General features: G+C 56.4%; 50 protein-coding genes and 1 pseudogene (1 of these 51 only partly in view). 26 read left to right on the forward strand and 25 right to left on the reverse strand.

Annotation, left to right across the window (positions count from 1 at the left end; genetic code table 11):
* Positions 1-10: 10 nt before the first annotated feature.
* Genes ENTMO_RS0112420 through ENTMO_RS0112430 form a run of 3 tightly spaced genes read right to left on the reverse strand, consistent with a single transcriptional unit; the run spans position 11 to position 2,721 of the window.
* On the reverse strand, positions 11-1,006 hold the full coding sequence (locus ENTMO_RS0112420; protein WP_010431237.1) for a DUF2891 domain-containing protein: 996 nt from the start codon (positions 1,004-1,006) through the stop codon (positions 11-13).
* A gap of 9 nt (positions 1,007-1,015) precedes the next feature.
* Positions 1,016-2,002, reverse strand: a complete 987-nt coding sequence (locus ENTMO_RS0112425; protein WP_010431240.1) for a DUF979 domain-containing protein — start codon at positions 2,000-2,002, stop codon at positions 1,016-1,018.
* Positions 1,999-2,721 (reverse strand): DUF969 domain-containing protein, encoded by a 723-nt coding sequence (locus ENTMO_RS0112430; protein WP_010431244.1) that lies wholly within the window; start codon positions 2,719-2,721, stop codon positions 1,999-2,001. The genes ENTMO_RS0112425 and ENTMO_RS0112430 overlap by 4 nt, the downstream gene beginning before the upstream one ends.
* Before the next feature lie 201 nt (positions 2,722-2,922).
* On the opposite strand from ENTMO_RS0112430, the gene ENTMO_RS0112435 reads away from it, so the two are divergent.
* Complete coding sequence (locus tag ENTMO_RS0112435) at positions 2,923-3,468, forward strand: winged helix DNA-binding protein (RefSeq protein WP_010431247.1); 546 nt, start codon at positions 2,923-2,925, stop codon at positions 3,466-3,468.
* Between the two features lies 1 nt (position 3,469).
* On the opposite strand, the pseudogene glgX reads toward ENTMO_RS0112435, so the two are convergent.
* The 3 genes and pseudogenes from glgX to treZ form a co-directional block, all read right to left on the reverse strand.
* Positions 3,470-5,545: pseudogene (gene glgX, locus ENTMO_RS24110) on the reverse strand (glycogen debranching protein GlgX).
* Between the two features lie 15 nt (positions 5,546-5,560).
* Positions 5,561-8,029: a malto-oligosyltrehalose synthase gene (gene treY, locus ENTMO_RS0112445; RefSeq protein WP_010431250.1), complete on the reverse strand. Its 2,469-nt coding sequence runs from the start codon at positions 8,027-8,029 to the stop codon at positions 5,561-5,563.
* Complete coding sequence (treZ, locus tag ENTMO_RS0112450; protein ID WP_010431253.1) at positions 8,026-9,813, reverse strand: malto-oligosyltrehalose trehalohydrolase; 1,788 nt, start codon at positions 9,811-9,813, stop codon at positions 8,026-8,028. Before treZ ends, treY begins: the two co-directional genes overlap by 4 nt.
* Before the next feature lie 131 nt (positions 9,814-9,944).
* Here treZ and ENTMO_RS0112455 point away from each other — a divergent pair, with 131 nt between their 5' ends.
* Together ENTMO_RS0112455 and ENTMO_RS0112460 are read left to right on the forward strand one after the other, a co-directional pair.
* Positions 9,945-10,472, forward strand: coding sequence for a GNAT family N-acetyltransferase (locus ENTMO_RS0112455; RefSeq protein WP_010431256.1), 528 nt, complete (start codon positions 9,945-9,947; stop codon positions 10,470-10,472).
* 77 nt (positions 10,473-10,549) lie between these two features.
* A complete protein-coding gene (locus ENTMO_RS0112460; protein WP_029485081.1) occupies positions 10,550-11,296 on the forward strand; it encodes a 5'-nucleotidase, lipoprotein e(P4) family in 747 nt (248 codons plus the stop codon).
* A gap of 97 nt (positions 11,297-11,393) precedes the next feature.
* On the opposite strand, the gene ENTMO_RS0112465 is transcribed toward ENTMO_RS0112460, so the two are convergent.
* From ENTMO_RS0112465 to ENTMO_RS0112475, 3 genes are all read right to left on the reverse strand, one after another.
* Positions 11,394-12,770, reverse strand: a complete 1,377-nt coding sequence (locus ENTMO_RS0112465) for a NosD domain-containing protein (RefSeq protein ID WP_010431265.1) — start codon at positions 12,768-12,770, stop codon at positions 11,394-11,396.
* Between the two features lie 43 nt (positions 12,771-12,813).
* The gene (locus ENTMO_RS0112470) at positions 12,814-14,202 is read right to left on the reverse strand and encodes a glycoside-pentoside-hexuronide (GPH):cation symporter (protein ID WP_010431267.1); all 1,389 of its coding nucleotides are present in this window, start codon (positions 14,200-14,202) and stop codon (positions 12,814-12,816) included.
* Positions 14,203-14,300: 98 nt separating this feature from the next.
* Complete coding sequence (locus ENTMO_RS0112475; RefSeq protein ID WP_010431268.1) at positions 14,301-15,308, reverse strand: LacI family DNA-binding transcriptional regulator; 1,008 nt, start codon at positions 15,306-15,308, stop codon at positions 14,301-14,303.
* A 251-nt stretch (positions 15,309-15,559) separates the two neighbouring features.
* Here ENTMO_RS0112475 and ENTMO_RS0112480 point away from each other — a divergent pair, with 251 nt between their 5' ends.
* Both ENTMO_RS0112480 and ENTMO_RS0112485 read left to right on the forward strand, forming a co-directional pair.
* Positions 15,560-16,546: an MBL fold metallo-hydrolase gene (locus tag ENTMO_RS0112480; protein WP_010431269.1), complete on the forward strand. Its 987-nt coding sequence runs from the start codon at positions 15,560-15,562 to the stop codon at positions 16,544-16,546.
* A gap of 1 nt (position 16,547) precedes the next feature.
* Complete coding sequence (locus tag ENTMO_RS0112485; protein WP_029485082.1) at positions 16,548-17,459, forward strand: LysR family transcriptional regulator; 912 nt, start codon at positions 16,548-16,550, stop codon at positions 17,457-17,459.
* On the opposite strand, the gene ENTMO_RS0112490 is transcribed toward ENTMO_RS0112485, so the two are convergent.
* On the reverse strand, positions 17,450-18,334 hold the full coding sequence (locus tag ENTMO_RS0112490) for a LysR substrate-binding domain-containing protein (RefSeq protein WP_010431272.1): 885 nt from the start codon (positions 18,332-18,334) through the stop codon (positions 17,450-17,452). The two genes, ENTMO_RS0112485 and ENTMO_RS0112490, sit on opposite strands and share 10 nt — an antisense overlap.
* 111 nt (positions 18,335-18,445) lie before the next feature.
* Here ENTMO_RS0112490 and ENTMO_RS0112495 point away from each other — a divergent pair, with 111 nt between their 5' ends.
* From ENTMO_RS0112495 to ENTMO_RS0112505, 3 genes are all read left to right on the forward strand, one after another.
* Positions 18,446-19,933, forward strand: coding sequence for a UbiD family decarboxylase (locus ENTMO_RS0112495; RefSeq protein ID WP_010431274.1), 1,488 nt, complete (start codon positions 18,446-18,448; stop codon positions 19,931-19,933).
* Positions 19,934-20,054: 121 nt separating this feature from the next.
* Complete coding sequence (locus ENTMO_RS0112500; protein ID WP_010431276.1) at positions 20,055-20,342, forward strand: VF530 family protein; 288 nt, start codon at positions 20,055-20,057, stop codon at positions 20,340-20,342.
* A 7-nt stretch (positions 20,343-20,349) separates the two neighbouring features.
* Positions 20,350-21,642 carry a glycoside hydrolase family 10 protein gene (locus ENTMO_RS0112505; protein ID WP_029485083.1) on the forward strand — a complete coding sequence of 431 codons (1,293 nt, stop codon included), beginning with the start codon at positions 20,350-20,352 and terminating at the stop codon, positions 21,640-21,642.
* A 44-nt stretch (positions 21,643-21,686) separates the two neighbouring features.
* Here the strand turns inward: ENTMO_RS0112505 and dsbG are convergent, their stop codons facing one another.
* From dsbG to ENTMO_RS0112560, 11 genes are all read right to left on the reverse strand, one after another.
* Positions 21,687-22,463 carry a thiol:disulfide interchange protein DsbG gene (gene dsbG, locus ENTMO_RS0112510; protein ID WP_010431282.1) on the reverse strand — a complete coding sequence of 259 codons (777 nt, stop codon included), beginning with the start codon at positions 22,461-22,463 and terminating at the stop codon, positions 21,687-21,689.
* 41 nt (positions 22,464-22,504) lie between these two features.
* Positions 22,505-23,065 carry an RNA polymerase sigma factor gene (locus ENTMO_RS0112515; RefSeq protein WP_162829266.1) on the reverse strand — a complete coding sequence of 187 codons (561 nt, stop codon included), beginning with the start codon at positions 23,063-23,065 and terminating at the stop codon, positions 22,505-22,507.
* Positions 23,066-23,070: 5 nt separating this feature from the next.
* Positions 23,071-23,484, reverse strand: coding sequence for a hypothetical protein (locus ENTMO_RS0112520; RefSeq protein ID WP_010431287.1), 414 nt, complete (start codon positions 23,482-23,484; stop codon positions 23,071-23,073).
* A 200-nt stretch (positions 23,485-23,684) separates the two neighbouring features.
* On the reverse strand, positions 23,685-25,235 hold the full coding sequence (locus ENTMO_RS0112525; protein WP_010431290.1) for a methyl-accepting chemotaxis protein: 1,551 nt from the start codon (positions 25,233-25,235) through the stop codon (positions 23,685-23,687).
* Between the two features lie 89 nt (positions 25,236-25,324).
* Positions 25,325-26,341: a LacI family DNA-binding transcriptional regulator gene (locus ENTMO_RS0112530; RefSeq protein WP_010431293.1), complete on the reverse strand. Its 1,017-nt coding sequence runs from the start codon at positions 26,339-26,341 to the stop codon at positions 25,325-25,327.
* Positions 26,342-26,369: 28 nt separating this feature from the next.
* Positions 26,370-27,776: a sucrose-6-phosphate hydrolase gene (locus ENTMO_RS0112535; protein ID WP_010431295.1), complete on the reverse strand. Its 1,407-nt coding sequence runs from the start codon at positions 27,774-27,776 to the stop codon at positions 26,370-26,372.
* Positions 27,776-29,146 (reverse strand): sucrose-specific PTS transporter subunit IIBC, encoded by a 1,371-nt coding sequence (locus ENTMO_RS0112540; protein ID WP_010431297.1) that lies wholly within the window; start codon positions 29,144-29,146, stop codon positions 27,776-27,778. Before ENTMO_RS0112540 ends, ENTMO_RS0112535 begins: the two co-directional genes overlap by 1 nt.
* A gap of 67 nt (positions 29,147-29,213) precedes the next feature.
* On the reverse strand, positions 29,214-30,731 hold the full coding sequence (locus tag ENTMO_RS0112545) for a carbohydrate porin (RefSeq protein ID WP_010431299.1): 1,518 nt from the start codon (positions 30,729-30,731) through the stop codon (positions 29,214-29,216).
* 170 nt (positions 30,732-30,901) lie between these two features.
* A complete protein-coding gene (locus ENTMO_RS0112550) occupies positions 30,902-31,792 on the reverse strand; it encodes an aminoimidazole riboside kinase (RefSeq protein WP_010431302.1) in 891 nt (296 codons plus the stop codon).
* A gap of 100 nt (positions 31,793-31,892) precedes the next feature.
* Positions 31,893-33,104: a diguanylate phosphodiesterase gene (locus tag ENTMO_RS0112555; RefSeq protein WP_029485084.1), complete on the reverse strand. Its 1,212-nt coding sequence runs from the start codon at positions 33,102-33,104 to the stop codon at positions 31,893-31,895.
* Positions 33,105-33,192: 88 nt separating this feature from the next.
* On the reverse strand, positions 33,193-34,668 hold the full coding sequence (locus ENTMO_RS0112560) for an alpha/beta hydrolase (protein WP_010431308.1): 1,476 nt from the start codon (positions 34,666-34,668) through the stop codon (positions 33,193-33,195).
* 267 nt (positions 34,669-34,935) lie between these two features.
* Here ENTMO_RS0112560 and ENTMO_RS0112565 point away from each other — a divergent pair, with 267 nt between their 5' ends.
* The 7 genes from ENTMO_RS0112565 to ENTMO_RS0112595 are packed head-to-tail and all read left to right on the forward strand — an operon-like array spanning position 34,936 to position 41,770.
* Entirely contained in the window at positions 34,936-35,790 is an 855-nt protein-coding gene (locus tag ENTMO_RS0112565; protein WP_010431311.1) for a MurR/RpiR family transcriptional regulator, read from the forward strand.
* A 12-nt stretch (positions 35,791-35,802) separates the two neighbouring features.
* Positions 35,803-36,378, forward strand: coding sequence for a D-alanyl-D-alanine dipeptidase (gene ddpX / locus ENTMO_RS0112570; RefSeq protein WP_010431314.1), 576 nt, complete (start codon positions 35,803-35,805; stop codon positions 36,376-36,378).
* A 15-nt stretch (positions 36,379-36,393) separates the two neighbouring features.
* On the forward strand, positions 36,394-37,926 hold the full coding sequence (locus tag ENTMO_RS0112575; RefSeq protein ID WP_010431317.1) for an ABC transporter substrate-binding protein: 1,533 nt from the start codon (positions 36,394-36,396) through the stop codon (positions 37,924-37,926).
* A 23-nt stretch (positions 37,927-37,949) separates the two neighbouring features.
* The gene (locus tag ENTMO_RS0112580) at positions 37,950-38,972 is read left to right on the forward strand and encodes an ABC transporter permease (RefSeq protein ID WP_010431320.1); all 1,023 of its coding nucleotides are present in this window, start codon (positions 37,950-37,952) and stop codon (positions 38,970-38,972) included.
* Positions 38,969-39,862, forward strand: coding sequence for a D,D-dipeptide ABC transporter permease (gene ddpC, locus ENTMO_RS0112585; RefSeq protein WP_010431322.1), 894 nt, complete (start codon positions 38,969-38,971; stop codon positions 39,860-39,862). The genes ENTMO_RS0112580 and ddpC overlap by 4 nt, the downstream gene beginning before the upstream one ends.
* Positions 39,862-40,848, forward strand: a complete 987-nt coding sequence (locus tag ENTMO_RS0112590) for an ABC transporter ATP-binding protein (protein WP_010431324.1) — start codon at positions 39,862-39,864, stop codon at positions 40,846-40,848. Before ddpC ends, ENTMO_RS0112590 begins: the two co-directional genes overlap by 1 nt.
* On the forward strand, positions 40,841-41,770 hold the full coding sequence (locus tag ENTMO_RS0112595; protein ID WP_010431328.1) for an oligopeptide/dipeptide ABC transporter ATP-binding protein: 930 nt from the start codon (positions 40,841-40,843) through the stop codon (positions 41,768-41,770). Before ENTMO_RS0112590 ends, ENTMO_RS0112595 begins: the two co-directional genes overlap by 8 nt.
* Here ENTMO_RS0112595 and ENTMO_RS0112600 read toward each other — a convergent pair.
* Positions 41,767-42,516, reverse strand: a complete 750-nt coding sequence (locus ENTMO_RS0112600) for an SDR family NAD(P)-dependent oxidoreductase (protein WP_010431330.1) — start codon at positions 42,514-42,516, stop codon at positions 41,767-41,769. The two genes, ENTMO_RS0112595 and ENTMO_RS0112600, sit on opposite strands and share 4 nt — an antisense overlap.
* 117 nt (positions 42,517-42,633) lie before the next feature.
* Between ENTMO_RS0112600 and ENTMO_RS0112605 the strand changes: the two genes are divergently transcribed.
* Positions 42,634-43,539 (forward strand): LysR family transcriptional regulator, encoded by a 906-nt coding sequence (locus ENTMO_RS0112605; protein WP_010431331.1) that lies wholly within the window; start codon positions 42,634-42,636, stop codon positions 43,537-43,539.
* 24 nt (positions 43,540-43,563) lie between these two features.
* On the opposite strand, the gene ENTMO_RS0112610 is transcribed toward ENTMO_RS0112605, so the two are convergent.
* Positions 43,564-43,992: an OsmC family protein gene (locus ENTMO_RS0112610; protein WP_010431333.1), complete on the reverse strand. Its 429-nt coding sequence runs from the start codon at positions 43,990-43,992 to the stop codon at positions 43,564-43,566.
* A gap of 115 nt (positions 43,993-44,107) precedes the next feature.
* On the opposite strand from ENTMO_RS0112610, the gene ENTMO_RS0112615 reads away from it, so the two are divergent.
* Entirely contained in the window at positions 44,108-45,067 is a 960-nt protein-coding gene (locus tag ENTMO_RS0112615) for a hypothetical protein (RefSeq protein WP_010431335.1), read from the forward strand.
* A 3-nt stretch (positions 45,068-45,070) separates the two neighbouring features.
* Here ENTMO_RS0112615 and ENTMO_RS0112620 read toward each other — a convergent pair whose 3' ends face one another.
* The gene (locus ENTMO_RS0112620; RefSeq protein WP_010431337.1) at positions 45,071-45,964 is read right to left on the reverse strand and encodes a LysR family transcriptional regulator; all 894 of its coding nucleotides are present in this window, start codon (positions 45,962-45,964) and stop codon (positions 45,071-45,073) included.
* Positions 45,965-46,075: 111 nt separating this feature from the next.
* Here ENTMO_RS0112620 and ENTMO_RS0112625 point away from each other — a divergent pair, with 111 nt between their 5' ends.
* The 6 genes from ENTMO_RS0112625 to adhP all read left to right on the forward strand — a co-directional run bounded on the left by ENTMO_RS0112625 (position 46,076) and on the right by adhP (position 52,748).
* On the forward strand, positions 46,076-46,927 hold the full coding sequence (locus tag ENTMO_RS0112625; RefSeq protein WP_010431339.1) for a Vmh family MBL fold metallo-hydrolase: 852 nt from the start codon (positions 46,076-46,078) through the stop codon (positions 46,925-46,927).
* A 229-nt stretch (positions 46,928-47,156) separates the two neighbouring features.
* Complete coding sequence (gene bdm, locus ENTMO_RS0112630) at positions 47,157-47,372, forward strand: biofilm-dependent modulation protein (RefSeq protein WP_010431341.1); 216 nt, start codon at positions 47,157-47,159, stop codon at positions 47,370-47,372.
* Between the two features lie 95 nt (positions 47,373-47,467).
* Positions 47,468-47,605, forward strand: a complete 138-nt coding sequence (sra, locus tag ENTMO_RS0112635) for a stationary-phase-induced ribosome-associated protein (protein WP_010431343.1) — start codon at positions 47,468-47,470, stop codon at positions 47,603-47,605.
* A 176-nt stretch (positions 47,606-47,781) separates the two neighbouring features.
* Positions 47,782-49,479 (forward strand): NAD-dependent malic enzyme, encoded by a 1,698-nt coding sequence (locus tag ENTMO_RS0112640; RefSeq protein WP_010431344.1) that lies wholly within the window; start codon positions 47,782-47,784, stop codon positions 49,477-49,479.
* Positions 49,480-49,827: 348 nt separating this feature from the next.
* Positions 49,828-51,540 (forward strand): ABC-F family ATP-binding cassette domain-containing protein, encoded by a 1,713-nt coding sequence (locus ENTMO_RS0112650; protein ID WP_010431348.1) that lies wholly within the window; start codon positions 49,828-49,830, stop codon positions 51,538-51,540.
* A gap of 197 nt (positions 51,541-51,737) precedes the next feature.
* Positions 51,738-52,748 (forward strand): alcohol dehydrogenase AdhP, encoded by a 1,011-nt coding sequence (gene adhP, locus ENTMO_RS0112655; protein WP_010431351.1) that lies wholly within the window; start codon positions 51,738-51,740, stop codon positions 52,746-52,748.
* 43 nt (positions 52,749-52,791) lie between these two features.
* Here adhP and ENTMO_RS0112660 read toward each other — a convergent pair whose 3' ends face one another.
* Entirely contained in the window at positions 52,792-53,298 is a 507-nt protein-coding gene (locus ENTMO_RS0112660; protein ID WP_010431354.1) for an RrF2 family transcriptional regulator, read from the reverse strand.
* A gap of 130 nt (positions 53,299-53,428) precedes the next feature.
* Between ENTMO_RS0112660 and ENTMO_RS0112665 the strand changes: the two genes are divergently transcribed.
* From ENTMO_RS0112665 to ENTMO_RS0112675, 3 genes are all read left to right on the forward strand, one after another.
* Positions 53,429-54,631 carry an NAD(P)/FAD-dependent oxidoreductase gene (locus tag ENTMO_RS0112665; RefSeq protein WP_010431356.1) on the forward strand — a complete coding sequence of 401 codons (1,203 nt, stop codon included), beginning with the start codon at positions 53,429-53,431 and terminating at the stop codon, positions 54,629-54,631.
* 141 nt (positions 54,632-54,772) lie between these two features.
* Positions 54,773-56,392: a TIGR04028 family ABC transporter substrate-binding protein gene (locus ENTMO_RS0112670; protein WP_010431360.1), complete on the forward strand. Its 1,620-nt coding sequence runs from the start codon at positions 54,773-54,775 to the stop codon at positions 56,390-56,392.
* Between the two features lie 10 nt (positions 56,393-56,402).
* Positions 56,403-57,176: the 5' portion of an ABC transporter permease gene (locus tag ENTMO_RS0112675; RefSeq protein WP_010431364.1), read on the forward strand. Its footprint extends 171 nt past the window's final position; 774 of the gene's 945 nt are visible here — the first part of the coding sequence; the start codon lies at positions 56,403-56,405; its stop codon lies off the right edge, out of view.

Genomic DNA, 57,176 nt, shown 5'->3' on the forward strand with positions numbered 1-57,176 from the left:
ACGCGTTTATTTACTCCAGCGCCAGCAGCGCAAAGCTCGCCAGCCAGTGCCCGCCGCTGTAGTGGCTGCCCACCACGTGCTCGACGCTTGCCGTCAGGTGTTTCGCCACGGCATCACGCAGCGCCTGCTGTCCCGGATGGTTCTCCGGCAGCGCCTTTGCGATGTGCTTCATACACCAGGCGCGGCTGAGGTTTAACCCGTCCAGATGGGCAATTTTCGGGTCGGTACGGTCGCTCACCTCCGCCGGGTTCATCAATGCCACAATAGTCTCTACGTCAGGGAGGAATTTATCGAACCATGCCGGGAAGTTATCCGTTACCTTGCTCATCAGCAGCGCCTCGGTCAGCGCGCCGGAAATATACTCATCGCCGCCCGGTTCGTAGTGCGCAGGATAGCGCGTATCCGCGAGATAAAACCGCTCAGCCGCCGTCAGAATTGACTGCTCCAGCCCGCTATCCTGCACGGCACGGGCGTAATCCAGCCCCAGCGCGAGGGCAAACGCCGTGTTGTAGTGCGTTCCGACGCGGATCGGATAGGTAAGCTTGCTGAGATAATCCACCAGCCGGTTACGAATATCCAGGGTTAACGGCTCAAGCGTCTGGTACCAGACTGCGGCCTGCGGCAGCGACGACTGCTTCAGCTCCTGAGCCAGTGCCAGCAGCCAGCCGTAGCCATACGGACGTTCGAACGACGCGCGGAACGGCGCGGTGAAATAGGCCAGCTCTTTCGCCACGTTCTCGTCGGTCAGATGCTCGTCGATAAGCGCGATGATGTCATTCCGACACGGTAGCTCAGGATAGAGGCGCACGCAGCGCAGCAGCAGCCAGTAGCCATGCACCGCCGAGTGCCAGTCAAAACAGCCGTAGAATATGGGGTGCAGCTCGCGAGGCGGCAGAACATCGCCATCATCATTCAGCAGGTGCATGATGTGGTTCGGGTATTCCTGGCGCAAATAGGTCAAAGGCATGCGGGCAAACGCGTCTGCCTGATGTTGCGTTAATTCCATATCAGCTCCTTAGCGAAACACGAGGAAATACATTAAGAACACGTTCACCACCAGCAGGGTTAACGCGGTCGGGATCTGGATCTTGATCACCTGATATTTGTCTTTGAGTTCCAGCAGCGCGGCGGGAACGATATTGAAGTTCGCGGCCATCGGCGTCATCAGCGTGCCGCAGTAGCCCGCGTACATGCCAATCGCCAGCAGCGGTGCCGGGTTGCCGTGATGCACGTTAATCAGGAACGGTAAGGCGATACCGGCACTTAATACCGGGAAAGCGGCAAAGGCGTTACCCATGATCATGGTAAACAACGCCATACCCACGCAGTAAATCACCACCAGCATGAAGCGGCTATCCGGGTTCACGAACAGACTGACCACCTTCTGCACCGAATCGCCGGTATTGGCCGCCACGAACACGCCGCCGAGCATCGCCAGCATCTGCGGCAGGATCACCGCCCAGCCGATGGTGTCGACAAGACGACGAGACTGGCGGATAGCGTGCAGCGGGGTACCCTTCGTTAGCCACCATCCGGTGAGGATCGCCGCGACGCAGGCCACGCACAGCGCCGCCAGGGTAAGCTGTTTCTGGTCGAGAAGATAAACGCCACCAATCGACACGCCCTTCAGGAACAGCGTCCCGGTAACCGTCACCACCGGGATCATCAGCGCGGGCAGGAACAGCCAGTTTTTGAGCCGGTTCGATGAGGCAATGCGCTCCTCGTCGGAGGCCATTTTATAGTGCCCTTTCCCGACCAGACCAAAGCCCGCCAGCAGCGCGATAGCGATGACGCCGCCGCCAATGATCCGGTACGCCAGCGATTTCCCCAGCTCCTGTACCATCAGATCGCCAAACAGGAAGATCCCGCCGAATAAAAACCAGAACAGCGCAGTGGTAAAACGCTTCGGATTGGCGCGATCGCGCAGGGTCATCACGACCAGCAGCATCACGACAAAGCCGATGAGGTAGTACACGCGGTTAATGGTGATAAGCGTCATCATTGCGCCACCTCCTGTTTACCCTGCTCTGCACGCCAGGCCATGACGTCGCGACGAATGCTGGCATCCAGGCGCAGCAGGCGCGTCATATGAATAATTAATGCCGCAATGGCGGTGGGAATAGCCCACAGGCCGATATGCAGCGGTTCGATCCCCTGGATCCCGTTCTCTTTCAGGAAGGCGTCAATCAGCAGAACCGCACCGAAGGCGATAAAGATATCTTCGCCAAAAAAGACCGCGATATTGTCGCACGCGGCGGCATGGGCTTTGATTTTGTCGCGGATATGCTGCGGCAGTTCGCCATATTCGTTCAGCGCCGCCCCTTCGGCCATCGGGGCCAGCAGCGGACGCACCGTCTGGGCATGGCCGCCAAGAGACATCAGACCCAGCGCCGCGGTCCCTTCACGCGCCACAAAGTAGAGCATCAGAATACGCGCCGAGGTGGCGCTGGCGATCTTCGCCACCCAGGCCTGGGCGCGCTCTTTTAGCCCGTAGTATTCCAGCAGACCAATCACCGGCAGGATCAGGATGAAGGTGGCCAGCGATCGGCTATTCACGAACTTTTCACCGAAGGTCTCCAGCAGCATCCCGAAATCCATCCCGACCAGCAGACCCGTCGCCAGCCCCGCCACCACGACCACCAGCAGCGGGTTGAAGCGCAGTGCAAAACCAATAACCACGATCGGTATCCCGATCAGCGGCAACAGCGTAGTACCGTCCATAAACGTTTACCCTATCCAAAGTGAGCGTTGCGCGCCGACGGCTATTTTTTTAATTTGCGGCGAGCGATGTTGTGTTTTGTTGGCAGGCTTCGCAAAACCTGCGCTAAAAAGCTATATCTGAACCTCAAAAACATGTAAACAATTTATCAATAAAATGTTCTTATTTTATCGATGAGTTTACATTTCTGGCTAAGGAACGTTATGACCTCAAAAAAGAGTGTTGCCTCAAACCACGACGATATTACGGATGGCCGCATCGTCTCCTCTCGCCACCTGGTGTCGGAACGCTGTGCGGAGCTATCGGAGCTGGAATACGCGCTGATCATGACCAGCAACGCGTTTAACAAATGGATGGTGCGCTGCATGACGGCTGCCGGTGAGCCGGATATGGGGGCGTTTGACGTGTCGCTGTTGCATCATGTGAATCATCGCAACCGCAAGAAAAAATTGGCCGATATCTGCTTTGTCCTGAACGTGGAGGACACGCACGTGGTGACCTATGCGCTAAAGAAACTGGTGAAAGCGGGCTATGTGACGAGTGAGAAAGCGGGCAAGGAGCTCTTTTTCTCAACCACGGAGGAAGGCAAAGCCTTATGCATGAAGTACCGCGACGTGCGGGAAGCCTGCCTGATTAACATTCATGGAGAAAGCGGTATTTCAGGAACGTCTATCGGGGAAACCGCGCAGCTGCTGCGCACGATCTCCTCTCTGTATGATACCGCCGCGCGGGCGGCGGCATCGCTGTGAGTTAAGGACGTCTGAAAAGCGAGATACTGCGTCCGGCCAGTTCGTAATCTACGTCCTGGGTGATAACCGTTCCGGTGGCAGTATCTTCAGCCGTAGACAGTTCAAGCACCCATCCACCTTCCCCAAACTGCGGGATCTGGAACGGAACCGGGCCTTCAAACGGGTTAAACAACATAAGCACATCGTGCCAGATGCCGTCCTCCTGCTTGAGATCCGGCCTGCTGATGGAGACCCCGAGCGTCGAGCCCTCATCCCACTGTTCCTCCTGCTGCGGCCCGCCTCCGGCATTAAACCAGCGGATCTCCAGCCCGTCGCGCCAGCTTTCTCGGCGCAGTAACGGCTGTGAAGCGCGCAGGGCAATAAGACGGCGGGTAAAGTCGCGCAGCGCTTCGTCGTTTTCGGATAGCCCTTTCCAGTCTATCCACGAGATCTCGCTGTCCTGGCAGTAGCCGTTGTTATTGCCCTTCTGCGTGCGGCCAAACTCGTCGCCCGCCAGCAGCATCGGCGTGCCGTGGGAGAACAGCAGCGTGGTCAGGAAATTACGCTTCTGCCGCTCGCGCGTGACAATAATATCCGGGTTCTCCGTCGGCCCCTCTTCGCCATAGTTGTACGAGCGATTATCGTTATGCCCGTCGTTATTATCTTCTCCGTTGTCGGCGTTGTGCTTCTCGTTGTACGACACCAGATCGTTCAGGGTAAAGCCGTCGTGAGCGGTGATGAAGTTAACGCTGGCCCACGGACGGCGACCGCGCAGATCGTAGAGATCGCCGGAGCCCAGCAGACGCGCGGCAAAATCGGTTGAGACGTTATCGCCCTTCCAGTATTCGCGGACGGTGTCGCGGTATTTGTCGTTCCACTCGCCCCAGCCCGGCGGGAAACCGCCGACCTGATAGCCGCCGGGACCGATATCCCAGGGTTCGCCGATAAGCTTAAGCTTAGAGAGCACCGGATCCTGGGTGACCGCGTCAAAAAAACCGCCACGTGGATCAAACCCTTCCGGCTCGCGGCCAAGGATGGTCCCTAAGTCAAAGCGAAAACCGTCAATATGCATCGATTCCGCCCAGTAGCGCAGGGAATCCATCACCATCTGTAACACGCGCGGGTGCGAGGTGTTGACAGTGTTTCCCGTCCCGGTGTCGTTAATGTAATACCGGTGCTGGTCCGGCAGCGTGCGGTAATAGCTGTAGTTATCAATGCCCTTAAACGAGAGCGTTGGCCCAAGCTCGTTGCCTTCTGCCGTGTGGTTATACACCACGTCCAGAATGACCTCGATGCCCGCATCATGATACGCGCGTACCATGTCGCGGAAACCCTGGATCCCCGCCGGGCCGTAGTAGCGCGACGCCGGAGCGAAAAAGCCCAGCGTGTTATATCCCCAGAAGTTTTTCAGCCCGCGGTCAAGCAGATGCTGGTCGTCCGGGAACCAGTGAACCGGGAGCAGCTCAACCGAGGTGATGCCAAGACTCTTGATGTAATCGACCGAGGCTTTGTGTCCCATCCCCTCAAACGTCCCGCGCAGTTCGGGCGGAATGGCTGGGTTCATCTGGGTAAAGCCTTTCACGTGGCTCTCGTAGACAACGGTATGCGGCCAGGGCACCTCCGGCCGGTTGTTGTCCTGCCAGTCGAAGGCGTCCGGATCGATAACTTTGCATTTGGGCGTGAACGGCGCGCTGTCGCGGGTATCAAAACTGAGATCCAGTTCGTCATGCCCAAGCTCATAGCCAAAATGGGCGTCGTTCCAGTCGATATCGCCCACCAGTTCACGCGCGTACGGGTCGATAAGCAGCTTATGCGGGTTGAAGCGGTGGCCGTTTCCCGGGTCATAAGGACCATAGACGCGCTAGCCGTACAGCGCGCCGGGCTTAAGATCGGGCACGTAGCCGTGCCAGACTTCATGGGTATATTCCGGGAGCTCCAGCCGGGCAATTTCCGTTTTCCCGGACGGGTCAAACAGACAGAGCTCCACCCGCTCTGCGTGCGCGGAGAAGAGCGCAAAGTTCACGCCTTTTCCGTCGTAGTTTGCGCCCAACTGCTGGCCGTGACCGGCCCGAATTTCAAACCTGTTATCCTTTGCCATTTTCGTTCTCCACGATTATTCGCAGGTAAGCAGAACCAATACACATCCCTTTTCTGACGTTAGATCCAGCGTCTCTTGCAGAACGCGGCTTTCACCGCTGAACACATCGCGATAGCGCTTCCCGACCAGCTCTTCGGGTATGGCTACCGAGGTATTGACCCACAGTTTTTCGTTCCCGGTGACAGTGAAAACCAGGCGCGGCACAGCAACAATCAGCGCCTCGTCGTCCTTCACGCGCGCATACACAATCAGATGCTCCTCGCGTTCACCGGTCACTTTAAGCGGCAGCCAGTCGCCGTAGCGGAACAGCGCCGGGTAGTGCGGACGCAGCCGCAGCAGCGTGGCAGTGACATACTGCTTCACGCGCCCGTCCCGCCAGCACTGTTCGTCGTTAAATACCCTGAGGTTCGCCGTACTGAGGTTTTGCACCAGCGCGGCGAAGTCCGGTTCGCGTCGGTTATCCGGGTCAACCAGGCTAAAGTTGAGCGCTTCGCTGCCCTGATAGATGTCCGGTACGCCGGGCGCGGTAAGTTTAATCACCGTCTGACTCAGGCTATTCATCAGGCCTGCGCGAACAAACGGCTGTAAGGTTTCACTGAAATCATGCAGGAACAGCGTGTTGTCGGGCGACAGCAGATGACGAACATAGTCCATCACCACGTTTTCGTAGCTCTCGTTACTGTCGATCCAGTCGGTTCGCTGCTTGGCCTCGCGCAGCGCTTTTTCAACAAAACCGAGGAAACGCGTTTCAAGGGTTTGCAGCCCGTCCCGGTCGTCAGGTGAGAGCGTGGCAGGCCAGACGCCAGCCAGCGCCTGATAAATCATCCAGGTATCAGCGGCGTTCGGCGCGGTGCCGTCGTTAAGGAAACGCACGTGCGTCTGGTTCATCTGCCGCCAGCGGGCCAGATTTTCGCCCCACTGCTCGGGCGCTTCGGTCAGCGTGTACAGGCGCGCCCGGGCATCCTCCCCGCGCTTGGTGTCGTGCGTCGAGGTGCCCAGCAGCGCGTCGGGTTGACGGGCAAGCCGGATGCGCATCTCCTGATGGAAACGCGACAGCGAGAAGGCGCGCGGCGTCGGGTCGGCCCCCACTTCATTAAGCGCAAGCTCCAGGTTGTGGCGGAAGAACAGCGTGTCTTCCACGGACTTCGCCATCAGCGGCCCGGTCAACTGCTGGAAACGGGTCCTGAACAGGGTGGCCGCATCGCGGTCACGCTCCGGCAGATCGCCTGTCAGAATCCGCACAATCAGGCTTAGCGCGGGTTCTGAAGCGTTCACACTGGCGACAACGCGGCTCAACAGCGTAACGTCAGAAGGCGTTAACCCCTCCGCGGTCCCGTAGGTGCGGTAAACAGGAAAGGCGATAAGCAGTTCGCGTAACGCATGGTGTATATCATCCGTCTGTATCTCAACCCCATTGTGCTGAGCCAAATCGCGGGCGAGGTTGAGGAGTGTGGTGAATTCCCCTTCGAAGTTGCGGTCGGTCATCAGCCCTTTGGCATCCCGCAGCGCGTTTTGCCGATCGACCGTAACGCCCAGCGTCTCGTTATGGACTTTCTCCAGACGCTCCATGCTAGTGTCATCCACCAACACCTCCGCCAGCGACGCGATGAACTCATACCCCGTCGTGCCGGACACGGGCCACTCGGCCGGGAGTTGTTCTCCTTTCGCGAGGATTTTTTCCACCGTGATGTAACAGTCTGGCCCGGTGGCCTGGCGCAGGCGCTGCAGATACCCCAGCGGATCCGCAAGCCCGTCAATATGGTCAATGCGCAGGCCGTCAACGGTCCCGTCGTGAACCAGCTCGAGGATCAGGCGGTGCGTATCGTGAAAAACCTGTTCGTCTTCAACCCGAACGCCGACCAGCCCGGTTATCTCAAAGAAGCGTCGCCACGAAAGCTGCTTCGGCGCTTCGCGCCATGACATCAGCCGCCAGCTCTGTGCCTCGTGCAGTTCGGCGATGCTTTTGTTCTCGTCCCAGGTACCCGGGTTAAGCGGATAGGCCGTGTCGTAATAGACCAGTGCGGCCTTATTCGTGACACTGTCACGATGAAGCCTAATGGCACCCTTCTCCAGTTCGGCTTCAAAGGTATCGCCAAGAAACGGCAGCGTCAGCGGTCGCGACCAGTCGATATCGAAATAACGCGCGTAGCGGCTCTGTTTGCCGTGCTCAATCACGTCTCGCCACCAGCGGTTTTCCAGCGAGGTCGACATATGGTTAGGGACAATATCCAGTATCAGCCCCATGCCAGCCTGCCTGAGCGCCGCGGCCATGCGGTTAAAACCGTCTCGCCCGCCTATCGCGGGGTCAATTTCGTTGGGATCGGTGACGTCATAGCCGTGGGTGGAGTCCGTTGTCGCGGTAAAAACAGGTGACGCATAGAGATGGCTAATGCCGAGATCGCGGAAATACGGGATCAGGTCAACCACCCGGTCAAACGTCATGCCATTGCGAAACTGTATGCGGTACGTGGCGGAAGGGATCATAACGCGGCTTCTCCATCAGCAAAGCGAACAACAATACTGTTTGGCGGCAAAACGTCTCCCGTCTCCGGCCAGCTAAAGAGGGTTTCTCCGGCCAGTTCGGGCATTGGGGCAGGTTTTTTGCCAATATTCAGCGCCAGCGACAGCGTCCCCTGCGGGAACTGCCAGCTCACCGCGACCCTGCCGTGCGCCGTGTGCAGGATCTTGCCCTCAACGGTTCCGCCCTGGCGCAGCAGCGGGACGATATGACGATGTCGCAGCGTAAGCAGGCTTCGGGTAAAGCGCAGCCATGATTTTCCCTCCTCCTGTGACAGCTTATCCCAGTCGAGCGTTGAGCGAACAAACGTGTTCAGATCGTTAGGATCGGGGACGGTTTCATCGTGCCCGGCATGGCCAGTAAACTCCTTCGCACGCCCTTCCCGCACGGCTTTTGCCAGCTCGCCATGGAAATCGGTGAAGAACAGAAACGGATGGGTTTCACCGAACTCCTCGCCCATAAACAGCAGCGGGATATGGGGTGAAAGAAGCAGCGTTGCCAGCAGCACGCGAGTCTTCTCCGCGCCCGCCAGCGTGATGAGCCGCTCCCCCTGGGCGCGATTCCCGGTCTGATCGTGGTTTTGAATAAAATCGACGAAGAACGGTGGCGGCTGGGTGTGGCACTCCACGCCGCGCGATTGACCGGTTTGTAGAGAAACCTCGCCCTGGTAGACAAAGCCTTCCGCCAGCGCCCGAGCGAACTTTTTCTCCGGCTCAAAGGCAAAATCCTGGTAGTAGGCGTGCGTCTCGCCGGTGGCAAACACGTGGGCGGCATTGTGGAAGTCATCATTCCACTCGGCGGTGAACAGTGGCGTATTTCCCTGTTCATCTCGCGGATGCAGGAAAATCACGTTGCGGCTGTCTTCCGTAGTCAGGTGAACGTGACGGTGCGGGATCGCTTCTCGGATCTTTTCGGCTATCTCCTCAAGAATATGCATATCCGAGGTGTCTTTGATCTGGTCGATGGCATCAAACCGTAGGCCATCCAGACGATATTCCGTCAGCCAGTAAAGCGGTGCATCGGTGATGTACTGCCTCACCGGCTCGCGCTCGTAAGCGATGCCGTTGCCCCACGGCGTCATCCGATCCGCATCGAAAAACGCGGGCGACAGCAAGGGCAGATAATTCCCTTCCGGGCCGAAGTGGTTGAGCACAATATCCAGAACCACCGAAAGCCCCAGCCCGTGCGCGGCGTCGATAAACGCGTGAAAATCCTCCGGCGTACCGTAGGCGGCGTGCGGAGCGTAAAGCAGCACGCCGTCATAGCCCCACCCGCGGGATCCGCCAAACTGAGAGACGGGCATCACTTCAAGCTGGGTAATTCCGAGCTCTGCCAGATACGGCAGCTTGTCGATAGCAGCCCGGAAGGTTCCCTCCGGGGTAAAGGTCCCCATGTGCAGTTCGTAAATGACCGTCTCTTCCCACTGACGCCCCTTCCAGTCACGGTTAACGTGCGCAAACCGGCGATGATCGATAACAACCGACGGTCCGTTGACGTCCCCTTTCTGAGCGCGTGATGCAGGGTCAGGAACGGTCATGCCGTCCTGTAAAACAAACTGATACTCTGCACCATGCCTGATGCCTGGAACGTCAGCCTGGAACCAGCCATTGCCCCTGGCAACCATCGGAATGTCGTTATCATTAAGCCGTAGCGTGAGATTTTTTTGTCCTTCAGCCCAGACGCGAAAGCGGACAACGTCATCGGAAATATACTCAGCACCCCAGTGCCTTTGACATGTTCTGAATTCCATTCCTTGTCCTCGAATGACCGCATTTTACGCGAAACGAAGTACAAGCTTAGTTCAGGATGAAAAGTGTGTTAGCTCAGCGGATTTAACCGCTTCGTCTATTCTTTATGAAATAACTCACCACAGGGAATACTATGCAGATTCGAAAAGGATTAAATACTGACCTCGTAAGTCTTGAATGCTGTGACTTTTCTTTCACCATTAGCCATATTGCGCGAGAGCCCTTTATCCACTGTGATTTGCATATTGAAGCCGTCACCGAGCCCTGGATTAAAACCTACGAGCTCGACATCCAAACCCTTGAGAACCACTGCGTTAACCCGGACGCCATATTTCTTATCGCCGAAACGGATGACGGTGAAATAGCCGGATTTATTACTGCATCAATCGGCTGGAATAAGTTTATCTCAGTGGATTATATCGCCGTTGAGCGCACAAAACGCAGAACCGGCGCTGCGCAAAAATTGATGGCCGCCGCCCACGTCTGGGCCCGCAGCGTAAACGCGCCGGGATTACGGCTTGAAACACAAAATGTGAACGTCTCTGCCTGTCTGTTTTACCGTCACTACGGGTTTACCCTGGGCGGATACGATCGTTTTCTCTACAACGCCTTACCGGAAAAAGACGAAGTCGCCCTGTTCTGGTATTACATGCTGGTCTAGCAACGCAGCCTTCATATTTCTGTCATTAGATTTCATTACGCTTTCGGGATTTTAACCAAGGTATTGAGGAAAGAAGTGTGAATTCAATGGCTAAGGCATTACTGCTGGCATTACCTGTTTTGAGTGCAACGGCAGCGGCGACGGCCGCTGAGCGCGACCTGTGTGAACCCAAAGCGTACGAAATGGCGCTGCGCTATCAGCAGAAATCGGCAGAGATTATGGCTCTTCAGCTGCAGACGTATCGGTTTGCCACCGAGCGTTTCAACGAAAAGGTAAAAGACCTTAAAACGCCTGAAAATTACGCCGTGGTAATGGATCTGGATGAAACAGTACTGGATAACACCCCTCTGCTGGTACGCGACACGGAGCAGTGTCACGACTATACAAAATGGGACACCTGGAGCGACTGGGAGAAACAGGGAAAACCCGGCTTAATTCCTGGCGCGAAGGCGTTTCTTGACCATGTGAATCAAAGCAATGTCCGTATCTATTATGTCTCGGACCGCATGCAGGAAAATAAAGCCGATACGCTCAGGACGTTAAAAGCCCTGGGGCTTCCACAGGTATCCGATGAAAGCGTGCTTCTGGATACGGTCAGCAAGGAAGAGCGTCGCCAGAGCATCCTCAAAAAGCAGCAGATCGTGATGCTGTTTGGCGACAGCCTGCCGGATTTCGCCGTGCAGTTTAAAAACAAAAAGCCGAGTGAGCAGCAGCGTGAGCTGGTTGAAGCCAGCGCGGAACACTTCGGTAACGACTGGATTGTGCTACCTAATGCCGCTTATGGATCCTGGTCGAAAGCCACGCTGGACAGCTGGAAACCATGAATTTTGCCGGGTGGCGCTGCGCTTACCCGGCCTACGTCCAGAATGTAGGCCCGTGCAAGCGTAGCGCCGCCGGGCGATACTCACATCCTCTGGGATGCTAAATATTCATCAATATCTTGCACATAGGCGTGGGTGTCGCTCTGAAGGCATTCGCGGTTTTATCCATCACTACCTGAGCGTCAGTGCCTGAATCCAGCACAGTATTTTGTACCGATGCCGCTTCAATCTGGACGGTTGTTACTGTCAGCGCTTCAAGACCCTCAGTCGCCAGTAACGCATTCACCTGCGTAGCGAAACACGCGCTGGCATCTGCCGCTGCCGCTTCAACAGTGGTTTCGGTTGTGGCAACAATATGATTATCAGAAATATAATTTCCTTTACCGGACACCACCCGAATAATGACCGGAGTAGCATCGGGCGGGGTTATATATTGCGTATCAATAGTCTCGGAAATATGGTTGGCAATGACGGAATTATTATCACCACTGATATACAGCAGGCCATATAAATCATCTAACCCGTTATTGTAGCCCTGCATCGGCCCCCAGGGTTCACGCTCGCGGAAGAAATGGTTTGACGATACCAGGTTTTCAGCGCTGCCTTCTTCAATGACCAGCATGCCTGGGTAAAAGGAATGGAATCGGTTACTGCTTATTGAGGAGCGAACCACCCCGGAGAAATGCACGCTGCTTTTTCCGCGCGGGAATATATTGTTGGCGGTAATTAAAAGGCCGCCGAAGTCTTCAGCGTAAACAGAGTAACCTCTGTAGCCTGCGCCAATCATATTATCGGTGATTTTTGAAGCCTGACCGGATCCACGTAGCTCAATGCAGTTACCACATTCCGCGATGAAGTTGTTATGGATAGCCAGGGCATCGGCATTGTAAATCGTCACGCCGTGCTCAAGGTAGACCAGCCCCATGCCGCTGATGCGAAAGGAGTCTTGCGCGCTGGCAATGTAAATGCCGGTCTTACCGTTAAGGTAGCTGTTCTCCGGGTCATTGCTTCCAGAACCGTCGTCATCAAAGTGCAAACCATCAATGCAGAAGTCAGCAAATTCGACCGAGCTTATTCGCGGGTCACCGCTGCGTGCGACATAGAATGCGGCTCCGGCTGATTCTTCGCCTCCCTCTTGAGGTGACATATCCACCAGAATACGGCTGCCGCCCGGCCATAATTCATGCCAGTTTGGCCAGTCGCTTACTGGCGTATTAAAGCGGATACTGGAAGAGGTAAAACCATGCCCGGAACCCATGATTTTTAAATAACTTATATCAATGACAACCTGCGTCAAAAGATGATAATCGCCGGGTGGGATATAAATCACCGCACCGGGTTTCCCCCCTTCATTCACATCGGCGTTTGTTTGCCGGCTCTTAATATCTGCGATAATGCTATTAATCACTTCACCAATGTCATTATACGGATTACCCGTGGTCCACTCAGTGACATCGTAAAAATTATTACTCGACATGTATAAAATCCTTCTGGTCTATTAATATTAAGCAGGCTTATAACTACGCGTAAGTAGAGTTAGCTTCTAATTCACGTTTAGCGAGATCGACTTTAATTTTCTCAAGGAACGTTTGGTTGAGTTTGAAATAGCGCACTATCCACGCGCTAAAGAAATAGCTCACCATCGGCAATAGCGAAAACATCATAATAATTCCCTGGAGGGTCTGCGGATTTTGCTGCGCCTGATTCGCAACATAACCCGTCCAGGACAGTATCCACGCGACAATAGCACCGGCGACAGCCAGACCCATTTTCAGCATGAAGAGATTTCCGGCAAAAGAAATACCCGTCAGCCGTTTACCAAACTTCCAGTCACCGTAATCGTCAACATCGGACATCATTGCCCACAAAATCGGCCCGGACTGAATCAGGTGCAGAATATTAATGACGATAAACAGCGTCAGCAGCAGCGTCAGTGAATGTGGGTCGACAAACCACAGGGCAAAGGAAAGTATGCCGAGAATAATATTAATGATGCGAAAGAGCTTAACTTTATCAAAACGATCGGTCAGCGGTTTAGCAATGACGCTGCCCAGCATATTGCAGGCCACGCCGAGAGCCATAAAGAAGGTGATAAACCCGACGGAGGCTTGCATCACATAGGTAGCATAATAGATGGTTACCGCCCCCCGAATGAATGCTGGAAAAACGTTCAGGAAGGTAATGGTGATCATCAGCAGCCATTGGTCATTTTTAATAATGTCGTTAAGATCCTTTCTTAAGGAGTCATTGGTTTTAATCGAGACCACGCGCTCTTTTATACTGGAGAAGCAGAACAAGAACATTAATGTGGCGGCTCCCCCCATAATCATCATGGTCAATTGAAAGCCAGATGCCCGATTACCGTCTCCCAGCCAGTCGGTTAACGGCAAAATGGAGGAGGACACAATCAGCGTGGCGAGACCATTCAGGAAGAAACGCCATGAGAGACAGCCCAGACGCTCTTTCTGATTAAGCGTAATAACGCCAGCAACCGAACAGTACGGGATATTAATTGCTGTATAAATTAAAGACATAACCAGATAGGTAACCCATGCATAAATAATTTTCCCGTTCATGCTCAGGTCTGGCGTTGTGAACATCAACACTGCGCCCAGACCAAACGGTACGGCCATCCACAGCAGCCACGGCCGGAACTTACCCCAGCGGGTTCGGGTACGATCGCAAATTGCGCCCATGACGGGGTCGCTGAAGGCGTCGAAAATACGGATGACCAGAAAAAGAGTCCCAACAATACCGGCATCAAGGCCGTACACGTCGGTATAAAACCAGGTCAAATATAGCGCCAGCACGCTCCAGATCATACATGACCCAGCATCGCCCATACCGTAGCCGATTTTTTCTTTCAGACTCAATTTTTCATAAGCGCTGTGTTTATCTGCGGCCGTCATATATATCCTTAAACAGTGATAATGAATACAAAGCAAGGTTTACCCTGTGAAGCCAGGGAAATATTACCCAACTTCAGTTGCATTTGATTAATAAATACTTAAAGCGTAGTGATATTAAGGCTGATGCTGCTCTCACGGATAATCAGGCGAGAGTCGATTTCGACCATTTCGATGCTTTCCTGTTTATTATTATTAACCATCTGGAATGCCAGATGCGCAATTTCACTTATCGGCTGTGCGATGCTGGTCATTTTCCTGGTCTGCGCCAGCATCGTATTATCGAAACTGACGATGGCAATGTCCTGTGGAATGCATAAACCCTTAGCATTCAGTCCGTCAATAATATAGCTGGCAGCGACGTCGTTATAGATCATCAGGCCCGTGCATACCGTTTTTCGACTGGCTAGCTTTTCTATAATGTCGTCAAGAATACTGATATGGCCCGATATTTTTTCACCCTCACCTTTTGCTATCCAGAACTGGTTCAGTGGATTAAGTGCTATTCCGTGACTGGCGATTTTTTTACTCCAGGCGGATACTTTTCGATTGTCTACGCCCTCCTGAGCAATAAAACCTAATGCGGTATGTCCGGTCTGGATAAAATGTTCCGCAATCTTTTCCGCGCCTTTGCTCTGATCGATTGACACCGAGTTAAAAAAACGGGAAACCTGCGTCACCACGGCCACCGGAATGTGTGTTGCGGTAAGCCACTGTGCAAGCTCAGCTTCCGCTTCCGTCGGAACCCACAGCAGGCTGTCAATTCCCATCCCGATCAGGGTATGAACGATCTGTTTATCCTGCTGCGGCTGGTTCTGGTGCGTTTTAACGATCACCGTTTTGCCAATGTATCGCGCCTCTTCCTCAAACGTTGCCAGCAGTTCGCAGAAATGTGGGTTGACCAGATTCGGCAGCACGACGGCACTCAGGCCTGAGCATTTACCGCTCAGTTGAATCGCGCTTTTATGGGGTACATAACACAGGTAATCCATCGCATCATGTACCGCCCGACGCGTTTCGGGCACCACGCTGGGATGATTGTTCAGCACCCGCGAGACGGTAGCTGTTGATACGCCAGCTTTTTTTGCGACATCTTTAATGGAAGCCATAGTGTTGAAACGCACCCTCTAAACAGTGACGTCACTATAAAGTGTGATAAAGGTCTAAAATGTAAGCCAGTTCACATGTTGTTTCGTTACATGAATTCCGGTTCACGCTCTCATTTTTCCATAAGCGTTGCGAAACGTTAGCCGCCTTTGTCCGCTGGACCTATCCATCCCGTTTATAGGTCCTATCATTATTAGGCAGGTTCTTATAATTTTACGGAGAAGTAAGATGAGCGCTTTCAAAGGAGACTTGTATGCTTACCGTGAAAAAACTTGCTCTGTCCACGCTGATTTCCAGTTCATTGCTTTTCTACCCTGCGCTGCAGGCGTCGGCACAGACACCTCAGCACGTCGTCAAACAACCGGCAGGCGGATACAGCGTTCAGGTCGGCGATGTGCTTGTCACCTCGTTTACCGACGGGAGCGTCGCGCAGGATCTGCACAAACTGCTGCGCCGGACAACACCGCAAAACATTGATGCGCTGCTGGCGAAAAATTTCCAGACCAACCCGGCTGAGGTATCCATCAACGCCTTCCTGATTGCGATGCCCGGACATAAAATTCTGGTGGATACCGGCTCAGGCCAGCTCTTCGGCCCCGGCAACGGCGGACGTCTGATTGAGAGCCTCGCCACGCAGGGAATTAAGCCGCAGGATATTACTGAAGTCCTGCTGACTCACGCCCACTCCGACCATTCTGGCGGCCTGGTGAAAGACGGCAAGGCGGTGTTCAGCAACGCGCGCGTTTTCGTGGGCAAACCGGACATCGACTTTTTCTTTAACGACGACAACCAGAAAAAAACCGGCTACGGCAAGAACTACTTTACCGTCGCGCAGAAGACCTTAAAGCCCTATCTGGACGCCGGCAAGGTCGTGCCGTTTAGCGGCACCTCTGAACTTCTGCCGGGTATTACCGGCACGGTTCATCCAGGCCATACGCCGGGTTCGGCGTTTTATACCCTGGAAAGCAAAGGCGAGAAGATCACCTTTGTGGGCGACATTATTCACGCCGCGGCGGTCCAGTTCCCGCAGCCTGACGTGACCATCACTTACGATGAAGATCAGGACAAAGCGGCAGGCGTGCGCCAACACGCGTTTGCGGACTTTGTGAAAAATAAAGATCTTGTGGCCGCACCCCATCTGCCTTTCCCGGGTATCGGCTATGTGACCAAAGGCGAAAACGGCGGCTATGCCTGGGTACCGGTAACCTATACCAACCGGGACGCCAGCGGCGCGAAATAAGATGACGCGGGTATCTGAGATGGACATAGACCTGCTCCTGACCCTGGACGCCCTGCTTCAGGACAGGAACATCACCCATGCGGCCGCGCGGCTGGGCATCAGCCAGCCGGCGATGTCCGCCCGTCTCGCGCGCCTGCGTTCGCTCTTTGGCGAACCGCTGTTTATTCCCTCCCCGCATGGACGCGGGGTGTTACCCACGCCGAGAGCGGAAGCCCTCAGGCCGCAGGTGGAGAGCGTGCTGCGCGGCATCAGCGCGATGTTTGCCCCCACCGCGTTCGAGGCGCAAACCAGCAGCCGGACCTTTGTTATCGCGCTGCATGAAAACCCGGCGCTGATGCTGGGCACCGGGCTGCTTAACCAGGTAGGCACCGCTGCCCCCGGCGTTCGCCTGCGCTTCGCCCTGCCTGTGATGGCTGAACTGCCGCAGCAGCTTGAAAATGGCGATGTGGATATCTACATTGGCGTGAGCGCGGGCGCCCATGACGGCTGGGTAAGACGCAAACTCATCGACGACGCGTTTGCCACCGCGCAGCGCAAAGGCCATCCGCGCGGGACAGGACCGTTAGATCTGGAAAGCTACTGCGCCCTTTCTCATCTGGTAGTGTCTTCGGCGGGGGATCCGTTCACCGGCTTTGTCGATCAAACCCTCGCAGGGCTGGGCTACCAGCGGCACGTCGCCATGTCGACACAGAGCTACGCCGTGGCGCCTGCGCTTGTGACCGGTACCGACCTGGTGTGCACCCTGCCGGAGCGGATGCTCAAACTGTTTGCCAGCACGCTGGATCTCTTCGCGCCGCCGCTGCCGCTCCAGCCGATTACCATCAACATGTACTGGCACCCGAAAAACAGCCATGATCCGGCGAATACCTGGCTGCGCGGGCAGCTGCTGCTGGCCGCCGGACGTCAGGTGTGATCGAGGGTAACCAGAAACTTTTTAAGCACCTCTGAGCGAATAATCCGGTGGCAAACCAGCGTCAGCTCGCTCTCCCGGAGCCGGTCGAGGATGTCCACGTAAACAACGTTCTCGACGCTCACCGCCTTTGCCGAGGCGGGCAGCAGCGCCAGCCCAAACCCCGCCGAGACCAGGCTTATCACGGTGGGCACGTCGGTCGCGTTTTGTACCACGTTCGGCTGAAAACCCGCTCCGCTGCAGGCGTCGTAAAAGTATTGTTCCAGCCCCATTCCCTCCGGGTCGCGCAGGGAGATCCACTTTTCATCTTTAACGGAGGCGAGCGTCAGCGCGGATGAGCCCGCCAGCGGATGCTGACGATACAGCGCCAGCACCGTTTTCTCGGCGGTGAACGGTCGGCTCTGCAGATCGTCAGGCAGCGTGGGCAAGGGAGCCCGTATGATGGCCACATCCAGCTGATTGCTCTGCACGGCCGCGTAGAGCGTTTGCACATTTCCCGTCACCAGCGACATGGTGATGTCCGGCCAGCGCGTATGCATCTGGCGCAGCGCGGCGGGCAGCCTGCCGTCGAACATCGCGCTCGACACGCACCCAAGGTTTAACACCCCCAGCTCGCCCCTTGCCGTTTGCCTGGCGTCCAGAACCGCCTGCTCGGTCAGGGAGATGGCGAGTCTGGCTTTCACCAGAAACGCTTCACCAGCGGGAGTCAGGGTCAAGCGGCGGTTCGCCCGGCTAAAGAGCGTGACGCCTAAACGATCCTCCAGCGCCTTTATCTGCTGACTCAGCGCCGGTTGCGCCATGTTCAGACGCTCGGCGGCCCGGTGCATGTGGAGCTCTTCGGCAACAACGATGAAATGGCGCATCTGACGAAACTGCACGGGACGCCTCCTTTTTGATATGAGTTTACTTATCAATTTAGCAGTAATGATGCAATTGATGCTATTGGTCATTGCCATAAGAATGGAGGTATTCAAACGAGGGAGGAAAATATGGAAAACCCGATCAACGATCTCCGCAGCGCCATCGCCCTGCTTCAGCGCCACGAAGGGCAGTTTCTTGAAACCGATTATCCGGTCGATCCCAACGCGGAACTGGCGGGGGTCTATCGTCATATCGGCGCGGGCGGTACGGTAAAACGTCCGACCCGTACGGGCCCGGCCATGATGTTCAACAGCGTGAAGGGCTATCCGGGTTCCCGCATTCTGGTGGGCATGCACGCCAGCCGCGATCGCGCGGCGCTCCTTCTGGGCTGCGAGCCTTCTGAACTGGCAAAACACGTCGGGCAGGCGGTGAAAAAGCCCGTGGCACCCGTTGTCGTCCCGGCCTCGCAGGCGCCCTGTCAGGAGCAGGTCTTCTACGCAGACGACCCTGATTTCGACCTGCGCAAACTGCTTCCGGCACCGACAAACACGCCAATCGATGCGGGACCATTCTTCTGTCTGGGACTGGTGCTGGCAAGCGATCCTGAAGATAGCTCGGTCACGGATGTCACCATCCACCGTCTCTGTGTCCAGGAGCGCGACGAGCTTTCCATGTTCCTCGCCGCCGGTCGGCATATCGAAGTCTTCCGTAAAAAGGCGGAAGATGCCGGAAAACCGCTGCCGGTGACGATCAACATGGGGCTCGATCCCGCCATCTATATCGGCGCGTGCTTTGAGGCCCCCACCACGCCGTTTGGCTACAACGAGCTGGGCGTCGCCGGGGCGCTGCGCCAGCAGCCGGTCGAACTGGTGCAGGGCGTGGCGGTGAAAGAGAAAGCCATTGCGCGGGCAGAAATCATCATCGAAGGCGAACTGCTTCCAGGCGTGCGCGTAAGGGAAGATCAGCACACCAATACCGGCCACGCGATGCCGGAGTTCCCAGGCTACTGCGGTGAGGCGAACCCCTCCCTGCCTGTGATCAAAGTGAAAGCGGTGACCATGCGTCATCACGCAATCCTGCAAACGCTGGTGGGACCCGGAGAAGAACATACCACGCTGGCCGGTTTGCCAACGGAGGCCAGCATCCGTAATGCCGTTGAGGAGGCGATCCCGGGCTTCCTGCAAAACGTCTATGCGCATACCGCGGGCGGCGGTAAGTTCCTCGGGATATTGCAGGTGAAAAAACGCCAGCCATCAGACGAAGGACGACAGGGCCAGGCGGCGCTCATTGCCTTAGCCACCTATTCGGAGCTGAAAAACATTATTCTTGTCGACGAAGACGTGGATATTTTCGACAGCGACGACATTCTGTGGGCGATGACCACCCGCATGCAGGGAGATGTGAGCATCACGAATATACCGGGGATCCGCGGCCACCAGCTGGATCCGTCGCAGTCGCCGGACTACAGCAACTCAATTCGCGGAAACGGCATTTCCTGCAAGACAATCTTCGACTGCACGGTGCCGTGGGCGCTGAAGGATCGCTTCGAGCGCGCGCCCTTTATGGAGGTGGATCCGCGTCCGTGGGCGCCGGAGCTGTTTAAAGATAAAAAATAAACGCTTTTTCTTCACCCCTCAGGGGTGAAGAACCTCACGCTTAAATTGCCGCTTCCCCTGCTTTCTTGTACCCTTTCACCGGAAACCCTTCTCCCATAAACATTGAGATATCCGGACGCCTATGACTGCACACATTTCTAACGATCCTTTACATGGCGTAACGCTGGAGATGATGGTCAACGCCCTGGTGGCGAAATATGGCTGGAGCGAGTTGGGCGACCGAATCAAAATTAACTGTTTCAGAAAAGATCCCAGCGTTAAATCGAGCCTGAAATTTCTGCGCCGTACCCCGTGGGCGCGCGCAGAAGTCGAAGCCCTGTATCTGGATTCCCTCAACGATGAGGTAAGCACAGAACAGGCGGAGCCCGCCTTTAATCCCTGGGCTAACAGTCGGATTATCAAGAGCTAAAACGCAAATGACGCGACACGTAAAACGGATTGGTGCGCTGGCTGCCTGCGCGCTTTTACTTGTGAGTTGCTCCTCAACACCACCCAAATCACTGGTTACCCCTCTCCCGACCGTGAGCAAACCGACGCAGCAGGCAAACGCGCCGATGCGCGGGATCTGGCTGGCGACCGTCTCTCGTCTCGACTGGCCGCCGTTGGCATCCGTGAATGGCCGCAGCGCTGACCAGCGTATCGCGATGCAGAAGCAGGCGCTGACGGACAAACTCGATAAGCTGAAAAGCCTCGGGATCAACACCGTATTTTTTCAGGTGAAGCCGGATAGCACGGCGCTGTGGTCATCTAAAATCCTGCCCTGGTCGGATACCCTGACGGGAACCATTGGAGAATATCCGGGCTACGATCCGCTCCAGTTTATGCTGGATGAGGCCCACAAGCGCGGCATGAAAGTCCACGCCTGGTTCAATCCATACCGCGTATCCACGAACACCAAACCCTCAACCATTGCCGCGTTAAACCGGACAACGTCACTGCACCCTTCCAGCATTTACGTACAGCACCCGGAATGGATCCGTACCTCAGGCGATCGTTTCGTCCTCGATCCAGGCATTCCGGAGGTGCGTGACTGGATAACCCAGGTTGTAACAGAAGTAGTGAGGCAATATGCGATAGACGGCGTGCAATTCGACGACTATTTCTACACAGAAACGCCCGGGTCGACCCTGAATGATGCCTATACCTACAGGCGATATGGCGAGGGATTTGCCTCAAAAGCAGACTGGCGACGTCACAATACGCAAGAATTGATCGTGCAGGTCTCCCGTGCAATTAAACAGGCAAAACCCAACGTTGAGTTTGGTGTGAGCCCGGCGGGCGTCTGGCGCAACCGCTCCTTTGATCCGGCAGGCTCTGACACGCGCGGTGCTGCCGCGTATGATGAATCCTACGCCGACACCCGTAAATGGGTTCAACAGGGGTTGCTGGATTATATCGCGCCGCAGATCTACTGGCCCTTCGCCCGTGACGCCGCGCGCTATGATGTTCTGACCAAATGGTGGGCTGACGTGGTGAAACCGACCCATACCCGCCTTTACATCGGCATCGCGTTTTACAAAGTGGGGGCACCCTCTAAAAATGAGCCCGACTGGACGGTTAACGGCGGCGTGCCTGAGCTGAAGAAACAGCTCGATTTGAACGATTCACTGCCCAACGTGAATGGCACCATCCTGTTCCGCGAAGACTATCTCAACCAGCCGCAAACACAGGACGCGGTAAGCTATCTCCGTGGGCGCTGGGGTAGCTGAGAGGATAAACGCGGGCAGGAACACGCCGTTTCTGCCCGCGCCGATCAGGGTTTCGGCCCGAACATCTCTACCAGCTGTTTCTCGTTCGGCAGTCCCATTACCTGCTGAAGTTCGTTTTCTTCATTCAGATAATAAATCGCCGGAGTGGCATTCCCCCCCAGACTGTCCATTAATGCCTGATGCTTCTGCAGGATCTCGACGGTTTCACGCGTCGCCGCAGCGTCTGGTTTAGGCAATTTCCCCCCCCCCGAAAGCTCGTACTCTTTCCAGGCCGAGACTGGATCTTTCGCATTCAGAATGGCTGAGGCGTTACGCCCGCTGTTGGGGTTGAGAAACGCAACCAGCAGCGTGTTCAGCTGAACCTTGCCCGCCTTCACCCACGGCTGCGCTTCGGACCAGAACTGTTTGCAGTACGGGCAGAACGGATCGGCAAAGACGAAGACTTTACGCGGCGCAGCGTCAGCCCCCTCTTTCAGCGGATGCGCGGCATTGAGCTTTTTCCACATTTCACGCCCCATCGGCGCGTAGATCTCTTTCTGGAAATAGGCCTCACTGAGATTTTTTCCCTTATCATCATACAGATACCCCGAAACCACGTGTTTTCCGTCAGGGGTTAAGAAAAGGGTGACGCCCATGTCCTGGTATTGTCCCAGCCAGGCAGGTGCGCCGCCCGGGGCGTCAATCTTCTTGAGGATCTTGATATCCTGCTGCTCACTGAAGTTCTTCACGGCATCAGGCAGCGTCTCTTCCGCTTTGAGCCCCCCAGAAACCATGAGAGCAGCAAGTAACAGCACTTTTTTCTTTGCAGGCAGTTGAAGCATAACGATCCCTCTAACATATTGTTTTTCAGAGTGGTCGAACTTCATTCCCCTGTCAACGCTTCATAGATATCCTGCAGGCGACTACGCAGGAATCGCACGGCCTTGTGCTTGCGGGATAACAACGCCTGCACCGTGTCGCCCGTTTCATCCGCCAGCGCTTTCATGCTGTACCCCTGAAATTCCGTTTTTTCGAATACCTCCCGCTGCGACGGCGGCAGTTCCGACAGGGCTTGCTCGAGTTCTTCCCACAGCAGCGATTTAAGATACTCCTCCTCCGGCGTTTGAGGCACGCCGAATAACGTTTCGGCTAACTCCTCTTCAGGGAAATCCTCGTCGTCGTCAGCGGTAAAGTAGCCAGCGAGCGAAACCTCGCGCTTTTTCCGCGCCCGGTCGGTCATCTCATTGCGTGCCGCGCGAAACAGCCAGGCGGCGACGTTCTCCACCGGCTGCTCCACTTTCATCAGCTGGTACGTCACTTTCTGCAGGATATCGTCGGCATCATCGCGAACCGCCGTTCGCCCGCGAATGAATGCCTTCAGGCGGGCGCGGCAGGCATTAAGCGCCGAAACCAGTAATGATTCACCTGCCTCACCAGCTTTCATATCGTTCACTCTGCTTCCGGTGTTTTCGCCGCAGTGTCATCGCGCTTTTCATCACGATGGTCGCGCCAGCCACAATGGCCGTGGCGTCCAAACCCAGCGCGGCGCTGCTGAATAAAAGCTTCACGCTGTTCGGGCGTCATGTTCATCCAGCGCTCGTGCATCCGGCGGTGTGCGCCGAACATGCCTGGCCTGAAGCCCAACCCACCGAACAGAATGCGGCTCAGCAGCAGAATGCCCAGCGCTTGCCAGAAGCCGATGGCCTTCACGCCGAGGATGGCGGGAAGTAATGCGTTCCACAGGGTCATCACCAGCAGGCCGAGCACGATGAAAATCACCGCGCCGATGACTAAACCCTTGCCCATACGGTGGCGACCAAACCCGCGTCCGTGACCTCTGCCGTGCAGTTCAAAATCTCTCATGGTGTTTACCTCGTTTACAGTAACTGATTATGGCTTGTGATGAGGTAGACGGATGAGGACGGGAAATATTGCTGGGGAAAATGAAATAATTACTCTGGCCGCACATTCGCGGTTATTGCCCGCCGGCGCTGACGCTTGCGCGAGCCTACAGGTTTCGTAGGCCGGGTAAGCGTCAGCGCCACCCGGCACATGTCAAAGGCTTACGCCTGCACCGGCAATCTAAAACTCGAAATACTCCGTGAAAGCTGCTGCGCCTGCTCTTCCAGCGAGGCCGCCGCTGCGGCAGACTGCTGTACCAGCGCCGCATTCTGCTGGGTCACGCCATCCATCTCGGTCACCGCCTGTCCGACCTGCCCAATCCCTCGGCTCTGCTCTTCCGAAGCAACGGAAATCTGTTCCATCAGCGTATTCACTTTATTTACCGAAGAAATAATCGAATCAATAACGTCTCCCGAGCGGTTAACCAACTGCGCACCGTTTTTCACGCTGGAAACAGACTGCGCGATAAGACTTTCAATGTCCTTCGCCGCCACCGCGCTTTTCTGCGCGAGTGTTCGCACTTCGCTGGCAACAACCGCAAAGCCGCGGCCTTGCGTGCCCGCGCGCGCGGCTTCAACTGCCGCGTTGAGCGCCAGAATATTGGTCTGGAAGGCGATGCTGTTAATAACGCTGGTAATATCCTCGATGCGCTTCGAGTTCGCCGCAATGGTGTTCATCGTTTCGATCACTTCGCGGGTCACCGCTTCGCCGGTGTGGGCATTTTTCACCGCATCCTGCACCAGCTTCCCGGCCTGGAATACATTATCGGTATTATTCGCCACCGTCGCGCTCAGCTCTTCCATACTGGCTGCGGTCTGTGTCAGTGCAGATGCCTGTTGTTCGGTGCGTGAAGCCAGGTCGATATTTCCGGAGGCGATCTCTTGCGCCGCGTGCGTGACGGTATGGCTCGCGTCGCGCACCTGGGCGATAGTGGCGAGCAGCGCCTGACGCATCTGTTCCATCGACCCCATCAGGTGATCGATTTCATTCCCGGCGCTGCCCTTCACGGGCACCGGTATGTCCAGCTTGCCCGCCGCAATCTGGCTGCAGTGTTCACGGGCCAGGTTAACCGGCGCGAAGACAAATCGCTTCATCAGCAGGCTGACGGCGATAATCACCAGCACAAACAGGCAGGCGATAACGGCAATAATCACCAGACCAGAAACAAAGTTGCTGCTCGCATCCTCGTTAAGACTTTTGGCATATTTCTGATGAATGGAAAGGACCTGGTCGAGAACGATCTCGTACTGACGGTCGAGGCGGGAGACTTCCGGGATCAGCGCGTTAAATTTGGCCACGTCGTGCACCTCGGCGGCCTCGATCAGCGGAGCCAGCCCCTGGTTGCGGTAGTTTTGCCAGGCATCCTGATAGGCAGCCACCTGCGGGGCTTCATCCGTCAGACGCGGCGAAGCCATAAAGGCCGCAAAGGCGTGGTCCGCTTTGGTCAGCGCCTCTTTCACCGCAGAAAGCTTGGCAGCCTCATCGGCAGTATTGCCCGCTTCCACCATCTTCACGTACTCCATCACCCTGACGCGCAGCGTACGGCTATGGTTGATAGGGTCAATAATGGAGAGCACAACCTGGATCTCTTTGTTCACGTTATCCAGGGAATTATTACTTTTAATGATGAGGCCAACGCTGGTAGCAGTGCTGACAACAAAGAAGAAAAGCAGTGAGAACAGGACAATCAGGGACGACTTCTTCAACGACATAAACCAATACCTCAAGGAAAATTATTCCTTATGGTTATCGGCTGTTCCAAAACTTAAATTAATTAAAGTTATTGATGTATTGGCCGGGGCTATACCGCTGACTTATAGCGCCGCTGAAGGGTGGCATCCAGCTTCCGCTGCACAGGTTGCGGTGCCTCACCGTCGATCAATTTCCCAATCAGATCAAAGCAGTGCCACGCCAGCTGGCGGTTGTCCTGGCGAATGGTATCAACCGGTATCGTCAGCGAATCATACAAATAATGGTCGTCAAAACTGGCTAACCTGATATCACTTTGCAACAGGTTATGTTGCCCCATATAGCGCAATACCCCTTCCAGCAGGCCACAGGCGGCGGTAAAGAGGGCTTTAGGCGGACGGCCTAAGCGCGCGCAAAGCTCAGCGAACATCTCGTAGCCGGAGCTCGGGTGATAGTTGCCGTGAATGATCCACTCCGGACGTAGTTCGACGTTGGCCTCGCGTAAACCTTGCTTAAAGCCTTCCAGACGGTCCCGCGTCGGGGAAAGCCGTGGCTGCCCGCCGAGGAAATAAAACTCATCAGGATGCTGGCGGGCGATCTCAGCCACCAGTTCCGCCGTGGGGGTAATCGAATCGGTAATGACCAACGGCAGAGAGCTATCGTTCATATGGCGGTCAAAGAGGACAACGGGCAGCTGCTCGCTCAGTTTCTGGTAGTCCGCATCATTCAGCATGCTGGAGGCCACAATCAGACCGTCTACCTGGCGCGCCACCATGTTATTGACCACCACGGTCTCCTGCCCCGGATTCTCATCGCTACAGGAAATCAGCAGCTGAACACCCGCCTCGCGGCACAGTGTTTCCAGTTCGTGAGAAAAGACGGCAAAACCGTAGTTGGTGATCTCCGGGACCACCAGACCAATGGTGTGGCTGCGGTTATCACGCAGCGAACGGGCGTGAATGCTCGGCTGATAGTGATGCTCTTTGGCAATTGCCAGAACGCGATCGCGGGTCTCTTCCGCCACCCGAAGCTCTTTGCTGCGTCCGTTCAGTACCAGGCTGGCGGTGGCTTTTGAAACCCCCGCCAGCTCCGCGATGTCTTTAATTGTGACGCGTTTTGTTTTTCTCACAACGACTTAGATCCGGCTGCCAAAACCCCTATTCTATCATGCAGCGGCGCAGCGACCAGTAGCGTAATGTGATGTCGGACGCACCTTCGAAGCACACCTGAGCCGGATGAGCAGGAAAATAGCGGCTGCTCATCACCCCTTCGCCATGATTGATGAAAATCTCAACGCTGGAACGGTCGCACAGCACGCGTAAATGGTTAACGTCACCCAGCCAGTACCGGGTCAAGGTTTCGCCATTTTTCAGGCTGGCACGTTCAAGACGCAGCCCCTTCTCATCCCAGCGAAGGCGCATCGCGCCGGCAAAATCCACATTCACACACGCCGTTTCCAGCTCAAACTCAAGACTCGTCCCATCCAGAACGGGCGCACCGTGGGCAGCACCCTGCCACTGACATTCGGTCTCGCGCAGCGTTTCCAGTTCACGAACAGGCGTTTGCCACAGCCTGCCGTCGCGATACCGCAGTTCACGCGGGCAGGTCATCTGGTGGATCCAGCCATGGGCTCGCGTCGGCTGGAGCATCTCTTCCCCGTCCGGCACGCCCATCCAGCCAATGAGGATACGCCGTCCGTCTTCCGCCAGCGTGGTTTGCGGGGCGTAGAACTCGAACCCGGCGTCCAGTTCATGTAACTCGCCGTGATCAAACGTCGCGCGCTGATAGTCAAACGCCCCACTCATCCAGGTCGCCGGATAGGTATTGAGGTAGCGATGCGGCTCGCGCGCCAGCCCCTGCGGACAGCAGATCAACACGTGCGTCCCGTCGAGCCCGAACAGGTCCGGACACTCCCACATATACCCTGCGTCCGACAGGCCGTTGACGCCGTGACCGGCAATCTCGCCGCAAGGCTGCCAGCGCTGTAAATCACTGGATGTGAACAGCAGCACTTTGCCGTGCTTTTGCACGTCTTGTGCGCCCAGCACCATGTACCACTCCCCGTCGTGTTGCCACACCTTCGGGTCGCGGACGTGTCCGGTATAACCGTCCGGCAGCGGCAGCACCGGGCCCCGTTTTTTAAAGCTTCCGTCCGGTTGTTCGACGGCCAGGCACTGCCAGGCGGTGCGGCTGCCGTCGTCAAACTTCACGTTGCCGGTGTAGCACAGCGTCAGTTCGCCGCCATTGTCCACGGCGCTGCCGGAGTAGCAGCCGTTGCGGTCATATTCTTCATCCGGCATCAGCGCCAGCGGCTCATGCTGCCAGTGCACCAGATCCGCTGAACTCCAGTGTCCCCAGCATTTGTAGCGATGATCGCAATCCAGGGGATTCCACTGATAAAACAGGTGGTAGCGCCCGGCGAACCAGATAAAACCGTTGGGATCGTTCATCAGCCCCGTCACGGGCACGGCGTGCCACGCGGGGTAATGGCTGTCGGCCAGCGCGCGCGGCTGGCCCTTCATGACGGCCTGCAATATCGCAGGCCAGCGGGAAGCGAAAGTCATTATTCAGAGTCCGTTTTATATTTCAGCAGCAGCGAGACGGTAAACGCCACGCCGAACGCAATCACCATGCCGATAATATAGTTGAGCAGCGAGCTGGCCTGCACGATGGCCATTCCCGGAATAGCGGTCAGGCCAACGGCGGTCATATAGACATGGACCGACACCACCCAGGCGCCGCCCACCGCGCCGCCAATCAGCGCGGCGATAAACGGTTTTACAAAGCGAAGGTTGATACCAAAAATGGCCGCTTCGGTGATGCCCAGCATCGCAGAAAACGCCGAGGGTAAGGTAATGGCTTTGATTTTGGCATCTTTTGTCTTGAACCACACCGCCAGACAGGCACCGCCCTGCGCCACGTTCGCCATGGCCCAGATTGGCAGCAGGAAGTTAACACCAATCGACGGGTTACCCAGCAGCCCTGCCTCGATGGCGTGGAAGCTGTGGTGAATACCAGTGATCACAATCACCGAATAAAGCCCACCAAACAGCAGCCCGGCTAGCCAGCCCGCGTGTTCAATGAGCGTACTCAGGATAAAGGAGATGCCGTCGCCCAGCGCGCGCCCTGCCGGGCCGATAATCAACAGCGCAATAAAGCCGGAGATCACCACGGTCAGGAACGGCGTCAAAATCAGATCCAGCGCGTCCGGGATCGCGCGGCGCAGATTTTTCTCGACGATGCTCATAAACCAGACGGCCAGCAGAACCGGGAACACCGTGCCCTGATAGCCAATCATGGCGATCTCAAGCCCGAAGAAGTTCATGGTGTGGAAGCCGGACGCCACGCCCCAGGCGTTGGTCAGCGCCGGGTGCGTCAGGATCCCGCCCAGCGTGGCCCCCAGATAGGGGTTGCCGCCAAATTCGCGTGCGGCGGTGAAGCCAATCAGGATAGGCAGGATGATAAACGCCGCCGAGCTGCACATGTCCAGCATGATGTAGAGCGCGTTGTCCGCGTTAACCCAGCCGTAGGTTTTCACCATCCCGAGCAGCCCCATCAGCAGACCCGAGGCCACAATCGCCGGAATAATCGGCACAAAAATATTGGAGAGCAGACGCGCGATGCGCTGGAACGGGTTGAGCTTGCGCGCTGCAATATCCGCCGCTTCCGACTTGCTGGATTCACTGATACCCGCCGCCTGAATAAACGCCGCGTAAACCTTGTTGACCACGCCCGTGCCAAAAATTACCTGCATCTGCCCGGCGTTACGAAAACAGCCTTTTACACCCTCAACCTTGCCGATAGCCTGCTGATCGGCAAGCGCGTCATCGACCAGCACCAGACGAAGACGCGTTGCGCAGTGGGCGGCGCTGGCGATGTTTTCCTTGCCACCGAGCAGCGGAATAAGCTCGCGGGCGATTTGATTAAAATCCATAGATACCTCTGCCTGACTTCTTTTTTATGATGTGCGAAACGCTCCCGCCAGGCGGGAGCGTGATGGGTTAAAACCAGGTTTCCATCTGAACCCCAAAGTTCCATCCCCCGCCAGCGTTGAAGCCGCTGCTGCCAAAGGCATCATCGCTGGCGTAATTATCCAGTTTGCTGCTCCAGTCCATCCAGGTGGCAAACAGGCGCAGCTCCGGACGGCTGAAGAAATCGCCAATCTTGCCCGCTTTTAACGTCGGGGCGAAGGTCAGCTTGTAGAAGCTGCCGTTAACCGCATTGCGATCCTTGTAGCCTTCCGGGTTTAAGTCCATGTACTGATAGCTACCCTCGAACGCGAGGGCGAAATTCTGCGTGACCTCTTTGATCAGGCGCGTATTCAGGGTGACCCACTCATAGCTGTCGCCTTTCACGTAGCGGTCCTTGCTGCTCTGCGCCAGCACGGCAGGCGCGATATGCCAGCCACCACCGAGCGGCGTGACACCGTAACTTGCAAAGCGCAAGGTATCGGCTTCCGACAGCAACGCGCCATCCGAACCGATGCTTTTGACCTCGGCGCCCAGACCGTGACCGTAGAGCAGCGCCGTTTTGGCGGAACCTTCACGCAGCCCGTAGAAACTCTCGTTATGCAGGCCGACCAGGGCGTGCACGCCGTTGTTCGCCGCATCGGTTTTAATCAGATCGCCGCTGCTGTCTTTACGGTCGTCATTATCCTTCGCGCGTAAGCCGCTGACCATGACCTGGAGCGGACCGGCGAAGTGGTTCATGCTGAGGATGTAGTTCTGAACGTTATTGTCGATCTCCTCTTCGCTGCCAAAGTTGCGGCCATAAATCGAGAAGTTGCTGCGCAGGTTCTCGTTCCACTTCACGTCATACACGCCGCCGCCGGTTCCGGCGAGAAACACCACGTCGGAGTCCAGCCAGTGAATGTCAAAGTTATCGCGATCGAATCGTTTACCCGCCCAGAAGGTGCTGCCCTTTAGCGCGCCGGTAAAATCTGGCAGATTTCCCAGTTCGGCAAAGGCCTGACGAATATTGAGATCGCTGGTATCGGCGGACCAGTCGTTATAGGTCTTCTGACCGTCGGCAAGCATTGCCTTGAAGCGGGTGGTCGCCCCGCTGTCGAGCGTCTGTTTGTGCTCCACGTTCAGCTCAACGTAGGTGTCTGCTTCGTTACCCAGACGCCCTACCGCACCACCGGTTTCCCCGGCTGGCGTCAGGTATGGACCACTTTTACTGCTGGAGGCCGCGTCGTTCATCAGCAGGCCCGAACGGGCGTAGCCGTGGAACTCAAACCCGCTGCTCTGGTCGGCTTTTTTCTCCAGCACCGTGGTACGTTGCGCCACCTCCTTAGTGGTGGTTTGCGCCTGCTGCTGTGCCGCCACCAGCTGCTGCGTTTTTTGCTCCGCCGCCGTGGCACGTTTCTCGGCAACCTGTGCGCGGGTTTCCGCAGCCTGGAGGCGCTGCTCCATCGCGGCAAGGCGCGCTTCGATGCTTGTCATATCCGTTTGGGCAAAAACAGAGGTACTGCCGGCCAGCATGCCTATCATCACGGCAAGTCTGCGTTTTTTATACATTTTGTCGCATCCCTAAAAGAATTTATTAAAAGTGCTAAATTGCTAAACCGGTTTAGGTTGCTGATACTAAACCTGTGAAATTTGGATCGGCAATGTTTTTTGCTAAACCGATTTAGTTTGTGTGATCGAGGCAACAATTCAGGCCGCCGACGGGCGGCCATGGGGGGGAATTACAGTTCGTGATGGTAAGGCAGCGCGGTCATTGCCCCTTTCGCCGTCGTGGCTAACGCGCCGCAGCGCTGCGCGAGTCCGATGACCGGGACAAGTTCCTGACCGGCGGCCAGTCCGTAGAGAAGACCGGCCACGAAGGCATCACCTGCTCCGGTCGTATCAACACACTCCACGGAGGTTCCCGGATAGTGTTTCACGGCGCCATCATGCCAGGCGATAACGCCCTCTTTGCCCAGCGTGACCAGCACCAGACGGGCCGGACAGCGGCGCATGAGTGACTCCAGCCCGGTTTTTACCTGAGCGTCGTGGGTTAAAAACGTCAGCTCCTCAACGGAGAGTTTGACCACGTCTGCGTGCTGCAAAGCCAGTTCGAGGCAGCGGCGAAGTTCGTTCTCATCAGCCCAGAGATCCGGACGAATATTGGGGTCGAAACTGACGTAACCGCCCGCTTCTCTGATGGAGGCCATCGCCTGAAACGCCGCTGAGCGGCTCGGTTCTGCGCTTAAGGCGATGGAGCAGACGTGCAGCCACTCACCGGCGCTGAAGGACGGCAGATCGGCGGGTTCCAGAAACAAATCGGCGCTCGGGCGCACCATGAAGGTAAACGAGCGTTCGCCCTGGTCATCCAGATCGACAACCACCGTAGAGGTACGATGCGCCGGGTCAAGGCGCATCTGCTGCACCTCAACCTTCTCATCAGCTAATATCTGATACATAAAGCGGCCAAAAGGATCGTCGCCCACTCTGCCGATAAACGCGCTGTTTCCCCCCAGCCGCGCCACACCAACCGCCACGTTTGCCGGTGCGCCGCCGGGGCATTGCAATAACCTGCCTTCCCCATCTGGCAGGAGATCCACTACGGCATCACCAAGAACCCAGATCTTTTTCATGTCACCCTCTTTGCTAAACAATGTTAAACCGTTTTAGCTATTTAAGCACAGCCTGGCATGAGGGGGAAATAGTCGAGGAGGAAATGTATGGAATGCGTGATCAACGCGTCATATGCGGCCAGTTAATATCAGACACGCCGTTCAGCTGTGGGCGAGCAAACAAAAAGCCCTGAAAACGGCGTATTCCGGCAGACTCCAGCCAGAACCACTCTTCGAGCTTCTCGATGCCTTCGGCCACCAGGGTAATTTCAAGGTCGGTACAGCAGCTAATGATTGAGCGCACAATCGCCTGCTTCGGGCCGCTCAGGTGAATATTGCTGACAATCTCCCGGTCGATTTTAATTTTATCCGGCTGGAATCGGGTCAGCAGAGAAAGCCCGGCATAGCCAGAACCAAAATCGTCAATGGCCAGACCAATCCCTTCTGCACGCAGCTGTTTAATGGCGCTGTTAAACTTATTGAAACCAGAAATCATCTCGTTTTCGGTCACTTCGATGATCACCTGTTCAGGCTGTAAACCGTCCCTGCCGATCTGTTCGACCAGAAACTCAACTGCGCCAGGCACATTCACCAGCGACATTGGCAGCAGGTTAACTGCAAGTTTGTGACTCCCGATCCCCAGTTTTTCGGCCAGCGCGAAGGCATACGCTTTGGTTTGCAGATCGACCTCGTAAATCTTTTCCGGGTCGAGAGTATTGAAGAAATGCTCCGGGCTTCCGCCGTCATTTCCGCGGATCAGCGCTTCAAAAGAGCTAATTTTGCCTTCCGAGGGCTCGACAATCGGCTGAAGGGCAAACTGGCAGGGTTGATCCGCGAACAGCCCTAAGGCGTCACCAAAATCCGTGCTCTCGCGGGAAAGCGTCCATTTCTCCGGTTCGAAATGCGAGCCAGACGATGTCGATTTATCGCCGGTAATAAACGACTGGATAAATTTAAACACCCGATCGTCAGATGTCAGATAACTCTCGAGCTTACTGTAATGTAGAACCGATTCCAGAACCTCTTTCTGCGACTGAACCTGCAGATCGAACAGCAGCATGCCGACGTTGCCGAAACGTCGGCGCGGACCGTAATCCCGCATAAGCTCGACCACGCCAGCATGCCGTTCATCTGCGCGGATCTTATGGAAGAGCTTCACCACGCTCTCTTCTTTCCCTTCGAGAAGTTGCAGGATTTCGCTTCCATTCGAGAGAAGAATACCGGTGATGTTCTCCCCCGTATTACGGATCCTGGCCTTTTCAACCAGCGCGCTGAGCTCTGCAGAGCTGCAGGATAAATTCAACTGGCTTCGATAAATGAGAGTAGTAAGCACAGAATCGGGGTCCGAATATGAGGTAAACGTCTGGACGTTACTGTTTAACATACTTCCCCCTTGCGGCCTAATCTATTCATCAAACCAATTAATTTCCGTCGATGCGCCGGTTAATCCGCTCCTGCATATAGTCATAAAACGGATTCGACGTGACTCGCATGAGCGCATCCTTCCCAACGCTAAGAACCGATGTCTCGCCCCACAGCGCAATGGTTCCCAGGCTGATGCCATAGCGGTTTTTGACCTCCGGATGACGGCCATACAGATCATCTTCAGGAGGGAACGGGATGGCCACATGCGAGAGCGAATAGACCTCTTGCGGATACGAAGTGGAGAGCGGGACGACCGTTTCACGCGTACTCTCCGCAGGCGTAATCTTAGCAACCGTGTCATCACTGTCTGCCCTGCGATTGGTCACCACCGTGACACTGTAACGCCTTTTTGCCGCAGGCAGGAGATCGGCAAGCGCTGTCCATGAAGAGGGTTTAAACAACGGACGGAAGCTCGCCGCCTGGTTGATATCAAACACCACCAGTTCACTGCCGTTTGCCGGAAGCTGGTCAAACAGCTCCGTCACCACCGCCCGGGTACTGACCGTAGAGTCCATGATGGACTGAAACGCTATCACCGGCGCGAGCTGGTCGAGGCGGTGGCTCTGTGCATCATGACTAAGCTGCTGCTGCAACGCCTGCGTCAGTAACCACGACTGTCGCGCCGCGTTCACCGGAAACGAATTATATTTGTAAGGGTTATATTCTGGAGCAATGTTGAGCCACGCGGCTTTGGCGAATGCCGGTAACATCGCGGGGAGCCCGGCGAATCCGGCAAAACGGGCGAACGCCGTGACGCCAATCATGGGCGACAGCAGTACCAGCTGCTGAGGTTTACGCAACGTCGGGGCGTCGAGCGCATCAAGGGCATATTTCATAGCCAGTGCCCCGCCGTTGGAATACCCCACCAGATGCAGCGGCACCGCGTCACCCGCCAGACGCGTCGCTTCACGTACGGCAAGCCGCGTCGCCGCCATCCACATCTCCCAGTCGACATCCGTTAACGCACCAGGCGCAGTGCCATGACCGGGCAGGCGCGGAACAACGGCGACAAAACCGTGCTGCTGATAGTTAACCGCAAGGTGTTTTACGCTGTAAGGCGAATCCGTCAGTCCGTGAAGCAGCACCACCGCTCCGCGTGGTTTGCCTTTTGGCATCAGCACAAATGAACGGTTGGCATCGGGTGAAAACTGTCCGGGCCATACCAGGCTTTGGCGGTTGTAGCGGTTAAGAGGGGTCTGCTCTTCTGCTTCCGTTTTCGCCGTCACCTCGTTTTCCAGCGCGCTGAAAATGGCGTTTTCGCGGGTCAGGTACTGGGTGAAATTTGCCTTGTCCATTTCCTGGACGGACATTTCATCCGCGCGCCAGGTATGCCAGCGGTGCAGTTCCGGCCCCTGCTGCGAGAGATAAACCCGCACGGCAAGCAGTACAAACAGGATAATCCCCAACACCAGGATACTTTTCTTTGCGAACGCAATCAGCCGCACGCTGACACGCCAGGGCCAATTCGCCATGCCGATTTTCCTTTCCAGCTCAGTGTCCTTCAATCTTAACAAAAATGTGAAGGCACTGACGTATTCACCAAAATCATTCTCCTCCGCTTCGACCAATGCACCAAAAGTGAACTACGCTGCACAAATGTTGATCATTGGTTAAACAAATATTGCATTAACTTTGCTGCATAGCGGGTTTACCCCCCTCCGTGAACATGGCACGCGTCCTGCATTGTTAATCAGGTAACAAAAATTCGGCAATTGACAGCCAGTTAACAGCGAGGCGGTATGACGACACAACCTGAAGTGCTGAGCCGTATCGAAGCGACCTTCAGTCAGCTCACGCCAAGCGAAAAGCGGGTGGCAAGCTGGATGCTGGCGCACGCCGCACAGATCCCCTTTGAAACGGCAGAAAGCGTAGCGCTGATTACCGGGACCAGCGGGATCACCGTCGGGCGCTTCCTGCGCAAGCTGGGATACCGCAATCTTGACGATGCCAAAAAAAGCCTGCGCGACCCTTATCAGCCCTGGGGTATGAACGAGCGTCTTGACTCGTGGCAGCAGCAGCAACCGCTGTCGGACCGCGTTCAGCACTCGCTTTCCCTGGAAATCGACGCGATTACGCAGGTGTACCAGCTGGCGCAAAGCGAGGCCTTCAGGCAGGTGGTCCATCAGCTTGCCCGTGCAGACGCGGTATTTGTGCTGGGTATTCAGTCGACGCGCGGGATCGCTAATGCGTTCTTCAGCCATCTGGAATATCTGCGCCCGCGCGTGAGCTACTCAGAAGGGTTATCCGGCAGTTGGGTGGAGTCCCTGAACTCCGGATTTGCCAACCCCTACGTGGTGCTGACCGATACCCGCGCTTACTCCGCTATCGCCCGTCAGTACTGTCGCGTCGCGAGTGAAAAAGGCATTCCGATGGCGCTCATTACCGATATCTGGTGTCCGTGGGCGCGGGATTACCCTATCGATTTACTGCAGGTGAAAACCGATACCGGACACTTCTGGGATTCGCTTGCCCCCGTCAGTTGCCTGTTCAACCTGCTGCTCTCGGGAGTGGTGGAAGCACTGGGTGAAGCGCTGCCGGAACGCCTCGCGGTAAACCGACAGCTACAACAAGAGTTTGGTCAATTCGAACGCTAAAGGAGTGGATCAATGTCCGACGAGTATCAACTGGTTGATGTGGCGAAGACGTTTCCCGCGCTGCATATCGATCTTAAATACGCCACCGATGACAACATCACCGGCAGGCCGATTTATCAGGAAGCGCGATGCTTGCTGCATACCGATGCGGCTACCGCGTTAGCGAAATCGATCGGCATTGCTACCCTGGCCGGACTGAAACTGGTGGTCTACGACGCCTACCGTCCGCAGGAGGCCCAGGCGCAGCTGTGGGATGCCTGCCCAAACCCGGAATACGTGGTTGATGTGGCCATTGGCTCGAACCACAGCCGGGGGACCGCCATCGACGTCACCTTGATGGATGAACGGGGTCACGTGCTGGATATGGGCGCCGGGTTTGACGAAATGCACGACCGCTCGCATCCGTATCACCCTTCCGTACCGCCGCAGGCACAGCGCAACCGCCTGCTGCTCAACGCCATTATGTTTGGCGGCGGATTCGTGGGCATCAGCAGCGAATGGTGGCATTTCGAGCTGCCAAACGCCGCAGGCTACCCGCTGTTAGACGACCAATTTCCCTGTTTTTCGACCACACACGCTGCACGTTAATACTGGAGCCCGGCCATGAAAAAAACGCTTCTGACCACCCTGATCGCCGCTACGCTGGCGTTAACTTCTACCGCTGCACTGGCAGCCGTCCCCAAAGATATGCTGGTGATTGGCAAGGCGGCCGATCCGCAAACCCTCGACCCGGCGGTGACAATTGATAACAACGACTGGACGGTCACCTACCCGTCCTATCAACGTCTGGTGAAATACAAGCCGGGCACGACCGAAGTGGAAGGCGATCTGTCGACGGGCTGGAAAGCGTCCGACGACCAGAAAGAGTGGACATTTACCCTGACGGACAACGCCAGATTCTCCGACGGTACGCCGGTCACCGCCGAGGCGGTCAAGCTATCCTTCGAACGTCTGCTGAAAATCGCTCAGGGCCCGTCGGAAGCCTTCCCGAAAGATCTCAAGATTGATGCGGTTGATGAGCACACGGTGAAATTTACCCTCAGCCAGCCGTTTGCCCCGTTCCTCTATACGCTGGCGAACGACGGGGCCTCCATCATTAACCCGGCGGCACTGAAAGCCAATTCCGCCGATGATGCACGCGGTTTTCTGGCGCAGAACACGGCGGGATCTGGCCCGTTTATGCTGAAAAGCTGGCAGAAAGGCCAGCAGCTGGTGCTGGTACCGAACCCACACTGGCCGGGCGACAAGCCGCACTTTAAGCGCGTGTCGGTGAAGATCATTGGCGAGAGCGCATCGCGCCGCCTGCAGCTTTCCCGTGGCGATCTGGACATCGCCGACTCTCTGCCGGTGGATCAGCTTTCCGCCCTCAAGCAGGAAGGCAAAGTGACCGTCGCGGAATACCCGTCCCTGCGTGTGACCTATCTCTATCTGAACAACAGCAAAGCGCCGATGAACCAGGCTGATTTACGCCGGGCAGTCTCCTGGGCGACGGACTATCAAGGGATGGTGAAAGGTATTCTGAGCGGCAACGGCAAGCAGATGCGCGGGCCGATCCCGGACGGCATGTGGGGTTATGACGCCACCGCCATGCAGTACAGCTTTGACGAGGCCAAAGCCAAAGCGGCGCTGGAAAAAGTGAAGGATAAACCCGCCAGCCTGACGTTCCTCTATTCCGACAACGATCCGAACTGGGAGCCGATCGCCCTCTCCACTCAGGCGAGCCTCGGCAAGCTCGGGATTAACGTCAAGCTGGAGAAACTGGCCAACGCCACCATGCGCGACCGCGTGGGCAAAGGCGATTACGACATCGCCATCGGCAACTGGAGCCCGGACTTTGCCGACCCGTATATGTTCATGAACTACTGGTTCGAATTGGACAAAAAAGGGCTGCCGGGCAACCGCTCGTTCTATGAGAACAAAGAGGTCGATGCCCTGCTTCAGGCGGCGCTGAAAACCACTGACCAGGCCGAGCGCACCAAGGACTACCAGCAGGCGCAAAAAGTGGTGATTGACGAGGCGGCCTACGTTTATCTGTTCCAGAAAAACTACCAGCTGGCGATGAACAAAGAGGTCAAAGGCTTCACCTTTAATCCGATGCTCGAGCAGGTGTTCAACATCGCCACCATGAGCAAGTAGCGGCTCTCGCCGGGGGAAAATGTATGACGTTCTGGAGCATTCTGCGCCAGCGCTGCTGGGGGTTACTCCTGGTGGTGGCCGGTGTCTGTATTATCACCTTTGTTATTTCACACATGATCCCCGGGGATCCGGCCCGCCTGCTGGCCGGTGACCGCGCCAGCGACGAAATGGTCCAGAGCATCCGCCAGCAGCTGGGGCTGGCCCAGCCGCTCTGGGTCCAGTTTGGTCGCTACGTGGACGCGCTGGCGCACGGTGATTTAGGCACCTCCATCCGCACGGGGCGGCCGGTGGCGGAAGATTTGAAGGCCTTTTTTCCCGCCACGCTGGAACTGGCCTTTTGCTCCCTGCTGATGGCGCTGGTGATTGGCGTGCCGCTGGGGATTTTATCCGCGGTCTACCGTAACCGCTGGCTGGACCACCTGGTGCGGCTGATGGCGATGACCGGCATCTCCACACCCGCGTTTTGGCTGGGGCTGGGGGTGATTGTGCTGTTCTACGGACAACTGCAAATTCTCCCGGGCGGCGGCAGGCTGGATGACTGGCTCGATCCGCCCACGCACGTGACCGGGTTTTATCTGCTGGATGCGCTGCTGGAAGGCAACGGCGAGGTGTTTTTCAACGCGCTGCAGCACCTGATTCTCCCCTCGCTCACCCTGGCGTTTGTTCACCTGGGAATTGTAGCGCGACAGGTTCGCTCGGCGATGCTGGAGCAGCTTAGCGAGGATTATATCCGCACCGCCCGCGCCAGCGGCCTGCCGGGCTGGTACATCGTCCTGCGCTATGCTCTGCCCAATGCGATGATCCCGTCGATTACGGTGCTCGGGCTGGCGCTGGGCGATCTGCTTTACGGTGCGGTGCTGACCGAAACCGTCTTTGCCTGGCCGGGAATGGGTGCCTGGGTGGTGACCTCTATACAGGCGCTGGATTTCCCGGCAGTCATGGGCTTCGCGGTGGTGGTGTCGCTGGCATATGTCTTCGTCAATCTGGTAGTGGATCTGCTCTATCTGTGGATTGACCCACGAATCGGGCGCGGAGGTGCCGAATGATGCTAACTCAGGAAACGTCCGCCCCCGTAAAACCCGCAAAGCAGCGCATCAACTGGGCAAAGCTGTTCTGGATGCTGCGCCAAAGTCCGCTCACGCTGATTGGCGGCGTAATAATGCTGCTGATGCTGGCGCTGATGGTGACATCACCGTGGATCGTACCGCACGACCCGAACGCGCTCGACCTGACCGCCCGCCTGCAGGCACCGTCTGCGCAACACTGGTTTGGCACCGATGAAGTGGGCCGCGATCTGTTCAGTCGGGTGCTGATTGGCAGCCAGCAGTCCATTACCGCAGGGTTAGCCGTGGTGGCGATCGCGGGCGGTATTGGCTCGCTGCTCGGCTGTCTGTCCGGCGTGCTGGGCGGGCGCGGTGACGCCATTATCATGCGGATTATGGACATTATGCTCTCCATCCCTTCGCTGGTGCTGACGATGGCGCTGGCCGCCGCGCTCGGCCCGAGCCTGTTTAACGCCATGCTGGCGATTGCGATTGTGCGCATTCCGTTTTATGTCCGCCTCGCGCGCGGGCAAACGCTGGTTGTGCGCCAGTTTACCTACGTGCAGGCCGCACGTACCTTTGGCGCTTCGCGATGGCACTTGATCAGCTGGCACATCCTGCGCAACGCCCTGCCGCCACTGATTGTGCAGGCCTCACTGGATATCGGCAGCGCGATCCTGATGGCCGCCACGCTGGGCTTCATTGGTTTAGGCGCGCAGCAGCCCACCGCCGAATGGGGTGCGATGGTCGCCGTTGGCCGCAACTACGTGCTTGACCAGTGGTGGTACTGCGCCTTTCCGGGGGCGGCGATTCTGATCACCGCTGTCGGTTTTAACCTGTTTGGCGATGGGATCCGCGACCTGCTGGATCCGAAATCGGGAGGAAAGCAGTGATGAGTGATGCCGTTTTAGCGATAGAAGATGTACACCTGAGCTTCCCGATTTTTCGCGGAGACGTTCATGCGCTTAACCACGTTTCGCTGGAGATCAAACGCGGGGAAATCGTCGGCGTGGTGGGCGAGTCCGGCTCGGGCAAATCGGTGACGGCGATGCTGGCGATGCGTCTGCTGCCGGAAGGCAGCTACCGTGTTCATCACGGAAAGGTCACTCTGCTGGGTGAAGACGTGCTGAACGCCACGGAAAAACAGCTTCGCCAGTGGCGCGGCGCGAAGGTGGCGATGATTTTTCAGGAGCCGATGACGGCGCTCAATCCCACCCGGCGCATCGGCAAACAGATGGTGGAAGTGATCCGCCAGCATCAGCCGCTTTCCCGGCGGGAGGCGCAGCAAAAAGCCATCAGCCTGCTGGAGGAGATGCAAATTCCCGACGCGGCCAGAGTGATGGAGCGTTATCCGTTTGAGCTTTCCGGCGGCATGCGTCAGCGGGTGATGATTGCCCTTGCCTTCTCCTGCGAGCCTGAGCTTATCGTTGCGGATGAGCCCACCACCGCGCTGGATGTGACCGTCCAGCTGCAGGTGCTGCGGTTACTGAAGCATAAAGCGCGCGCCAGCGGTACCTCGGTGCTGTTTATCAGCCACGATATGGCGGTGGTATCGCAGCTTTCTGACCGGATGTACGTGATGTATGCAGGGAGCGTGATAGAGAGCGGTGCCACGCAGACGTTAATTCATCATCCCGTTCATCCCTATTCCATCGGCCTGCTGCAGTGCGCACCGGAAAACGGCCAACCTCGCGACGTTCTACCCGCCATTCCCGGCACGGTACCCAACCTCAGCCAGCTTCCGCGCGGGTGTGCATTTCGCGAGCGCTGCTTTGCCGCTGGCGCGAAATGCGGCGAAACGCCCCGCCTGATGCCACACGGCGCTGAAGGCCAACAGGCGGCATGCTGGTACCCGCAACAGGGGGCACACCATGTCTGACATTCTGCTGGAACTGAACAGCGTGCACGTGAACTTTACCGCGCGCAAAAACTGGCTTGGGCGCGTTACCGAGCAGGTTCACGCCCTCAACGGGCTGGATCTCCAGCTCCATCGGGGCGAAACGCTGGGCATTGTCGGAGAGTCCGGCTGCGGCAAAAGCACGCTGGCGCAGCTGCTGATGGGGATGCTCAAACCCAGTACCGGCGTCTGCCAGCGGACACACCATGCTGGCGATATGCAGATGGTGTTTCAAGATCCGCTCTCGTCGCTCGATCCGCGCTTGCCGGTCTGGCGGATTATCACTGAGCCGGTGTGGGTGCAAAAACGCAGCAGCGTACGTGAACGTCGCCAGCTTGCTGAGGATCTGGCGCTGCAGGTCGGGATTCGTCCGGAATACCTCGGCAGGCTTCCCCACGCGTTTTCGGGCGGCCAGCGCCAGCGCATCGCCATCGCCCGCGCGCTCTCCTCCGATCCTGACGTCATCGTGCTGGATGAACCCACCAGCGCGCTGGACATCTCCGTGCAGGCGCAGATCCTCAATCTGCTGATCAAGCTACAGCAGCAGCGCAATCTCACCTATGTGCTGATCTCGCATAACGTCTCGGTGGTCCGGCACATGAGCGACCGCGTGGCGGTGATGTATCTGGGGCAAATCGTTGAGCTGGGAAGCGCCGCGCAGGTTCTGGGGGATCCTCAGCACCCGTATACCCGGCTGCTGCTGGACTCCGTCCCGAAAACCGGCGTGCCGCTGGATGAAGCGCTGGCGCTGCGTAAAACGGACCTTCCGGGTAACCGCCATCTGCCTGAAGGGTGTTATTTTCGCGACCGCTGCCCGATGGCAACGCAGGGGTGTGAACGTCCTCAACCGTTACAGCCCTCGCTTGAGGGCCGAAACGTGCGCTGCTGGCGAAATGCGGGTTAGATTTGCGCCATTCCGCCGTCGACAAACAGCTCGACGGCATTAATAAAGCTGGCCGCGTCGGAGGCCAGAAACGCCACAGCTTTACCGACCTCTCCCGGTGCCCCTAGGCGGCCCAGCGGAACCTGAGCGGCCAGCGCGTCGTAAAGCCCCTGGCGCTGGGATTCTGGCACCAGGTCACCCAGTCCTGGGGTTTTGACCGGACCAGGGCTGACGACGTTGACGCGAATGCCCCGCCCCTGTAAATCCAGTGCCCAGGAGCGGGCAAAGTTACGCACGGCGGCCTTACTGGCGCTGTACACGCTGAAGTTGGCGGTCCCTTTCACCGATACGGTCGACCCCGTAAGGATGATGGATGAGCCGGTGACCAACAGCGGCAGCGCTTTTTGTACCGTAAACAGTACGCCCCGCACGTTAGTGCCGAAGATCCGGTCAAACTGCTCTTCGGTGATGGCCCCGAGCGGCAGCATGTCCCCGCCGCCTGCGTTAGCAAACAGGATATCCAGGTGACCTGCTTCTTGTGCAATTTGGGCGTAGATCCGGTCGAGATCGGCAAGCGAAGAGACGTCTGCACGGATACCCACGGCAGCGGCACCGATGCTGGTGACAGCGGCATCCAGCTCAGCTTGGCGGCGACCGGTAATATAGACCTTAGCACCCTGTGCCGCCAGCTCCTGCGCGGTTGCCAGACCAATACCTGTGCTGCCGCCGGTGACCAGTGCGATTTTTCCTGCGAGCGTTGTGTTCATTGTATTCACCTTTAATGAGGGGGTTGGGTTGAACACACTTTAGCGCTGGCGTTATTGGTGAAAAATGGGCAAAAATGAAAATGACTATTCACACAGAGAAATAATCCGGGGGATCGCATGGATCAATTACTGGCGATGCGGGCGTTTACGCGAGTCGTCGAATCCGGCAGCTTCACGCGTGCGGCAGATTCTCTGAACATGCCGATCGCCACGCTGAGCAAGCTGGTTAAATCGCTGGAAACGCATCTGGAAACGAGGCTGCTGCACCGGACGACCCGCCGCGTCGTGACGACGCTGGAGGGGACGGAATACTATGAAAAAGCCATGCGGGTGCTGATTGATATTGAGGATATCGACACCTCGTTTCGCGCCTCCTGCTGTACGCCCAAAGGGCATTTGCGTATTGACGTCGGCGGCTCCACCGCGCGTGACGTGCTGATCCCCCTGCTGCCGGACTTTATGCAGCGGTATCCGGATATTCGCATCGATCTGGGCGTGGCTGACCGCCCGGTAGATTTGATAGGCGGCAATGTGGACTGCGTGATCCGCGGTGGCCCGCTTGATGATTCAACGCTGATCGCCCGCCGCATCGGGGAGGCGGAAAGGGTGACCTGTGCGTCACCCGACTATTTGAAGCGTCACGGCATTCCCGCGTACCCGCAAGAGCTGCGCAATGGACACAAGCTGGTGAGCTATCTCTCACCCGTAACCGGACGGGCGTTTCCTTTTCGCTTCAGAGAAAACGGCGAGGCGCTGGAAATCAGCGTGCCGCACTATCTTGGGGTAAACGAAAGCAATGCGCACCTGGCGGCGGCGGTCGCGGGGCTGGGAATTATTCAGACGTTTGGCTACGCGGCCCGTTCCTCTTTGAGAACCGGAGCGTTAGTTGAAATCCTTCATGAATGGCGTCCTACGGATTATCCTTTTCATGTGGTTTATCCGCAGAACCGGCATCTGACGCATCGCCTGCGGGCATTTATTACGTGGCTGGGTGACGTGTTCCCGACAGCGTTGAAGGGCTAGCCGGGCGGGCGCCCGGCTTTAGACTTAGTTGAGCTTATAGTCCAGCGTGATTTCCGCTTTTAATACCTGCGATACCGGGCATCCAGCTTTGGCCTTCTGGATGATGCCGTCGAATTTCTGCGGGTCAATACCCGGTACGGTGACCTTACTAGTTAGCGCAATTTTTGTGATCGCAAATCCACCGTCGGCCTTGTCCAGTGAGACATCTGCCGTGGTGTCAATGGAATCCGCGGTGAAGCCCGCTTCACCAATCATCAGCGACAGCGCCATTGAGAAACAGGCGGCGTGCGCTGCGCCAATCAACTCTTCCGGGTTAGTGCCCTTAGCGCCTTCAAAACGGGTGTTAAAGCCGTAAGGTTGTTGATTCAGGACGCCACTTTCCGTTGAAACCGTCCCTTTTCCTGATTTGATGTCACCAGACCAGTGTGCCGAACCGTGCTTATGAATCGTCATTCTTGCTCTCCTTTTGGCTTACAAAGGGTTAAGTATAGACTATGCCTCTGGCACTCTCCTGAACCCAGACAATTCCGTAACTTACCTTTGCCCTAACGACAACAAGGATAAACATATGACACTAAAAATCAGGACCGTCCTCGCGGTAACGACGCTGGCTATGTCGCTGTCTCTGCTGGCAAAGACGCCGGAAAACTTTATTTATACCAGTTCAGGCGATCTCGACGCGGCGTTCCCTCTTATTGCGCGAAGCGACATCGGCGGTGTGCAGATCGTCTACAGCTGGCGCGCGCTGGAAAAAGAGAAGGACAGCTATGACTTCTCGCAGATTGAACAGGATCTGGCGCGCCTCAAGGCCGCCAATAAAAAACTCTTTATTCAAATTCAGGATCGTTTTTTCGAAAAAGATGCCCGCTATGTTCCTGACTATCTGATGAAGGATAAGCAATATGGCGGCGGCATTGCGCCGCAGTTTGATAACCCAGGGGAAGGTAAACCGGTTGGCTCGGGCTGGGTAGCTCAACAGTGGGATCCCGCCGTGCGTCTGCGGTATCAGGCGTTACTGGCGGCCATTGCTAAGCAATTTGATGGCCGGGTGTATGGCGTGAATCTCCCCGAAACGGCGATAGATCTTGACGAGAAAAAACCACCAAAGGGATTTTCATGTGATAGCTATTTTGCCGGAGAAATGGAAAACCTGGCCTATGCGCGAAAGGCATTCAGCCAATCCCATGTCGTGCAGTATGTCAACTTCTGGCCGTGCGAGTGGAATAACGATCGCAATTACATGGGACGCCTGTTTGCCTTTGCCAGCGCCAATAACATTGGCCTCGGCGGCCCGGATATCGTTCCCAACCGCAAGGCGCACATGAAGAACGCTTACCCGTTCTTCAATCAGTACAAAGGTAAACTGGCCCTCGTCGCCATGGCCGTTCAGGAGCCAACCCTGACCTACCGCAACCCGGCGACCGGTAAACCGTTCACTAAAAATGAGTTTGTGCAGTTTGCAGAGAATTATCTCGGCGCTGATATCATCTTCTGGAGCACGTCATCCCCCTGGCTGAATGCGAAATAGCCATCAGCCCTGCCGCGCGTCGTTTGACAGATAGCGAGCAATTTCGTCCAGAAAGACGCGCAGTGCTGCGGGCTGATATTCCCGGGACTGATAAATACCGTGGATGGCTAAGGTTTTGGGTTTCAGCCCGCTCAGCAACGGGACCAGCGTACCCTGTTCAATCGCGGCCTGTGCTTCCTGCTCTGGCAGCATCGCAATGCCGCAGTGCTTCTCTGCCGCATCCATCAACAACGATGAGATGCTGGCGCTGAGGTTGCCGCTTACGGCGACGCTGACGTTTTCCCCTTCCGGCGTCAGGAAGTGCCACGACTGGCCAGCGAAAAAGCTGTAGTGCAGACAGTTGTGCTGCGCTAAGTCATCCGCATGTACTGGCGTGCCGTGGGTAGCGAGATACTGCGGCGATGCACAGAGTACGGAGCGGCACTCACCCAGCCTGCGGGCAATCATTCCCGGCTCCGGGTTATCCGTGATGCGAATCGCCACGTCAATCCGTTCTCCGACAAGGCTCACCGGATGGTTGTTAACGTCCAGCTCAACGCGCAGCTGCGGAAACCGGGACAGCAGATCGGGCAGCACCGGCGCGATAATGTGCATAGCGGTAAAATGCGCGCAGGCCACCCGCAGCGTGCCTGAAGGCAAATCTTTTGCCGACTGATCTTCAATTTCCTGCGACAGCTGCGAAAGCGTGCGCGTTTTTTGCAGCACCTTTTCCCCTGCCGCCGTCAGCGTCAGCTTGCGCGTCGAGCGGTTTACCAGCCGCGTTCCCGCCCACTTTTCCATCTGTTCCAGATAGCGGCTGACCATTGGGCGAGAAATACCCAGCGCGCGGGCTGCCGCGCTCAGGCTCCCCAGCTCGCATATTCGGTTATAGACCTGAGCAGCAATAACGCGATCCATACAACACTCCATTTGCTCGATTTATGAAACAAAGCATGTCTTGTTTCAGGAATTCTGGCAAATGCGAATATCCGTACAATAGCGATATTCCTGAACAACAGAGACAACAGCATGAAATTCACTCACCTTGCCCTGCTTTCCACCCTTTTTACTCCGGCTGTGTTTGCCGCGCCGTTGACCATTGATACCTATAACCCGCAGGAAAAAGGCATTTTTGCGGTCTCCTCCATGCTGGTCTCCGGCCCGAAACAGGCGGTGCTGTCTGACGCGCAGTTCAGCGTGAAAGATGGCGAAGCGCTGGTAGAAAAAATCCGCAAAAGCGGGAAAACACTGAACAAGATTGTGATCACCTCCGGCGATCCGGATTTCTATTTTGGCCTTCAGCCGCTGGTGAAAGCCTTCCCGAATGCTAAAGTGGTGGCCACGCAGCATGTGGTTGACCATATCAAAGCCACCAAAGACGCCAAACTCGCCTTCTGGGGTCCGCAGATGAAAGATGGCGCGCCAACGGAACTGGTTGTCCCTCAGGTGCTCGCGTCCACCACGTTTATGGTTGACGGAGAAAAGATTGATATTGAGGAGCCAGACAGCTACGCGGCCTATGTGTGGATCCCGTCAGCGAAGACTATCCTCGGCGGCACCGGCGTCTCCTGGGGCATTCACGTCTGGACAGCGGATACCCAAACGTCGGCTCGCCGTCAGCAGTGGCAGGAAACCCTGGATAATATGGCCGCGCACAAGCCAGAGCGCGTGATCCCGGGCCACTACCTCGGTACGCCGCCAGCCGGAACCGGCGCTATCGACTTTACCCGCACGTATCTGCAGCAGTTTGAACAGGCATTGGCCAAGCATAAGGATTCTGCTGGCGTGATTGCCGCGATGAAAAAACAGCAGCCGGACCTGGCCGAAGTCAGCTCTCTTGAGTTAAGCGCTAAGGTGAATACTGGCGAAATGAAGTGGTAAGTTAAACTCTGCTCCTGCTATATTTCCGTGATAGCAGGAGCAACCCGCAAATATCTACCACTCTCCCATTGATTCCCCCTCCTTTTTAAAAGCACATAAAAGCATGCACTTATGACTTTTTTAATTCTAAGATGAATCTTACACACAGCGCCGGAAATATTTGCCATTCTGAATGTGAATTATATTTTTGCACGCCGTAACATTAAACAGACAACGACACGGAGGCAGCATGTTTACTTATTACCCGGCAAATACTACAGCAGCACAACCGGAACTCGTTAACGCCATTGCGCAGGGTCTTCACGCCGAGCACGGTGCTGTGACTGAAGATGACATTTTGATGGAACTGACCAAGTGGGTGGAATCCACAGACAATGACATCCTCAGTGACATCTACCAGCAGACCATTAACTATGTTGTTAGCGGGCGAAACGCACCTTTGTAAAAACCTGCTAAGCTGGATCTGCAACCTAAGGGGTTACATTTCGTTTGCGTAAGCAAGCTTGTCCTTAAAACTATCAACAGGATTGAGGAGTTAACATGAAATCGAACCGTCAGGCACGCCATATTCTGGGACTGAACTACAAGCTTTCAAACCAACGTAAAGTGGTGATTGAGGGCGACAGTGAAACGCAGGTCACCCACGTCACGGGCAGAAAACGCCACGCAGGCAAGTAAGTTCCAGTAAGATATTTACGACACCATCGGTAATCCCGATGGTGTTTTTGTTTATGTGTTGCGGTAATTAATATTTAGCTCCTTTATAATACCGCCCGACCGCACCCCGTAGCACAGGCCAGAAAGATGACAAACAGCAGTGTCAGGGACGGATCTTCATAAAAAGAGTGAGTGACATGGACAACAAACTGAAAAAACATCGTTCCTTATACATCCCATACGCCGGACCCGTTTTACTCGAATTTCCCCTGCTTAACAAAGGCAGCGCCTTCAGCATGGAAGAGCGCGGCAGCTTTAACCTGCTTGGCCTCTTGCCTGAAGTGGTTGAAACCATTGAAGAACAGGCAGAGCGCGCCTGGATCCAGTATCAGGGCTTCAAGACGGAAATCGACAAACACATCTACCTGCGCAACATCCAGGACACCAACGAAACCCTTTTCTATCGCCTGGTACAAAACCATATCGAAGAGATGATGCCGGTGATCTACACCCCGACGGTGGGTGCCGCCTGTGAACGTTTCTCTGAGATCTATCGTCGTTCCCGTGGGGTATTTATCTCTTATCAGAACCGTCACAACATGGACGATATTCTGCAGAACGTGCCAAACCACAATATTAAAGTCATCGTTGTGACCGACGGCGAACGTATTCTGGGTCTTGGTGACCAGGGCATTGGCGGGATGGGGATCCCAATCGGCAAGCTCTCCTTGTATACCGCCTGCGGTGGCATCAGCCCGGCGTATACCCTGCCGGTGGTGTTGGATGTCGGTACCAATAACCAGCAGCTGTTGAACGATCCGCTTTACATGGGCTGGCGTCATCCACGTATTACCGACGATGAGTACTATCAGTTTGTCGACGACTTCATCCAGGCCGTGAAACAGCGTTGGCCGGACGTACTCTTGCAGTTCGAAGACTTTGCGCAGAAGAACGCGATGCCGCTGCTGAACCGTTATCGGGATGAGATCTGCTCGTTCAACGACGATATCCAGGGCACCGCTTCGGTGACCGTAGGCACGCTGATCGCTGCCAGCCGCGCAGCCGGTAGCCAGCTGAGCTACCAGAAAATTGTCTTCCTTGGCGCAGGCTCTGCGGGCTGTGGTATTGCCGAGCAGATTATCGCCCAGACGCAGCGTGAAGGGTTAAGCGAAGAGCTGGCCCGCTCCCGCGTCTTTATGGTTGACCGTTTCGGCCTGCTGACCGACGGTATGCCGAACCTGCTGCCGTTCCAGACCAAGCTGGTGCAGAAGCGCGAAAATCTGAAAAACTGGGATACCGACAACGAAGTCCTTTCCCTGCTGGACGTGGTGCGCAACGTGAAGCCGGATATTCTGATCGGCGTTTCCGGACAAACCGGTCTCTTTACCGAAGAGATCATCCGCGAGATGCACAAGCACTGCGAGCGCCCTATCGTGATGCCGCTGTCTAACCCGACCTCGCGCGTGGAAGCGACGCCGCAGGACATCATCGCCTGGACAGAAGGTAATGCGCTGGTCGCGACCGGCAGTCCGTTCGATCCGGTGGTGTGGAAGGATAAAACCTATCCGATTGCCCAGTGCAACAACTCCTACATCTTCCCGGGCATTGGTCTGGGCGTGATCGCCTCCGGCGCATCCCGCATTACCGACGAAATGCTGATGTCGGCAAGCGAAACCCTGGCGGGCCACTCTCCGCTGGTCAATGATGGCGAAGGTCTGGTGCTGCCAGAGCTGAAAGACATTCACAAGGTGTCACGCGCTATCGCATTCGCGGTAGGTAAAATGGCGCAGCAGCAGGGCGTGGCGGTGAAAACCTCTGCCGACGCGCTGCAGCAGGCCATCGACGACAACTTCTGGAAGCCTGAATACCGCAGCTATCGCCGTACGTCGATTTAATTCTGCGCTTCAACCGTTCCCTCTCCCTCTGGGAGAGGGTTAGGGTGAGGGCAACAGACCGCACCATCGAATACCCACTAGCCAAACCCCGTTTCCCCCGCTACACTCCCTTCATCCATTAACCCACTGAACATATAAGGAGGCCAATTATGCTGTATCGTGAAATTTTCAATGTTTCACATACATTTGGTGATCGCACCAGCTCAAGCGTTATCGGTATCGTGCTGCGATAACTTCTGCTTGAGCGAAGACACCAACCCCTGAAATCCCTTCTCTCGGGCTTACTGAGTTATCGTCAGCGATGTTTGACGAGGCATAAACATGCCTGTAACTCTTGGGTAAGCAACAATGAGCACTTTACTCACTGCACAATCTTTACGCGTTGATACGGCGTTTGGCACGCTCTTCGACTCACTCTCCTTTACGCTGAAAAAAGGCGACCGCATTGGCCTGCTGGGCGACAACGGCTGCGGCAAAAGTACGCTGCTGAAGGTGCTGGACGGCACAGATTCCCCTGCTGCCGGAACGGTAGCGCTGGCCGGGCACTGCCTGATGGCGCGCGTTGAGCAACCTCTCCCGGACGCCATTTTCCCGCTGACCATGCTGGATGCCGTACTCGCACAGCTGGCATTTGCTGAGCGCGACAGCCTGCGCTGGAAAGCCGAAACGCTGCTGGCAAGCATGGGCTTTACGCCGCAGGATATGATGCTGCAATCCGCCACGTTGAGCGGCGGGCAGCATACGCGTCTGCTGCTGGCGCGAGCGTTGATCCACGATCCGGATCTGCTCTTGCTGGACGAACCGAGCAACCACCTCGATTTACCGACCCTGCTGTGGCTGGAACAATTCCTGCAGAACTGGCCCGGGAGCTTCGTGCTGGTCTCGCACGACAGACAGCTGCTGGATGCCGTCACCAACGGCAGCTGGATCCTGCGCGATAAGATGCTGCACTACTTTGCCCTTCCCTGCACGGCGGCACGCAAGGCGCTTGAAGCAAAAGATGAAAGCGACGCGCAGCGCCACAAAGCGGAGCAAAAGGAGATCGACCGCGTCACCGCCAGCGCCAGGCGGCTGGCAACCTGGGGAAAGGTCTACGACAACGAAGACCTTGCCCGCAAAGCCAAACAGATGGAAAAACAGGTCGAACGGCTCAGGGAGAGCCAGACGGCGCTTACGGCGGGCAGTCAGTGGACGTTAACCCTGCGCGGCGACGCGCTGCGGGCAGACCGTCTACTGGAACTGGAAAACCTCGACGTCCCGCCTGCGCCCGGGCTTCCGGCACTGTTTAACATCGAAATGGCACGGCTGAAGAGCGGCGATCGCGTGGCGATTGTCGGTCGTAACGGCTGCGGCAAATCGTCGCTGATGAGGCTTATCTGGCAACAATTTGCCGATGAGCCCGCAGGAAGCGGGCTGAAAATCCATCCGCGCGTGTCGCCAGGCTATTACGACCAAACGCTTAATCAACTGTCGGACTCTGCCACGCTGCTTGACGCACTGGAGCCGTTCGCACCGGATCCGCAGAACCGCAAAATGGCGCTGATAAGCGCGGGTTTCCCGTGGGCGCGTCACGGACAAACCGTCAGCACGCTCAGCGGCGGCGAGCGCTCTCGCCTGCTGTTCGTTGGCCTGACGCTTGCCCGCTATAGCCTGCTGATGCTGGATGAGCCGACCAACCACCTTGATATGGAAGGCAAAGCCGCGCTGGCACAAACCCTTCAGCAGTTCGAAGGCGGCGTGCTGCTGGTCAGCCATGACCGCCAGTTAATCAGCCAAAGCTGCAACCGTTTCTGGCTGATTGAAGAGGGAACGCTGAGCGAATGGCACGATGCCGAAGCGGTGTTTGAGCGGATGCGTGAAAGCGCGGGTCTGGTGACACCCACCGCGCCTGTCATCGCCGCTGAGACAGTTCAACCCTCGCCGTATGACGATCTGCTCGAACGGCTGGTCGCGCTGGAAACGCTGCTGGAAGACGATCTGGCGCGCAAGCCGAAGCATCAAAAGCCGCAGCTGCAGGCGCAATGGCGTAAAGAGATTGAGGAGATAGAAGCACAGCTGTGAGTCTGCGCCCGGCGAGCACCTCGCCGGGCCAGCATTTCCCCCCCTTAATTATTAGAGGATCGCCGTATTCTTAATCTGAAATCGAATCAAATGATGACATTATGTTGCGGCAGCCTTGCATTACCAGGCTAATGTATTAATCCTTAAGGGGTATTACACCTGCTATGCAGATTCTTATCATGAACAAGGAGATACACATGAAGGCTGCTGTTGTCACACAGGACCACCAGGTCAACGTTACCGAAAAAACCTTACGCCCGCTAAAGCACGGGGAAGCCCTGCTGAAGATGGAGTGCTGTGGCGTATGCCATACCGACCTCCACGTGAAGAACGGCGATTTCGGCGATAAAACCGGGGTGATCCTGGGCCATGAAGGGATTGGCATCGTGAAGGAAATCGGCCCCGGCGTGAAATCACTGAAAGTTGGCGATCGTGCCAGCGTGGCGTGGTTTTTCGAAGGCTGCGGCCACTGCGAATATTGTAATACCGGCAACGAAACCCTGTGCCGCGACGTGAAAAACGCCGGTTACTCCGTTGACGGCGGCATGGCGGAAGAGTGCATCGTCACCGCTGACTACGCCGTCAAAGTGCCGGACGGTCTGGATTCTGCAGCGGCCAGCAGCATCACCTGCGCCGGCGTGACCACCTACAAAGCGGTGAAAGTGTCTGGAATCAAACCGGGCCAGTGGATTGCAATTTATGGTCTGGGTGGGCTGGGCAACCTCGCGCTGCAGTACGCCAAAAACGTCTTTAACGCCAAAGTCATCGCCCTTGACGTTAACGACGAACAGCTGAAGCTGGCGGCCAGCATGGGTGCAGATTTGACCATCAACTCCCGCAGCGAAGATGCCGCGAAAATTGTGCAAGAAAAAACGGGCGGCGCACATGCCGCAGTCGTTACTGCCGTCGCAAAAGCCGCATTCAACTCAGCCGTTGATGCCGTACGTGCCGGTGGCCGCGTGGTCGCGGTTGGCCTGCCGCCGGAAGCGATGAGCCTCGACATTCCGCGCCTGGTGCTGGACGGCATTCAGGTGGTCGGTTCGCTTGTCGGCACCCGTCAGGATCTGCAGGAAGCCTTCCAGTTCGCCGCTGAGGGTAAGGTTGTGCCGAAAGTGACGATGCGTCCGCTTGAGGATATCAACGCCATCTTTAAAGAGATGGAACAGGGCCAGATCCGCGGCCGTATGGTTATAGATTTACGTTCATAAGCAGGTATCGCCGGGTAGCGGCTTCGCCCTACCCGGCCTACTGTTACGACGAACGCCGGTCCGAAATCCACTCCTGAACCTCAATCTGGAACGTGTCCGGTGCTTTTCGATACATTTTGCGCGCCAGATCGAGGATGGTATGTCGCGCTAACTCCTCTTCCATTCGCTGCTGCGCGCTGTCCATCACCGAACGTACCCCGCACGGACCGTCACATACCCAGGCAGGCGGCGTTTCATCAAACACGACCAGCCGCTGGCGTATCTCCCTACACTCAAACATATTTTTCTCGCCGTCGATGGCGTGCGTTACGTCCAGCACGGTGATCAGCTCCGCCGGGCGCGCTAGCTGAAAGCCCCCACCCTTGCCTTCCGTACTGATGACCAGACCGGCACGCGACAAGCGGGTGAATATTTTACCGAGATAATCGTACGGCACGCCCTGAAGAGCAGCCATCTCCCTGACGCTCATCTCCCGCTCATTGCCCTTCGCATCCACCATGCACATCAGGCTGTGAATGCCGTATTCCACACCGGAACTGTAAAACGCCATGGTTAACCCCAGTTTGCTGTTCAGGCCATTATAACGATTTTTAACTCAGAAAGAAGTTGTCGCAGTTAACTCCGACAAGTATAGTGGCAGTTATGTCAGGTACACAGCCTGGCGATCAAAAGGATCGAGTATGAAAAAGCAAATTCTAATTGTGGGCAGCGGCTTTTCCGGTATGTGGGCGGCGGTCAGTGCCGCTCGCCTGTCGGCGCTGGAAGGAAAAGATAATCTTAAGATTGCCGTGCTGGCACCTGTTCCTGAGCTGCGCGTTCGCCCACGCTTCTATGAAGAAAAGGTATCAACGCTGGTCGCGCCATTGACCGAACTGTTCGCTGAGCTGGATATTGAATTCATTACCGGGCGTGCGGAACATATTGATACTGATGCAAAAAGGGTAACATGGCGGGATAATCAGGGGATAACATCCTCGGTGACTTACGAACGTTTAGTGCTGGCAACGGGTAGCCAGACCAAACGGCTTTCCATTGCCGGGCTTGCCGAATACGCCTTTGATATCGACCAACTGGAATCGGCGCTGAGATTTGAGCAGCACCTGGATTCACTGACTGCGCGCCCTGACTCCTCAGAACGTAACACCGTTGTGGTCTGCGGCGGCGGCTTCACCGGCATTGAGCTGGCGACCGAACTCCCTGCCCGGCTTCGTTCTCGATTAGGTGAAGATACCAGGATTAAAATAATCGTAGTTGAACGCGGTGCAGTTATCGGTGGACGTTATAGCGAAGCCTTGCGTAAAACCATTGAAGACGCAAGCCGCGAGCTGGGCGTTGAATGGCGTCTTAACAGTGAAGTGGAAGCCATCGACGCAAACGGCGTTACCCTAAAAAATGGTGAACGTATTGCCGCCTCCACCGTGGTCTGGACGGCAGGTGTCGAGGCCAACTCCCTCAGCCAGCAGATTGACGGCGAACGTGACAACCAGGGGCGACTTATCGTTACCGAGTCGTTGCAGGTTCCAGCCCATCCAGACATTTATGCAACGGGCGACATGGCTCACGCCAAAACAGACGATGCGGGCAACACTGCGCTGATGACCTGTCAGCACGCGATCCAGCTTGGAAAATTTGCCGGACACAACGCGGCAGCCAGCCTGCTAAACATCGCGCCATATCCTTATCGTCAGGTGAATTATGTTACCTGCCTGGATTTAGGCGCGTGGGGCGCGGTCTATACCGAGGGCTGGGAACAGGCTGTCAAATCCGTCCGCGAGGAGGCGAAGAAGATCAAAATCGCCATCACGAACGAGCTGATTTATCCGCCAGCAGCAGACAAAACGGTCGCATTTGCCGCCGCCGATCCGCTGGCGAAATTCGTTTAGCCTCATTGCCATCGCCCCGCTAACGGGGCGTTTTTATTTTCAGTTTCCGGCAATCCTTATCTTAATTCCTTTGTTCCCTTGTTTTCCCCAGCGCCCGATGATGAATCCGACGCTAACAAGAAGATAACAAAGGAATTCACCATGCAAACCCCATTTCGTCTGCCACTGCTGACGGCGCTGATTCTGGCGACAACAACAGCCTGGGCAGCAGAAGCGCCCGTCAAAGGCGGCACGCTGATCTATCTGGAGCAACAGGCGCACACTAACCTCTACCCGCCCGCCGGCGGCTTCTACCCGAACGGCGGCATCCTGAACCAAATCACCGACAAGCTGACGTGGCAGAACCCGAAAACGCTGCAGGTGGAACCCTGGGTGGCAGAAAGCTGGACCACCAACGCCGATAAAACCGAATACACCTTTAAGCTTCGGCCCGGCATCACCTTCTCCGACGGCACGCCGCTGGACGCCAGCGCCGTAGCGAAAAATTTTGATACCTACGGTTTAGGCAATAAGGCGCAGCGCCTGCCGGTGTCAGAAGTGATCAATAACTACGATCGTAGCGAAGTCATCGACCCGCTGACCGTGAAGTTCTACTTCAAAAAACCATCGCCGGGGTTTCTGCAGGGCACTGCCACCATTGGCTCAGGTTTGGTCTCGCTCAGCACGCTGAAGCGCAACTTCGAAGAGCTGGGTGATGCCCGCCACATCGTTGGCTCTGGGCCGTTTGTGGTTAAAGACGAAAAGCTCGGGCGCGAAGTGACGCTGGAAGCCCGCAAAGACTACCAGTGGGGACCGAAAAACCTGGCGCAACAGGGGCCAGCGAATCTCGACGGCATCAAGTTTATCGTCACCCAGGAGGACAGCGTGCGCGTCGGCGCTCTGCTGGCGGGTCAGGCCGACTTTATTCGCCAGGTGCAGGCGTATGACGAAAAGCAGGCGACCGATCAGGGCTATAAAATCTATGCAGCGCCTACGCGCGGGGTAAACGACAGCATCAGCTTCCGCCCGGATAACCCACTGGTCTCCGATATCCGCGTGCGCCAGGCACTGCTGCATGCCACCAATGCCAAACAGGTGGTCGAGACCCTCTTTTCGCCTAACTACCCACAGGCGAAGTCGGTGATTGCCGATTCCGCCGCTGGCTTTGTCGATCTCAGCGATAAATTGACCTTTGACCCGGCTAAAGCCAACCGGCTGCTGGACGAGGCGGGCTGGAAAGCGGGAAGCGACGGGATCCGCGCAAAAGACGGTCAACGTCTGGCATTGACGGTATATGAATCCCTGCCGCAGCCGCAAAACAAAGAGGTGCTGCAGCTGGTTGCCCAGCAGTGGCGACAGGTGGGCGTGGCGCTGAGCGTCAAAGCCGGTGACGCAGGCAGCCGCACGCTGGATAACCTTGACCCGCTGAAAACCCCGCTGACCGTCTCCGAAGTGGGCCGCGCCGATCCGGACGTGGTGAAAAGCATGTTCTACCCCGCTAACCGCGACGCGCTGCTGCAAAAAGGCGGCTCCAGCGACAAGGTCAAAAACTTCCGTGACGACAAGCTGAATGAACTGCTGGTGAACATTTCGGCTGAGGTCAATCCACAAAAACGCCTGCAGCTGACGGGAGACGCCCAGCGCTATCTTCTGGACAACGCCTACGTCATTCCGATTTTCGAGGAGCCGCAGGTCTTTGCCGGTGCGCCGTGGTTAAAAGGTGTGAATTTTGAAGCGGTTGGCCGCCCGTCGTTCTACGGCGCGTGGATTGAGAAACACTGAGGAGCTGACGATGCGCCACGCACTTCTTCAACGTCTTGGGCACGGCCTGCTGGTATTGTGGGCTGCCTTTACCCTTTCGTTCGTGTTGCTCCAGGTACTGCCGGGTGACGCGGTGCTGATCAAATTTCAGAACCCGGATCTGGGACTAAGCCCTGCACAAATCGAGGAAATGCGCGTGGCGTACGGCGCGGACAGCCCGCTCTGGCAGCAATATTTTCATACGCTGCTGGCTATGCTGCACGGTGATTTCGGCTACTCCTTGCAGGCTGGCGTACCGGTTAGCGAGCTGATTGCCAGCAACCTGCCGGACACCCTGAGCCTCGCTCTGCCCGCGTTTGTGCTCGCGGTCCTGCTGGCGTTTACGCTGGCCTTTGCCTCCCGCCTGCCGGGTCTGCGCTGGCTGAGTAATACCCTTCAGTCTCTGCCGGTCCTGTTTATCTCATTACCAACGTTCTGGCTGGGGATTGCTCTCATCCAGCTCTTTTCTTTTCAGCTGCGGCTGATCCCGGTGATTAACCCGACGCCGCTGCAGGGGCTGATCCTGCCGATCGTCACCGTCGCCATCCCGATCTCCGCCCCGCTGGCGCAGATTCTGATGCGCACTCTCGACCAGGTGGCGGCGCAGCCGTTTGTCGCCGTCGCCCGGGCCAAAGGGCTGAGCGAAACCGCCGTCCTGTGGCGTCACGTCACCGGTAACGCCCTGCTGCCGGTCCTGAACATTGCCGGGTTGCTGCTGGGCGAACTGATTGCCGGGGCGTTGATCACCGAAACGGTTTTCGGCCGC

This window comes from Enterobacter mori LMG 25706, from assembly GCF_000211415.1.
Lineage (GTDB): Bacteria > Pseudomonadota > Gammaproteobacteria > Enterobacterales > Enterobacteriaceae > Enterobacter > Enterobacter mori.

Bases quoted from the DNA above. Each gene is read 5' to 3' on its own strand.
- ddpX (WP_010431314.1), top strand. From the start codon at position 35,803: ATGTCCGACGAGTATCAACTGGTTGATGTGGCGAAGACGTTTCCCGCG.
- ENTMO_RS0112455 (WP_010431256.1), top strand. From the start codon at position 9,945: ATGCAGATTCGAAAAGGATTAAATACTGACCTCGTAAGTCTTGAATGC.
- ENTMO_RS0112640 (WP_010431344.1), top strand. From the start codon at position 47,782: ATGGACAACAAACTGAAAAAACATCGTTCCTTATACATCCCATACGCC.
- ENTMO_RS0112590 (WP_010431324.1), top strand. From the start codon at position 39,862: ATGAGTGATGCCGTTTTAGCGATAGAAGATGTACACCTGAGCTTCCCG.
- ENTMO_RS0112595 (WP_010431328.1), top strand. From the start codon at position 40,841: ATGTCTGACATTCTGCTGGAACTGAACAGCGTGCACGTGAACTTTACC.
- ENTMO_RS0112535 (WP_010431295.1), bottom strand. From the start codon at position 27,776: ATGACTTTCGCTTCCCGCTGGCCTGCGATATTGCAGGCCGTCATGAAG.
- ENTMO_RS0112540 (WP_010431297.1), bottom strand. From the start codon at position 29,146: ATGGATTTTAATCAAATCGCCCGCGAGCTTATTCCGCTGCTCGGTGGC.
- ENTMO_RS0112470 (WP_010431267.1), bottom strand. From the start codon at position 14,202: ATGACGGCCGCAGATAAACACAGCGCTTATGAAAAATTGAGTCTGAAA.
- ENTMO_RS0112605 (WP_010431331.1), top strand. From the start codon at position 42,634: ATGGATCAATTACTGGCGATGCGGGCGTTTACGCGAGTCGTCGAATCC.
- ENTMO_RS0112575 (WP_010431317.1), top strand. From the start codon at position 36,394: ATGAAAAAAACGCTTCTGACCACCCTGATCGCCGCTACGCTGGCGTTA.
- ENTMO_RS0112625 (WP_010431339.1), top strand. From the start codon at position 46,076: ATGAAATTCACTCACCTTGCCCTGCTTTCCACCCTTTTTACTCCGGCT.
- ENTMO_RS0112660 (WP_010431354.1), bottom strand. From the start codon at position 53,298: ATGGCGTTTTACAGTTCCGGTGTGGAATACGGCATTCACAGCCTGATG.
- treZ (WP_010431253.1), bottom strand. From the start codon at position 9,813: ATGGAATTCAGAACATGTCAAAGGCACTGGGGTGCTGAGTATATTTCC.
- ENTMO_RS0112475 (WP_010431268.1), bottom strand. From the start codon at position 15,308: ATGGCTTCCATTAAAGATGTCGCAAAAAAAGCTGGCGTATCAACAGCT.
- ENTMO_RS0112435 (WP_010431247.1), top strand. From the start codon at position 2,923: ATGACCTCAAAAAAGAGTGTTGCCTCAAACCACGACGATATTACGGAT.
- ENTMO_RS0112485 (WP_029485082.1), top strand. From the start codon at position 16,548: ATGACGCGGGTATCTGAGATGGACATAGACCTGCTCCTGACCCTGGAC.
- ENTMO_RS0112515 (WP_162829266.1), bottom strand. From the start codon at position 23,065: ATGAAAGCTGGTGAGGCAGGTGAATCATTACTGGTTTCGGCGCTTAAT.
- ENTMO_RS0112520 (WP_010431287.1), bottom strand. From the start codon at position 23,484: ATGAGAGATTTTGAACTGCACGGCAGAGGTCACGGACGCGGGTTTGGT.
- ENTMO_RS0112430 (WP_010431244.1), bottom strand. From the start codon at position 2,721: ATGGACGGTACTACGCTGTTGCCGCTGATCGGGATACCGATCGTGGTT.
- ENTMO_RS0112545 (WP_010431299.1), bottom strand. From the start codon at position 30,731: ATGTATAAAAAACGCAGACTTGCCGTGATGATAGGCATGCTGGCCGGC.
- ENTMO_RS0112560 (WP_010431308.1), bottom strand. From the start codon at position 34,668: ATGGCGAATTGGCCCTGGCGTGTCAGCGTGCGGCTGATTGCGTTCGCA.
- ENTMO_RS0112480 (WP_010431269.1), top strand. From the start codon at position 15,560: ATGCTTACCGTGAAAAAACTTGCTCTGTCCACGCTGATTTCCAGTTCA.
- ENTMO_RS0112505 (WP_029485083.1), top strand. From the start codon at position 20,350: ATGACGCGACACGTAAAACGGATTGGTGCGCTGGCTGCCTGCGCGCTT.
- ENTMO_RS0112580 (WP_010431320.1), top strand. From the start codon at position 37,950: ATGACGTTCTGGAGCATTCTGCGCCAGCGCTGCTGGGGGTTACTCCTG.
- ENTMO_RS0112620 (WP_010431337.1), bottom strand. From the start codon at position 45,964: ATGGATCGCGTTATTGCTGCTCAGGTCTATAACCGAATATGCGAGCTG.
- dsbG (WP_010431282.1), bottom strand. From the start codon at position 22,463: ATGCTTCAACTGCCTGCAAAGAAAAAAGTGCTGTTACTTGCTGCTCTC.
- adhP (WP_010431351.1), top strand. From the start codon at position 51,738: ATGAAGGCTGCTGTTGTCACACAGGACCACCAGGTCAACGTTACCGAA.
- ENTMO_RS0112565 (WP_010431311.1), top strand. From the start codon at position 34,936: ATGACGACACAACCTGAAGTGCTGAGCCGTATCGAAGCGACCTTCAGT.
- ENTMO_RS0112525 (WP_010431290.1), bottom strand. From the start codon at position 25,235: ATGTCGTTGAAGAAGTCGTCCCTGATTGTCCTGTTCTCACTGCTTTTC.
- ENTMO_RS0112500 (WP_010431276.1), top strand. From the start codon at position 20,055: ATGACTGCACACATTTCTAACGATCCTTTACATGGCGTAACGCTGGAG.
- ENTMO_RS0112495 (WP_010431274.1), top strand. From the start codon at position 18,446: ATGGAAAACCCGATCAACGATCTCCGCAGCGCCATCGCCCTGCTTCAG.
- bdm (WP_010431341.1), top strand. From the start codon at position 47,157: ATGTTTACTTATTACCCGGCAAATACTACAGCAGCACAACCGGAACTC.
- ENTMO_RS0112425 (WP_010431240.1), bottom strand. From the start codon at position 2,002: ATGATGACGCTTATCACCATTAACCGCGTGTACTACCTCATCGGCTTT.
- ENTMO_RS0112670 (WP_010431360.1), top strand. From the start codon at position 54,773: ATGCAAACCCCATTTCGTCTGCCACTGCTGACGGCGCTGATTCTGGCG.
- ENTMO_RS0112600 (WP_010431330.1), bottom strand. From the start codon at position 42,516: ATGAACACAACGCTCGCAGGAAAAATCGCACTGGTCACCGGCGGCAGC.
- ddpC (WP_010431322.1), top strand. From the start codon at position 38,969: ATGATGCTAACTCAGGAAACGTCCGCCCCCGTAAAACCCGCAAAGCAG.
- ENTMO_RS0112420 (WP_010431237.1), bottom strand. From the start codon at position 1,006: ATGGAATTAACGCAACATCAGGCAGACGCGTTTGCCCGCATGCCTTTG.
- ENTMO_RS0112650 (WP_010431348.1), top strand. From the start codon at position 49,828: ATGAGCACTTTACTCACTGCACAATCTTTACGCGTTGATACGGCGTTT.
- ENTMO_RS0112615 (WP_010431335.1), top strand. From the start codon at position 44,108: ATGACACTAAAAATCAGGACCGTCCTCGCGGTAACGACGCTGGCTATG.
- ENTMO_RS0112665 (WP_010431356.1), top strand. From the start codon at position 53,429: ATGAAAAAGCAAATTCTAATTGTGGGCAGCGGCTTTTCCGGTATGTGG.
- ENTMO_RS0112550 (WP_010431302.1), bottom strand. From the start codon at position 31,792: ATGAAAAAGATCTGGGTTCTTGGTGATGCCGTAGTGGATCTCCTGCCA.
- sra (WP_010431343.1), top strand. From the start codon at position 47,468: ATGAAATCGAACCGTCAGGCACGCCATATTCTGGGACTGAACTACAAG.
- ENTMO_RS0112465 (WP_010431265.1), bottom strand. From the start codon at position 12,770: ATGTCGAGTAATAATTTTTACGATGTCACTGAGTGGACCACGGGTAAT.
- ENTMO_RS0112610 (WP_010431333.1), bottom strand. From the start codon at position 43,992: ATGACGATTCATAAGCACGGTTCGGCACACTGGTCTGGTGACATCAAA.
- treY (WP_010431250.1), bottom strand. From the start codon at position 8,029: ATGATCCCTTCCGCCACGTACCGCATACAGTTTCGCAATGGCATGACG.